Genomic DNA, 57,671 nt, shown 5'->3' with positions numbered 1-57,671 from the left:
CATGCGGGCGCTCGGCCGCAAGCTCGATCTCACGGTGACCGGCTTCAATGCTTTCCGCACCGACCCGCAGCTACGCCAGATCCGCTCCGATCTCGCCGACCGCGCCGATCGCACGACCTTCGGCGACGGTAAGGCCGCCGTCTCGTGCCCCGACCCGCAGTTGCAGATGGCGCTGCATGGCGTCGTCAAGGCCATCGATCAGCTTCCCGAATTGCAGAAGCCGGAAATCGCGGCCGTCGAAGGCTCCGAAGCGACGATCGAAGCGTTTCGCCGTTTGACGGCGACGTTCTACGGCCTCTTGGCCTTCAAGATGCCGCCGTCCGCCGACGAGCTTCGCGAGTTGCAGAAAAAAGCCATCCAGTCGGTCGAGAACCCGACCGAGGCTTCGGTCCGCGCCTTGCGCTCCGACGAAGCCTCCGGCCTTTCGAAACGCGACTACGTTCCGCTCGCTGTCGCGCTGTTCGTCGATCTGTGTTTGTTTCTCGTGTCGATGGGCCAGCGTCCGGGCAACCGCCTTGATGGACTGGTACCGAAAATGAAAGCCGCCGAGCGCGGACCGGTTATCGAAATCCTGTCGCGCTTCAACGACATCCATCGCGACAAACAAGTCCGCGAGAATTTCGAGTTGTTCCGTCACGTCGTCTTCGACATGAACGGCGCCTACTACGTCGCCGTGCCGCTCGACGCGCCGCCCCGTCTCAGTCCGACGGAACGCGAAAACCTCCGCGTCGAAGCGCAGCTTCTCGCCAACCTGTTCGCGAGCTTTGAGCGCGAGAAAATCTTCAAGCGCACGCTGCTACCAACGCGCGCGAGCATTCAAAGGCGGCTGGCGCGTCAGGGCTCGAAGTTTGCCACATCGGAATCTTTCCGCGTCTATAAGTTTGCGAACGGCGCCTGGTCGGACATCATCCTCGGCGCGGTGATGGGCGCGGCCAAACGCGCTGAAGCCCGGCGCGCCCAATACCCCGACGATGCGATCGAGAACGACGACAACGACGAGCCGCACACGACGCCGCCGACGCTCGACATTGGAACTTTGAAGCCTGCGAACGAGCCCGCAGAGCCGACGCTCGCGTTCGAGCCGAAGATCCGGCCGGCGCCGCCGCGCCCCGCCAGCGTTTCCATCGATCCTGAGCATGAGAAGCGGTTCGGCCCCTACGCCACCGCGTATCGCCCGAATTCGGAATCCGGCCCATCTTCGCCCGTCTTCACCGCGCCGCACGCTCAGCGCATGCGCCATCCGCAGCCGCCGCCGCTTCATGAAACCGAAATGCCTGTCAAAGCCGCCAACAGCAACGCGGCCGCAGCGCCGCCCTCTGCTGATCCGCAGCCGGCGACCATTATCCCGATCCCCCGCTCGGAGCTCCGCCACAGATCGGCCGACGAGCGCTTGAACACCGTGCTTCCCGAGCCGCTCGCCAGCGTCACGCTGAAGCGCGAAACCGCGACCTTCACGGTGCCCGTTAGCGAGGCCGTCGTTCCATCGTCCTTGCGCGACGCGCTCGCGAAATCTGCCGCACACCAAACCGAAGCGCAGAGCGATGCCGGTCATCTCGACGCACTGGCATCGACAACCGACGACCTGCTTTTTTGGGAGCCAGATCAAACGCCTGCTGATCAAGAGCCGCTTTCCGCGTCCGACGAGGCCCTATTCAGGCGCATCGCGCCGCCAGCCGCCGAATGAAAAAAACTTGGACAAAAAAAGAGATAAGGCCGTTCGCCATAAATCGAACCGTCTCGCAACGCTTGTTTAACATTCTTCTCGGCTTAATGGGGCAGCCGAGGCAAGCCAGGGTGCTGCTTCCCCGGCGACCAGTTTGGGCTGACGATAGGACTTACAAATGCGCATTTCTTCACCTTCGCGGCTCATGACAATGTCTCGAACGGATAAGGAAACGCGGCTCAAGGATTTCATCGTCGAAAGCCTCACGGCTCTGGCCGAAGGCCCCGGCGGCAACGGCAGCATTACGATGCTCGTCCGCAGCGTCGACAGCCCGGCAGCGCGCGCGCTCGGCGCAGCGCTTGCTGAACTCCCACTCCTTCCGCTCGACATTAGAGTGATCCTCGCCGACACGCGCATCGAAGACGCGACGTTGCCGTCACTGCGCGACAACCCGGGTATCGAATTCCGCCTTCTGACCGATCCGCGCTTTGGCGCCTCACACGAGCAGCTCGTCGTCGGCCGCACGCATGTCTGGATTGGCGACTGCCTGCGCCGCGACCCGAACAAACGCGACGCTTTTGAACTCTATCACAAGGCCGACCCCGTCGCGCGCAAGTGCGCCGCCGTTTCGTTCGAGAACCTCTGGTCGCGCGCCAAGACGCTGATGCCGTTGAAAGGCGCTGCTCTTGCCCCGGAAATGATCGCGACTGGAAACGCGTCCGGCTTTCCCTGGTCGCACCGCCAATAATTCCCGGCGCGAACCACACACTCTGAAAATCCGACCTGACCGGCCGCGACAGGGTTAATTCCCTCGCGGCCATCGGATTTGCGCGCCGAAATCATCCCCGCTCGTCACGCGTCTGATAAAATCCGGGGACGATCTGCGCTCTCGTCAGAAAAAAAGCCGCAAGAACGCGCAAGCATCGGCAATTGGCAAATTACCGCCGCGCTTCGGCCGTTGGCTCTTGTTGGGCTTTCGGCTTGCTCACTCCGGAACGATACTCCGCCCGGGCTAAGCTCAGGTGTCCCCGCGCACCGTCACGCTTTACAGGATGGCATCCCATGTTTTTCTTCGCGCGCCTCGCACTGGTCTCCACGCTTTTGCTGGCGACGGTCACCGGCGCACTCGCCGCCGACAAGGTTTTCTTGCACCAGGGCGTCGCCGCTGACGCGAAGCGCTACGAAACCTTCCTGAAGACGAACTGGAAACCGGACGGCAAACCTGCGGCCGTCCTGAAAGCCGACGCCGACAAAGTCTTTGCCTCCGATCCCCGTGCTGCCTCCCGCAGCCTCGCGGCGGCTGTCGTGGCGAACGACAAGGACTGGGCCACCTGGACGCGTCTCGCGGAATCGCTGATCGCAATCAAGCCCGACCCGAATTCCGGCAGCGAACGCTACGATCTTCCGATTTACGCATCCGGCGCCGCCTATCGCGGCTATCAGCTTGCCAGCGCAACGCCGGATAAAGCACACGCGCTTTACGTCCTCGGCCAGACGCTCGAGCGCCGCTCCTATTGGCGCCCCGCGATCGACGCGCTGAAATTCAGCCTCGATCTCGCCGATGACCAGACGACGCGTGAAGCCTACGACAAGCTGCGCAGCCAGTACGGCTTCCGCATGACCGACTACAAGACGGACAACGAAGCCACCCCGCCGCGCCTCTGCCTCGAGTTTTCCGAAGAGCTGAGCCGCACGCAGACGGACGTCGCGAAATTCATTTCCGTCAACGGCAAGGACCCGCAGAATCTCGTCCAGGACGCGCGCCAGCTTTGCGTTGAGGGCCTGAAGCACGGCGAGCGTTACGTCGTACAAATCCGCGCCGGACTTCCGTCGAACGTCGGCGAAAACCTGCTCAAGACATCCGACATCGCCGTCTATGTTCCGGATCGCTCGCCCTTCGTGCGCTTCGGCGGCAAAGCCTACGTTCTCCCCGCTCGCGGACAGCAGGGCATTCCCGTCGTCACGACCAACACCAACAAGATCAATGTCGAGGTCTTCCGTCTGGGCGATCGCGCGCTCGCCGCAACATTGCAGTCGGGCGACATGCAGCGCCAGCTTTCGAGCTACGACGTCGACAACATTCGCGATCGCTCCGGCATTAAAGTCTACACCGGCACGATGGATATCGCCGCGAAGCTCAATGAAGAGGTGACGACCGCAGTTCCCGTCACCGACGCGACCGGCCGCCTGGAGCCGGGCGTCTACGTCATGGTCGCCACGCCCACGGAGAAGTCGAAGAACGAAAGCTACGAACGCGCGACGCAGTGGTTCATCGTCTCCGACCTCGGCCTGACCGCGTTCACCGGCAGCGACGGCATCCACGCTTTCGTGCGCTCGCTCGGCGACGCGACAGCCATTCTCGGAAGCCAGGTCAAACTCGTCGCCCGCAACAATGAAGTGCTCGCGACCGCAACGACCGACGAATTCGGACACGCAAAATTCGACGCCGCGCTGACCAAAGGCGAAGGCGGCGCTGCGCCAGCCATTCTCGTCGCGACGCAGGGCATCGGCGAATATGCTTTCCTCGACCTCACGCTCAACGCGTTCGATCTCTCCGATCGCGGCGTCAAGGGCCGCGATCCGGCAGGCCCCGTCGACGCCTTCATGTACACGGAACGCGGCGTCTATCGTGGCGGCGAAGAGGTGAACATCACCGCTCTGGTGCGCGATCAGTTCGGCAAGGCGTCGGTGGTTCCGACCACGCTCATCGTCACGCGTCCCGACGGCGTCGAGCAATCGCGCACGGTGATGAACAATCAGGGCCTCGGCGGCCGCGACTTCACGCTTCAACTCGCCAAGACCGCGATGAGCGGCACCTGGCGGCTCTGGCTGCACACCGATCCAAAAGCGCCCGCGATTGCGGAACGCGCCTTCCTCGTCGAAGACTTCGTGCCGGAACGCCTCGACATGAAGCTCTCGGCCAACGTGCCCGCGCTGACGCCGGACGAAAACCAGACGATCAGCGCCGACGGCCATTATCTCTACGGCCCGCCCGCCGCAGGCCTCGGCCTTGAAGGCGAAGTCGTCGTGAAGCCTTCGAACAAGGATGTGGCAGGCTTCGCTGGCTACGTCTTTGGACAGGCGGACGAGTCGGTCAATCCGGTGCGCCAGGCGCTGCCGTCCAATCTCGCGATGGACAACGACGGCAAGGCAGCAATCGCCGTCACGCTTCCGCAATTGCCGCGCACGCCGAAGCCGCTCGAAGCTGCGATCAGCGTCAAGCTGCGCGAGGCTGGCGGGCGAACGATCGAACGCAACTTGACGCTGCCCGTCGACCTGAAGCTCGAGCGCGTCGGCATCAAGCCGCTGTTCGAGAATTTCACCGCTCCGGAAGATCAGAACGCGGGCTTCGACGTCGTCCTGCTCGGAGCCGACAACAAACCCGAAGCGACCGACAATCTGACGTGGACGCTGACGCGTCTCGACACCAATTGGCAGTGGTATCGCCGCGACGGCTCGTGGACGTATGAAGCCGTCACCGTGAAGCGCAAGATCGGCAGCGGCCCACTGACGATCGCTGCCGACACGCCTGCGCGAATTTCGCAAGCCATCGGCTGGGGCCGTTACCGTCTCGATGTTGCATCGAACGATCCGAGCGGACCAGCATCGAGCGTTGTCTTCAATGCCGGTTGGTATACGTCCGGCGATACCGTCGACAGCCCCGAGCAGCTCGACGTCGCGCTCGACAAGGACAGCTACAAATCCGGCGACACCGCCAAGCTCCGCATCGCGACCAAGCTCGGCGGCAAAGCCCTCATCACGGTTCTTGGCACGGGCCTTCATCTCCTGAAGGAAGTCGATGTCGAGAAAGGCGGTGGCGAAGTGGACGTGCCCGTCTCCGACACCTGGGGTCCAGGTGCCTACGTCACCGCCCTCCTTTATCGTCCGATGGATGAAACGGAAAAGCGCATGCCGAGCCGCGCCATCGGCATCAAGTGGCTGCCCGTCGATCAGAGCGCGCGCCAACTCAAGGTCGCCGTAACGCTGCCGGATAAAGTGAAATCCGGAAGCAAGATCGACGTGCCGCTGAAAATCGAAGGCCTGACGCCGGGCGAAGACGCGCGCGTCGCCGTCGCCGCTGTCGATCTCGGCATCTTGAATCTCACACGCTACGAGACGCCAGCGCCGGAGAAATGGTTCAATCAGCAGCAGAAGCTGTCGTTTGAAATCCGCGACTTCTACGGTCGTCTGATCGACGGCATGCGCGCCGACCGCGGCAAGCTCCGCTCGGGCGGCGACGCAGGCGGCCCCGCGATGCAGGGCAATCCGACCGTCGAAACCGTCGTCTCGCTCTATTCCGGCATCGTCCGCGTGCAGGAAGATGGCACCGCGAACGTCAGCTTCGAGCTGCCCGACTTCAACGGCACCGTGCGCGTGATGGCGGTGGCATGGAGCGACGATAAAGTCGGCCACGGTTCCGGCGACCTGATCGTCCGCGATCCGGTGGCGCTGACCGTCGCCGTGCCGCGCTTCATGACGCTCGGCGACGAGGTGAAGCTCGGCTTCGATCTGCACAACGTCGACGGCCCGAACGCGCCTTACAAACTGTCGCTCTCCAAGAAGCACGGCGACGACAGCAACGAAACGCTGTCTGCGATCACCGACAAGTCGGTCGACCTCAAGACCGGCGAACGGAAGATGCAGCGCATCGCCTTTAAGCCGGAGGATCTCGGCCGCCTGACGCTCAAGGCCGTCGTCACCGGTCCGAACGACATCGCCGTCAAACGAGAAATGACGTTCGAGGTTCTGCCGCCTGCTGGCGACATCAAACGCACGACGATCTCGTCGCTCAAACCGGGCGGCAAGCTGAACATCAGCTCGGATGTGGTCTACGATCTGATCCCGTCGCGCACGCGCATCAACCTGTCCGTCGGCCCGGCCGCGCGCTTCGACGTGCCGACGCTGCTGACCCAGCTTGACCGTTATCCGTACGGCTGCGCCGAGCAGACCGTGTCGCGCGCCATGCCGCTCGTCGTCGCCAACGCTCTCGCGGCGCAAGTCGGCATTGCCGAGGACAAGGCGCTGAAGGAACGCGTGCAGACGGCCGTCGCGCGCGTCTTCGAGATGCAGGACTCAACCGGTGCTTTCGGTGTCTGGGGTCCCTCCAACACCGATCTCTGGCTGACCGCCTACGTCACCGACTTCCTGACACGTGCGAAGGAAGCCAACTACGACATGCCGCGCGAAGGCTTCAATCGCGCGCTCGACCGGCTGCAGAACTTCATCGCGTATGCGTCGGACTTCGAGAAGGGCGGCGAGGACCGGGCCTATGCGCTCTACGTTCTCGCTCGCAACGGTCGCGCGCCGATCGGCGATCTCCGTTACTACGCCGACACGCGCATCGACCGCTTCTCGACGCCGCTCGCGAAAGCGCAGATCGGCGCCGCGCTCGCAATGATGGGCGACAAGGAACGCGCCGAACGCGCATTCTCCGCGGCGCTGGCGATGATGCCGGACGTGACGCCGGACTTCGGCTATCGCAGCGACTACGGCTCGACCTTGCGTGATGGCGCGGCTTTGGTGGCGCTTGCTGCCGAAACGGGCGTCGCGAAGGCCGAACAGCCGAAACTCGCGAGCGTCATCGCCAAGGCGTACGAAACCCGCTCCTACACCTCGACGCAGGAACAGGCATGGCTGCTGCTCGCAGCGAAAGCCTTGAACGACGAAGTGAAGGCCGCGAGCCTGTCGATCGACGGCAAGCCGTCGTCCGGCCCCGTGCTCCGCGCGCTTACACCCGCCGAGTTGAAGGATGGCGCGTTGACGATCACCAACGACGGCGACGCCGCGGTCGATGCCGTGATCTCCGTCATCGGCGCGGCACTGACGCCGGAACCGGCCGTTTCGAAAGGCTTCCAGATCGAACGCCAGGCCTACACGCTCGACGGCAAGCCGGTCGATCTCGCGAGCCTCAAGGGCGGCAAGGCGGGCGTGAAGCAGAACGACCGCTTCGTCATCACCGTCAAGGTCACGTCGGAAGACGAAGGCGGCCGCGTCATGGTCGTCGATCGTTTGCCCGCCGGCTTCGAGATCGAAAATCCGCATCTCGTCGAAAGCGGTTCGATCGCGGGCTTGAGCTGGTTGAAGTCGACGGCGTCACCCGAGCACACGGAATTCCGTGACGATCGCTTCGTCGCGGCATTCAACTTCGCCAACGTCCGCACGACAACGGAGGAGAACAGCTCCGTCGAAGGCGATGCGCCGGAAGCGCCGAGCGATGGCACCATCGCAACGCCGGAAGACCCGGCGCAGAAAAAAGCGCCGCCGGTGTCGGCAACGCTCGCCTACATCGTTCGCGCCGTGAGCCCCGGCACGTTCGTGCATCCCGCCGCGACCGTTGAGGACATGTACCGCCCCGAGCGCTACGCCCGCACCGCCGCCGGCACCCTGACCGTCTCCGCGAAGGAGTAAGCAGCGTGCCCATGCTGCAAACCCTCACGAAACGGATTGCCTCACTTCTTCCCCTCCCCCGACGCGGGGAGGGGTTAGGGGTGGGGGGAAGCCACACATCTCATGCTTCCCCCAATGCACGTTCGACCGACGCCCCACCCCCGACCCCTCCCCGTCAAGGGGAGGGGAGAAGTTTCATGACATGGCGACGGCTGGGGCTTGCGATTCTGCTAGTGGCGCTGACAGGCGCCGCCACGACCTACGGCCTCTACGTCAAAGCCTTCGCCGACGCCGGGCCGCTGCTGCTTGACGAAGCCAAGGCAACATCCGTCACCGTCGTCGATCGCGACGAGCGCCTGCTGCGCGCCTTTACGACGACGGCCGGCAACTGGCGCCTGCCGATCGATCCCAAGGACGTCGATCAACATTATCTCAAGATGCTGTTCGCGTTCGAGGACAAGCGCTTCTACAGCCACCACGGCGTCGACCCGAAAGCCGTGCTGCGCGCCGTCGGACAATTGCTGCGTCACGGCCGCCTTGTCTCCGGCGGCTCGACGCTGACGATGCAGGTCTCACGCTTGCTCGACGGCAAGCACGAGCGCACCGCGAGCGGCAAGCTGCGCCAGATGGCGCGCGCGATCAATCTCGAACGCAAGCTCTCGAAAACCGAAATCCTGAAGCTTTATCTTCGCCTCGCGCCCTTCGGCGGCAACCTCGAAGGCGTACGCGCTGCCTCGCTTGCTTACTTCGGCAAGGAACCGCGCAGGTTGTCGCTCGGCGAAGCCGCGTTGCTCGTCGCGCTCCCGCAATCACCCGAGCAGCGCCGTCTCGATCGCAACCCCGAAGCCGCGCGCCGCGCCCGCGATCGCGTTCTCGATCGCGCTGTCGCCGCGCACGTCATCACCGCCGCCGACGCCGCGCGAGCCAAGACCGAACGCGTCGTGAAAGCGCGCTACGCCTTCCCGATGCTCGCCCCGCATCTGACGGAAACACAGGTCGCGACGCATCCGAAAGAAAACATCCTCAAGCTGACGCTCGACCGGACGCTGCAGGCGAGCCTCGAAAAACTTGCGACCGAACAGGCGCGTCTCATCGGCGACAAGGTTTCAGCCGCCATCGTCGTCGCGGATCACCAGACCGGCGAAATTCTCGCCCAAGTTGGCTCGGCCGGATACATGGACACCGGACGCCAGGGCGCCGTCGATATGTCGACCGCCGTCCGTTCGCCCGGTTCGACGCTGAAACCTTTCATCTACGGCCTCGCGTTCGAAGCCGGTCTCGCTCATCCCGAGACATTGATCGACGACCGCGCGACGCGCTTTGGAACCTATGCGCCGAAAAACTTCGACGAGAATTTCCACGGCACCGTGTCGATCCGCGAAGCCCTCGAACAATCTCTGAATATTCCGGCCGTTCGCGTGCTCGCCCGCGTCGGACCCGGCAAGCTCGTCGGCCGCTTTCGCCGCGCGGGCGTCGATGCGCGCTTCCCCGACAAATCCGAGCCGACGCTCGCGATGGCGCTCGGCGGCACCGGCCTGACGCTCGAAGAAATGACGCAGCTTTATGCCAGCCTCGCGCGCGGCGGCGACAGCATCGCGCTGGTTCACCGCCTCGACGAGCGCGGCCGCACACTTGCCGCAACGCGCGTCAAGCCGCTGGTCAACGCCCATCGCCTGATGTCGCCGCTCGCTGCGTGGTACGTCACCGACATTTTGAAAGATGCGCCACCGCCGCCGAACGCCAAGGGCGGACGCTTCGCCTACAAGACCGGCACCTCCTACGGATACCGCGATGCCTGGGCCATCGGCTATGACGGCAAATATGTTGTCGCTGCCTGGGTCGGAAAGCCGGACAACTCGAGCGTTCCCGGAATTCTCGGACGCACCGCCGCCGCGCCGATCCTGTTCGACGCCTTCGCACGCATCTCCGAAAAGCGCGCCGCATTGCAGGCGATGCCCGCCAACGCCATCAAGGGCACGAACGCCGATCTTCCCGCGCCGTTGAAACGCTGGCGCGATCCGAGCGACGATCCGGCGACCGGCCGCTTTCTCGAACCGCCCGTGCTCATTTCTTTTCCGCCCGATCAGTCTGAAATCGAAGGCGCTGAACTCGGCGGAGATCCGTTGATCCTGAAAGCCGACGGCGGCGCGCTGCCATTGACCTGGCTCATCGACGGAACTCCGATAGAGTCTAATCCCCATTCGCGTGAGGCGACGTGGCAGCCGGGAACTGCCGGCTTCGCGAAGCTGACGGTGATCGATGCCAAAGGCCGCACCGACCGCGCGTCGATCAGATTAAGATAGCCGTTCGAAGGCGTAGCGGGAACGCGTCCGGCGCGCTAGCTTCCGCTTCGTCTCTTATTGTTCGGACACCTGTCATCGATGATCGACACGATGCGAATTGCGACAAGGAATCTTTTATTCCTTGCGATGATGCTGACGCTGGCGGGCTGCCGCGAAGCTCCGCATGAGCAAACATCCTCGCTTCCAGCACTTGGCGCCAACGTCAACGAAACGACGGTGTCGGGCATCTCATCCGGCGCCTACATGGCCGGACAATTCCAGATGGCGCACGCCAAGCGTGTTGTCGGCGCGGCCATCATCGCGGGCGGCCCCTACGGCTGTTCCGAAAGCATTTTCGCGAACACGCTTCCGGGCACCGGAACAGCGTTCCTCAATCTCAGCAAAGCCGTCAACGGCTGCATGCTCGATCTGCTCGAGATCTGGGGCGTTGCCGATCCCGCCGAACTCGCAGCGAAAGCTGAAGCGCGCGCCGCCAAGGGCGAGATCGATCCGATCGCCGACGTCACCCGCGACCGTCTCTATCTTTTCACCGGTACGTCCGACCGCACCGTCGTTCCGTCGATCGTCAAGCACGCCGCCGAGTTCTACGCCAAGCTCGGCGTTCCCGCGGCGAACATCGAACTCGTCTCGAGTTATCCCGCTGGCCACGCCTTCGTCACCGACAATGAAGGCAACGCCTGCGATGTCTCCGCCAAGCCGTATGTCGTCAATTGCGCTTACGATCAGGCGGGCGCATTGCTGAAGCAGATGTACGGCGATCTGCAGCCGCGCACCGAAGCTGCAACGGGCGACTTCATCGACTTCGATCAACGCCCCTTCGCCGCCAACGATATGAGCGGCAGCGGCCTCGCCGAAACCGGCGTCGTCTATGTTCCGAAGGCGTGTCGCGAAAAATCCGGCTGCCGCGTGCATATCGCCTTTCACGGATGCGCGCAAAATCGCGAAACCGTCGGCAACGCCTTCATCACCGAGTCCGGCTTTGCGCGGTGGGCCGATACAAATCGGCTGATCGTGTTGTTCCCGCAGGTCGCCGCGTCGCCGATCAATCCGCAGGGCTGCTGGGATTGGTGGGGTTATACCGGACCGCAGTATTTGACCCATGATGCGCCGCAGATTGCCGCAGTGAACCGTATGCTCGACGGCTTGCAAGCGGGCGGCGGGGGCGCGTAAAGCCATCCGGCCAGAGGGAATGGCACGACATTCAAAGCCGCACGCCGGCGACCGCATACGGGGAGACACGCTATGCTGATGCGCGAGGCTTTGCTGGCGCCGCTATGGCCGCGCCGAAGCGGCACGCTTCCGAGCCTGCCGAAAACAATCCAGATCGCCGTCACCGCAGCGACGATGGGATTGCTCGTCGCGGCCGCTGCGCTTCCCGAAGATCGCGATGCTGCACCTGCCGCCGCATCAGCCGCGCCCGCCTCAACGGCGCACAATCCCGGACGCGAATCCGATTTCGGCGCTTATCTCGGCGCGCCCTATCATTACCCGAGCGACTTCCATCTCAAGAAGACCGGCGTCACCGATCTCACGATCAAAGACATTCCCTGGTACACGAACCCATTCGAAAACCCGCTATACTACGGCGTCCGCTTTCAGCGCTGGTTCGAAGGCGGCCGCCTCGGCACGATGCTCGACTTCACGCACTCCAAAGTCTACGCACCGATGAAAGAGGGCGAACGCGCGTTCGAAGGAACGCTTGACGGCAAGCCCGCGCCCGCCTCGGCCAAGATCGGCGACTATTTCAACAAGCTCGAATGGACGCACGGCCACAACATGCTGACGTTGAACGGCCTGCTGCGTCTGCCGTCGCTCGGCGTCATTTCTCCCTATGCAGGCGTCGGCGCGGGCATGTCGTTTCCGCACTCCGAAATCCACCTGAAGACGGACGAAAAACGCACGTACGAATATCAGTACACGGGCCCCTGCGCGCAGGCGCTGTTCGGCCTCGAATTTCGTCTCCGCACCGGCTCGATTTTCATCGAGTACAAATTCACGGCAGCCGATTACTGGGGACCTCTCACGGGCCGCGACGGCACCTGGTTCCCGATCGACATGTGGCGCCAGTTCTCACGCTGGTGGAGCGGCGAAGAACCGCCGAACGGTTGGGCTGGCTCGAAACTCGTCAGCCATCAGGTGATCGGCGGCTTCCTCGTGCGCTTCGTTCCGAAAACGGCGACGCAATAAGCCTTTCGTAACGTCGCAAGTTATTTCGCCCGCCGGGAAGAACCGGCCCGGCTCTTCCTCGCCGGAGCAATGGTGCGCAGCCGCGCTAGAGCCTTCGCGGACGACTGCAGCTCTTCGCGAACCCACGTCTCGAAAACCTCGGCGGCCTCCGACTTTTTCGAACCCGCGCGCCGCACCAGATAGTAGCTCGCGCGCGATGCGACGACATCGAGCGGAGAGACAAGCCGTTTCGCACGCAACGCGTCCCCTGCCTGAATCTGGTCGGCGATTGCGAAACCTTGCCCGGCTTCAGCCGCCGCGATCGCCAGATCGCCGTTGAGCGTCGGCCCCGAGGGAACGATCGTTTCAATGATCCCCGCAGCCGTAAGCCAAGCCTCCCAGCATTCCTTCGCGGTCTCGCGAATGAGCAGGCTCGGATCGAGATCGCTTGCCGCCGACAGCGGATGCGCACGCAGGTACGCCGGACTGCACACCAGCATCAGCTGCGACTCGACAAGCTTGCGCGCATCGACGCCCTCCCATTCGCCGAATCCGTAACGAACACCGAGATCGACATCCTCCTTACCGAAATCAACGAGCCGATGACTCGGGTCGACCACAAGATCGATGCCCGGATGAAGCGACGTGAACCTGCCAATCCTCGGCGCCAGCCACAACGCCGCGAACGAAACGTCCGACGTGACGACCAAGCGCCGGCGGCGACGGGACGGCCGCGCGAACTGGCTCGACGCCGCCGCAATGAGATCGAAGCTTTTCGTCAGGCTTTGCGCCAGAGACAGGCCCGCCTCCGTCAACTCGACGCCGCGCCCCGTGCGCTCGAACAGCGGCGTTCGAAATTCTTCTTCGAGCGAACGCACGTGCCGGCTGATGGCGGCATGCGTGACGTTTAGTTCGCCGGCCGCGCGCGAAAAGCTCGAAAGCCGGGCGGCGGCCTCGAACGCCTTCAAGGCATTGAGAGGAGGCAGTTTGCGAACCATGCCTGATGTAACAAAAACTTACAGGTTATGTAAAGCAATGCCGTTTGTCTAAAGCATTCCGCAGACACACCATTCTCTGGCATTTCAGGACTGGAGCCAGAAGATGATGCGCGTGATCAACCACCTGATCGAAGCGATCGAGAGTTTGATTTTTCCCTCGCGCAACCGGCGCGACGATCGCAAATGACCTCAAGCAAGATCAGAACCGCTTCAGCAGCCGGTCGATGTAATCAAGCTCGTCCTGCGGCCGAAGACTGTCGCCGGACCGCTTGCGCAGCTCTTCCAGGATTTCGCGCGCCCGCTGCGCGTCGATGGCATCCGGCACTTTGACCGACGTTCCGAGATCCGGCCCCTGCGCGCGTTGAGGCCGCCCGAGCGGATCGCGGGGAGAATTGCCGCCGCGACCGAGCCGCTGTTGCGCATTCTTCTGCATCTGCTCGGCCATCTGCTGCGCACTCTCGCGCATCTGCTGCAGCGCTTCCGCCTGCTGATTGCCGGCCTCGTCGAGATCGTTCTGCTTCAGCGCGTCTTCGGCATTCCCCATCGACTGCTGCGCATTGCCGAGCTTATCCGGATCGCCAGAACCCATTTGCTCCAGCTCTTTCTTCAATTGATCGAGCTGCTCGCGTAATTGCGCCTGCCGGTCCTGCAAACCGCCCTTACCGCGCTGCTGCCGTCCGACGTTGTTTCCGTCTCTGCCCTGCTGACCTTCGCCCTGCTCGCCGCCGCCTTGGCGACCGGGGTCCATGCCGCTCTGTCCGCCCTGAGGCGTCCGGCCTTGCTGGCCTTTTCCTGCTTTCGGCGAGCCTTGTCCGTTGGGATCGTCCTGCGAACCGCCCTCGGGCTGCTGACCGCCTTCCCGGCGCCGCTGCTCCTTGAACGTATCATCCATGAGTTCTTGCTGCCGGCGCGCGAGATTATCGAGCTCGTTGAGCTTCTTCATCATCTGCTGCGTGCGCTGCTGCTGCGCCCGCGACTCCGGTGTATTGTTCGCCTGCAGACGATCCATCAGCTCGCGCAATTCCGACAACATGCGCTCGGCCTCTTCGCGCGACCCCTGCCGCGCGTTCTTTTCGAGGTCCTTCATCATCTGATCGAGATCTTGCTGGCCCAGCTCCTGCATTTGATCGTCTTGCTGCTGGTCGCCCTGCGGATTTTCCTTATCCGCGTTCTTCTGCATCTCGTTGAGATAATCGTTGAGCCGCTTTTTCAGCTCCGCGAGCGCGTCCTGGATTTCCTTGTCGTCGCCCTTCTGCAACGCGTTCGAAAGCTGATCTTGCGCATCCTTAAGCGCGCGCTCGGCCTGCGAAAGATTGCCATCCTCGACCTTGAGCGCGATCTGCCAGAGTTCGTCGACAGATTCCTTCATCGTCTCGCGCGATATCTCGCGATCGAGCCGGTGATAGATCGCGCGCAGTCCCAGATACACGGACGTATCCGTGATGAAGCCTTCAGGCTCCATCGTCAGCGCATCGAGAGCTCGGGCGACAGTCGACCGGTTGCGCGAGTCCTCTGCGAGCTTACGGCGCTGCTCGATCAACGCCCGCGCCAGCGGATTCTTGAAACGCCGCGCAGGCAGTACGATCTCGATCGCCTTGCTGCGTCCGACCTGACCGCCGACATCGGTTGCTTCGAGCCATAGCCGCACGCGCTGCCCGGCCCACGGATGCTCACCGATTTCGAGCAGGGTCGAGGCATCGACTTTCTTCGCACCCGGACGCGGAATCTTGAGGCTCAGGACCGGCGGCGGCTCGAGCGGCAATCGCGGCCCGGTGAGAGGCGGCGGCCGTGCCCACGACGTCGCCGGATCGCCGGCCTTCGGCGGCGATGGCTGGACTTTTACTTCCGCGCTGGCGACGCCATAATCGTCTTCCGCCCCATACGTCATCCGCATCGACCCGCGCGGCGTACCGGTGATCTCTTTCGTCATCGCGATCGTCGGCGGCTCGTCGGCGATGACGTCGAACGTCCATTGTCCAAGCTCGCGCGAGCCGGACAGCGCCCGAATGCGCGACGACTTGCGAAGCTCGTAGCGCACTTCCGCAACGCTCGACGTATCGCCCGCCTTGCGCGGTTCAGGGGTCACGCGCGTCACATCGGGCGAGCCGTCGCTCAACACCTCGAGCGCCACGCCGTCCGAACCAAAGCCGACACCGCGCAGCGTCAGCAGGCTGTGATCGGGCACCTCGAAAAAGCGCTTCTTATCTTCGTCGCTGGCGGAGGCCTGCTGCGAACCGTCGGACAGCAAAACCGGCGGCAGCGCCGTATAGGGCGGCGGCGTGACCCAGGCATCGACGCGCGTCGGCGTACCAGTGCCCGCGACGCCGAAGCGAAATGCCGACGCAAGCCGGTCGCCAAGACTTCCCGTTACGAGTAGCGCCGCCGGAATCAGCAGCAGCATCGCAAGCCCGCGCAAGGCCCACGGATCGAAGCGATCCGTCCGAGGTCGCGGATTGCCGACGCGCAACCGCGCGATGGCGCGCGCCAGGCGCTCGCGATGCGCCTGCCAAAGCGCCGACGTTTCAGCGTTCGAGGTGCCGGACGAAAGCGTGTCTTCGTATGACGTGGCCGGGCGATGCGGAATTCCGGAGCGTCGCTCGATGCGCCGGATCGCTTCATCGCGCGTCGGCCACGGAATGCGCGCGGCATAGATCGCTGCCGCAAGCGCCGCCGTCGCGAACGCCGCGAGCACTGCCTTATGGACGAAAGGATCGAGATAGGGCCAGACGCCCGCGAACGACACCAGCGCAAACAGCAGCGCGATGCCGATCAGCAGCCATAGTCGCGGCCACAGTCTCTCGAACACCAGAGCGAACGTGCTGAGGCGAACTTTGCGCGCAAAAGACCGCGACAGCGCGGAACTCTGATCCGTGGTGTTAGGGTCAGCCATTAGGTCTAGCCTAACATGGGCAAAACGCCCCGTCCCTTAACAAAATGCAACGTCGCCGCCCGGCGAAACGCCCGTAACTTCAACGCCGACAAACGGTAACGATCCCGAATTCCAGGCAAGCTGTAACGTCCTTCCTGGCGACGCCGCGGCAATCCTGTTCATAGCGTTATCAACGCATCTTCGTCACGGAGCCACAGAACTCCTTGGCATCCATTTGAAAGTGCATAAGGTCTTCTTGCTCTTCTTCTCCATCCACTCTCAGCCATCAAATGTCTTTATCCCAAACTCCTCCAGAACATGAGTACATCGCGTACATCGATGAATCCGGCGATCCGGGTTTGAGCCGGGTGAAAGGCATCGATGTGAATGGTGCTAGCGAGTGGCTCATACTTGGAGCTGCCGTATTTCGGCGGCAAACCGAGCCAAAAATCGAAGGCTGGATTCGCGACATCACAAGTGGATTCAGAGGACACCAAAAATTTGGCATCCACTTTGCCGACCTAAATCCGGCAAAGCGTCTATTAGTGTGCGAAAAAATGCGCGCACTGCCAGCCCGCTATTGGGTCGTAGCATCAAACAAAAAAAACATGAAAGGCTATCAAAATCCTTGGGCCGCAATGTTCCCTTCCAAGAACTGGTTCTACTGTTGGATGACCCGGCTTCTTCTTGAAAGGATCACTCATTTTGTTGCTCAAGATAGCGCCAGCCGTTTCGGTTCGCCGAGATTTTTGAAAATTGTCTATAGCGAACGAGGCGGCATTTCCTATGAGCAGATGAACGCTTATTACAGTTGGCTGAAGTTCAAAGACATCGCTGGCACACAGGTACTAACGCTTGGAGAACTATCCTGGTCCGTGATGGATCGAAGACTGCTGGAAGTGGCTGCGCATAACAATAGGGCGGGACTCCACTTTGCTGACACTGTTGCATCAGCCTTTTTCAAAGCCTGCGATTTTCGCGATACTGGCGAATGCGATCCCCAATTCGCGAAATTGCTTGAACCACGCATGGGCCGCTTCCCTGATATCTTGGATGGAAGAATTGCAGGGTATGGCGTGAAGATCATGCCGAGCTTCCGAGGTGCCCAGCTGACGCGGGACCAAGAGAAGATATTCAAATTTTACGGCTATCCACGGCAGTGGTGGGCGCCCGGACCCGACTAATCCCTTGGCTTTTAGCCCAGCTACTCTTGTCGCCAAGCGTCCAGAAGGACGTCGCGGGAATGGACCCACAACACGGGCTGCCCGACACGCCCACCACTGAGAACAAACATAGAACTTATAACGAGAAAAGTCAACGGAAATATTGTAAAATCAACAACTTATTTAACTCATTGATTTTGAGTCGATTTTTCGCATTTCCACTGGATGCGTTAAAATCATACGTAATTGTCACCGCTGTTTCGCCACGATGCCATCAACCCGCGATCCACGGCGGCAGCTTGTCCGCGCCGATGAGATCGTCGTAGCTCGGGCGCGGCCGGACGACGGCATAACGATCGCCGCTGACCAGAACTTCCGGCACCAGCAAGCGCGTGTTGTACGTCGACGACATCACCGCGCCGTAAGCACCCGCCGTCATCACCGCCAGAAGATCGCCCGGCTCCGACGGCGGCAACGCCCGATCCTCAGCGAGGAAATCGCCCGTCTCACATACCGGCCCGACGATATCCTGCTGCACCGGAGCCATATCGTTGCGCTGCTCCGCGACCGGCCAGATCTCGTGATAGGCCTCATACAGCGTCGGACGAATGAGATCGTTCATCGCCGCATCGACGATGGTGAACGTCTTGTCCTCGCCTTCCTTCACGTAGGTGACGCGCGTCACGAGCAGACCGGCGTTGCCGACGATCATGCGGCCCGGCTCCAGCACGATCTTCAAACCGAGATCGCCCAGCGCGGCTTTAACGACAGCTGCGTACTCATCCGGCGTCGGCGGAATGTCGTTGGCGCCGCGATACGGCACGCCGAGCCCGCCGCCGATATCGAGATGCTCAAGGCGAATACCATCTGCGATCAAATCGCGCGCCAGATCGTGCAGCAGCGCGAACGCATCACGGAACGGCGCAAGATCGGTGATCTGGCTGCCGATATGCATGTGAATGCCGGAAATCTTGAGGCCCGGCAGCGTCGCCGCGCGCGCATAAAGCTCGCGCGCATCCTCGAACGGCACGCCGAACTTATTTTCGGCCTTGCCGGTTGAAATCTTTGCATGCGTCTTCGCGTCGACATCCGGATTGACGCGGATCGCGATCGACGCCGTCTTGCCGAGCGCCGTCGCAACTTCGCTCAGCGCCAGAAGCTCCGGCTCGCTCTCGACATTGAAGCCGAGAATGCCCTCCTCCAGCGCATACGCCATCTCGCCACGCGTTTTGCCGACGCCTGCAAAAATGATCTTCGAGGCCGGAACGCCAGCCGCCCGCGCGCGCCGCAGCTCGCCCTCGGATACGACGTCCATGCCAGCGCCGAGCCGCGCCATCGTCGCCAGCACCGCCTGATTGGAATTGGCTTTGACCGCGAAGCAGATCAGCGCCTTCTGATCGCGGAACGCCTCAGCCAGCACTTTGTAATGACGTTCGAGCGTCGCCGTCGAATAGACATAGAACGGCGTCCCGACCTCGTCCGCGATGCGCGCGAGGCTGACGTCCTCGGCATGCAGAATGCCGTTCTTGTAGTGGAAGTGGTGCATGGGGCTGATCAGCTTACGGTTGGAATTTTCCAATCGTCATGCCCGCACCGCAGTGGCCCGTCCAGACTTATCGTCCGCACGGCGGCCGGAATTTCAAATTCTGGTTGTCGAAGGCTGACGGCGGCTAGCGCAGCAGCGGATCGAGAACGAAGCCCTCGTGCGGCTTCTTCGGCGCATCCGAATTGGAGCCTGGATCGCGCGCATCCGGAGACTTCGCTTCGCCCGCGACCTTGGCCTCGGGCGGCGGCTCGAGCGGTCCCTTGACGCCACAGCCCGCGAAGCCGAACCCCACCGCGCACAGCAGGGCCACGGCCACCAGCGACTTAAGGCGCAAAAGCGCTGCCATACGTGCGTGTCTCCAAAACTCCACGGCCCGGAAAAGCGGGCAATCTGCCAGCCTGTTCTAGCCCTTCGCGCGGCCCTTTTCCAACCGCCGCAGCCAGTGACGCGCCATTTTGAGGACGTTCTGTGGCGCAGTTCCCCCATAGCTGGTTCGGCTCTTGACCGAGTTTTCGACCGAAAGCACCGAAAAGACGGCCTTCGTGATCTTGGGCTCGATGGCCTGCATATCGGCCAGCGGCAACTTGTCGAGGTCGAGGCCCTTCGTTTCCGCCGCCTTCACGATCGAGCCGGTGACGTGATGTGCATCCCGGAACGGCATCTTGAGTTCCCGGACGAGCCAGTCGGCGAGATCGGTGGCCGTCGAATACCCGCGTCCTGCGGCAGCGCGCATGGCCTCCGGCACAGGCTCCAGATCGCCGATCATGCCCGCCATCGCCGCCATCACGAGTCGGAGGCTCGCCAGCGCGTCGAAGGTCGTTTCCTTGTCTTCCTGCATGTCCTTCGAGTAGGCGAGCGGCAGGCCCTTCATGACCATCGCCAACCCCTGGAATGCCGCCGCGATCCGCCCCACCTTCGCGCGCGCCAACTCGGCCGCGTCCGGGTTGCGCTTTTGCGGCATGATCGACGAGCCGGTCGTGAACCGGTCGGACAGTTTCACAAAGCCGAACTGCGGCGTCATCCAGATGACGATTTCTTCCGCGAGCCGCGAGAAATGAATGGCCGTAATCGTCGCCGCCGCCAGCGTCTCGAGCGCGAAATCGCGATCCGACACGCCATCGAGCGAATTCGCCATCGGGCGGTCGAAGCCCAGCGCTTCCGCCGTTCTCTTCCGATCGATGGGAAATGACGTCCCGGCGAGCGCCGCCGAGCCCAGCGGGCTCTCGTTCAGCCGCTTGCGGGCGTCAGCGAAGCGGCCCCGGTCGCGCGCGATCATTTCCACGTAAGCGAGCAGATGATGTCCGAACGTGACGGGCTGCGCGGGTTGCAGATGCGTAAAGCCGGGCATCACGGTCGCCGCGTGCGCTTCAGCTTTTTCTGCCAGCGCCTGCTGTACGCGCTCCAGAGCCGCGTCGATCCCATCGATCGCATCGCGCACATAAAGCCGGAAATCGGTCGCTACCTGATCGTTGCGCGAGCGCGCCGTATGCAGCCGCCCCGCCGCCGCCCCGATCAAGGTCTTGAGGCGGTTCTCGACGTTCATGTGCACGTCTTCGAGCGCCACCGAGAACTCGAACGTCCCGGCGTCGATCTCCGCCTGGACCTGGTCGAGCCCTTTGACGATCTCCTTCGCGTCGGATTTCGTTAAAATACCGGCTTCCGCGAGCATTTGTGCGTGCGCCTTTGAGCCGCGAATGTCCTGCGGCGCGAGTCGCTTGTCGAAGCCGATGGAGGCATTTATCTCCTGCATGATCTCGGCCGGAGACATTTGGAAACGGCCACCCCACATGGCGTTGGCGGGCTTATCGGTCACGAGCGGCTCCGTCTAGCGAGAGAAACAAGGGTCCCAGATGGCAACGAACAACGCGGGTGGGCCGCAGAAGGCTCTTTGGATCGTGGCGCTGACAGCGCTCATCGGGTTCGGCGCCGTATACGTTATCGGAGGCGGGTTCGACAACGCGGGTTCAGAAAAATCCGGCGCCGTTGCCCAGGATTTCTCTGCCCCGAGCGTCGGCGCATCGGGTGAATCGTCATTCAAGTTCGGGAAAATGGCCGCCTTCGTCGCCAAAAAGACGCCGGAGCCGCTGCCCGACATCAAATTCCAGAATGCCGCAGGCAAGGAACTGACGCTCTCGAGCCTCAAGGGCAAAACGATCCTGCTGAACCTCTGGGCGACGTGGTGCGGCCCGTGCCGCGAGGAAATGCCGGCCTTGAACCGCCTGCAGGCTGAACTCGGGGGCGACAAATTCGAAGTCGTGGCGCTAAGCCTCGACCGCAAAGGCTACGAGGCCTCTCGCAAGTTCCTCGACGATCTGAAGGCCGACAAGGTCGTGCTTTACGCCGACCCGACCGCCAAGCAGGGCATGGAGCTGAAGCTCCTCGGCATGCCGACGACGATCCTGATCAACAAGGACGGGCTTGAAGTCGGACGGCTCGCCGGATCGGCCGAGTGGGATTCCGACGACGCCAAAAAGCTCATCCAGGCCGCGATGAACTAGCCCGCCCACAAACGTCATCCCCGCGCAGGCGGGGATCTATCCCAACATCAAGATTTACGCAGAGATCGAACCTGGACGGATCCCGGCCTTCGCCGGGATGACGTCCTTGGCGAGGAATTACTTCTTTTTCGCTTTGACCTTCTGGGTCAGCGCAGAAGCGGCAACCGACTTCGCTTGCTTGCTGGCCGTCTTGCTTCGCAAGATCTTGGACGCCGCCGACGCGACCTTCTTGCCCGTTGTTTCTTTCGGATTTCTCGACTGCGTCAGCGCGGATGCGGCAACTGCCTTTTCCGCCTTGGACGCCGACTTGCTGCGAAGAACTTTCGAAGCCGCCGAAGATACTCTCTTGCTAGTGGTTTCTGCTTTCGCCATGGACGTCGTTTCCTTGTTGCGAGGGCCGCGAAACGGCGGTCCGACGAGGCGGCAACATGTCAGATTCGCTTTCGTCAAGGAATTACTGGAACGCCCGAAAGCATCCAATTTGTTCGGACCGTACAGAACGAGTTTGGCTGCACCCTATCAAGCGCTGCTGTCAGTCACGTCTAAGGCCAGGGAAAGCGATGCGCGCCATCGTTTCGCCGACCGGCATCGGAGCCCAGATGCTTCGGAAGCGTGCGCGATCCGCAGTCTGACGCCCCCTGAGATCAAGCTCGAATTGACAGGTTTGCGCCAAGAGGCGACAAGGCCAATCGGCATTTTCAAACTGACAACAATGACGGAGATAAGATCGAAATGGCCGCCGCTGATACCCTTCTCGATCTGCAGAAGACCATCGAGAGCGCGTGGGACAACCGCGATGCCGTTTCGTTTGAAACCAAAGGCGAGGTCCGCGACGCTGTCGAAACGTCCCTCGGCCTTCTCGACACCGGCCGAGCGCGCGTCGCCGAAAAGAAGGATGGCGCCTGGACCGTCAACCAATGGCTGAAGAAAGCGGTCCTGCTGTCGTTCCGTCTCAACGACATGGAAACGATCTCGGGCGGCCCGGCAGGCAGCTTCTACTGGGATAAGGTGCCGCCGAAGTTCGCCGGATGGACCGAAGCCGACTTCCGCAAGGGCGGGTTCCGCGTGCTCCCCGGAGCCGTCGTCCGCCGCTCGGCCTACATCGCGCCCGGCGCCGTGATACTTCCCGCCTTCGTGAACCTCGGCGCTTACGTCGACAGCGGCACGATGGTCGACACCTGGGCGACGGTCGGAAGCTGCGCCCAGATCGGCAAGAACTGTCACATCTCCGGCGGCGCCGGCATCGGCGGCGTGCTGGAACCGCTGCAGGCAGGCCCCGTCGTCATCGAGGACAACTGCTTCATCGGCGCCCGCGCCGAAGTCGCCGAGGGCGTTGAGGTCGGCGAAGGCTCCGTGCTGTCGATGGGCGTCTATCTCGGCGCTTCGACCACGATCATCGACCGCACCACGGGCGAGAAATTCTTCGGCAAGGTGCCGCCGTACTCGGTCGTCGTCTCGGGCTCGATGGCGGGCAAGCCGCTGCCCAACGGCGAACCGGGACCGAACCTCTACTGCGCCGTCATCGTCAAGCGCGTCGACGAGAAGACGCGCTCGAAAACGAGCATCAACGAGCTGTTGCGAGACTGATCGTGCCCCTGACCTATCGAGCGCTCGATCCCACAAGAATTGTGGAGACCATCGAAAGGCTCGAAGAGCGCATCGCGTCGCGCTTTCCTGGGTCGGGGCTATCGCGGGTCTGCGCTGATCTTGCCGGCGTCGCCAAGCAGACGTCGCAGCGCATCACATACGTTGATCGTCCGAACTGGACGCTGCGTCTGCTTCTGCTGGCGATGGCAGGCTCCTCGCTGTTGATCCTTGTTTATCTTGGGTCGCAGGCAGCAGTGCTGAAAGGCACCGACGAATGGTCCGAGACCGTTCAAGGTCTCGACGCGCTGTTCAATCTTCTGGTGCTTCTCGGCGGCGGCGCGTTCTTCGTCTCGACGCTCGAAACGCGCTGGAAGCGCGCCCGGGCACTGACGGCGCTGCACGAACTGCGCTCCATCGTCCACGTCATCGATATGCACCAGCTGTCGAAAGACCCAAGCTCCGATCGCCCTCCGACCGTCGGCGGCAAGAGCGGCGATCGCAAGATGTCGCTGTTCGAACTCATGCGCTACCTCGACTACTGCTCGGAAATGCTTTCGCTGACGGCGAAGTGCGCCGCGCTCTATGCCGAACGTCTGAGCGACTCCGTGGTCGTCGATACCGTCGGCGACATCGAGCGCCTGACCTCCGACCTCTCCAGCAAAATCTGGCAGAAGATCACCATCATCGAAACGCTCGACGGCCGCGATGTCCCGCTGCCGACGATCGAGCAGAGCCAGAGGACCTCCGCTTCGTCATGACGCTCAATCCGACCGATCCCGTGACCCTGACGCAGGCTCTTATTCGCTGCGAAAGCGTGACGCCTGACGAAGGGGGCGCGCTGACGCTGCTGCAAAATGTGCTGGAGCCTGCAGGTTTCACCTGTCACCGGCTGGTATTTTCCGAACCCGGCACGCCCGACGTCGATAACCTGTACGCACGCCTCGGCTCGGGCCGACCGCATCTTTCCTTCGCGGGCCACACCGACGTCGTGCCCGTCGGCGATGAAAAGGTCTGGACGGTCCCGCCGTTCTCCGGCGACATCCGCGACGGCAAGGTCTACGGACGCGGCGCCGTCGACATGAAGGGCTGTGTGGCGGCTTTCGTTTCCGCGGCCCTGAAGTACATTCACCATCACAACGGCCTACCGCGCGGCTCGCTGTCGTTCTTGATCACGGGTGACGAAGAAGGCCCCTCGATCAACGGCACGATGAAAATCCTGGATTGGCTGAAGTCGCGGGACGAAGTCGTCGACGCCTGCCTCGTCGGCGAACCATCGAACCCGAAGGCTTTGGGCGACGAAATCCGCATCGGCCGCCGCGGCTCCGTCAACGCCGAGATCGTTGTGCACGGGAAGCAAGGACATTCCGCCTATCCGCAGCTCGCCGACAATCCCGTACCGAAGCTCGCACGCCTCATCGACCGCTTGTCGACGGCGAAGCTCGACGACGGCACGCCGGACTTCCAGCCGTCCAACCTGCAGGTGACGGTCATCTCGGTGCCAAACACCGCGACCAACGTCATCCCCGGCCAGGCCGTCGCCAAGATCAACATCCGCTATAACGATCTCTGGCACCGTCCGACGATCGAAGCCTGGGTTCGCGACAAACTCGCACACGCGGCGGCCGAAGTCGGAGCGAAGTATGAAGTCAGCTTCTCGGGCACCGGCGACGTCTTCCTGACGAAGCCCGGTCCTCTCGTCTCCACGCTGACAGACGCCGTTCAATCCGTGACCGGCCGCATTCCGAAGCTGACGACCGGAGGCGGCACGTCGGACGCCCGCTTCATCAAGGACATTTGTCCTGTCGTCGAATTTGGTCTGGTCAACGCCACGATCCACCAGGTCGACGAGCACACCAGCATTGTCGATCTCGAACAGCTGACCGAGATCTATGGCCGCTTCATCACGAATTATTTCCGCACTGAATAACAGTTCGGCGCTGGCGACTAACATGCGTTTCGGGCGGCCGGCTCGCGGAACGCGAGTCGCCCGAAACAAACAAAAAAGGCCGCCTGATCGGCGACCTTTTTCAGTCCCACCCGTTTTGAACAGGCGTTAGACCAGTTCCTTGAGTTCCTTCGCGGCGCGGAAGGCGATCTTCTTCGAAGCCTTGATCTTGATGGCTTCGCCCGTCGCCGGGTTGCGGCCCATGCGCGCCGGACGCTTGCGAACCTGCAGCACGCCGAGACCGCCGATGCGGATGCGCGCGCCCTTCTTCAGGTGCTTGCCGATGGTGGTGACCAGGTCTTCCAGCAGCGCGATCGACTGCTTCTTCGGGATCTCGTGAGCCTCGGCGAGAGCCGCCGCGATATGCTTCAACGTAACGGTTTCGATCTTTGCAGCTGCCTTTGCCGGGGCCTTCGCCGGAGCCTTCGCCATGGTAATCCCTCTCATTTGCGAATCAATTCGATGTCGAACAATACATCTTCAAAGTCCAAAAACACGCTGTTTACGGGCGTTTTTCGAATGAAGCGCGCGAAATGAGCAGCATTTGTTGCCGGAAAGCAAGCGGCAGTTTCATGGTCGGTGCAAAAAAAGTGCGCGGAAACCCGAAAGTTTCGGCGTCATTTGCATGCCGGATGCGGGAGGGAAGGGAGGAAATGAGAAGGTCGGCGCGCTGCCGCCCGAGGCTTCGACGGCCTACCCGGTGATCCAACTGGACCCGAGGAAGCTTACGTCGTCGGCAACGTTTGAAGGTTGCCCGATGCGCTGCAACGCCTGTTGCAGAGGAGAGCGTTGCCCTTCGGATTCCTCAAGAAAACCCCCGCCATATCTGTGTCGATGACACCCGAAGCCACGGGCTTTGACCGCAGCAGGGATGTGCTCAACGCGCTCCGCTACGCCGAAATCGAAAAGCGCTTTCCAGACGTCGTCACGGCCATATTGAAGGCCAGCGAAAAGCCCAAGAAGAGCTAGCGCGGCTCGCCCGGCCCTTCAAAACGTCAAAATCCTCAGCGAACGAGCGGGAACAGCGCGGCACCCGATGTCATGGGTGTCGAAGCAATAACTGCAACCCTGACACGGAGATGAGGAAATGGCCTACGTCGATGGATTTGTCGTTGCAGTGCCGGAAAGCCGCCTCGCCGACTACAAGAAACTGGCGAAGAAGGCGGGCAAGATCTGGCTCGAGCATGGCGCGCTGGAATACGTCGAGTGCATCGGTGACGACGTACCGGTCGGCAAGCTCACATCGTTTCCGCGCGCGGTGAAATTGAAAGACGGCGAAGTCGTCGCCTTTTCATGGATCATCTACAAATCCCGCGCCGATCGCGATGCCATTTTGCAGAAAGTATTTGCCGATCCACGCTTGTCGAAAGACATGTCGAAAATGCCGTTCGACGCAAAGCGCATGATCTACGGCGGCTTCAAAACGATCGTGGAGCTGTGACGTACCCAGTCATCCTCGGCCGAGCGAGGCGAAGCCGCGGCGAAGGCCGGGGATCCAGCATAAAATGCGCCGAAGGCACAAAAAATATTGTCGTCTTCTACGAGCCTAACGCAACGGCGCTGGCGGCCGGCTCCGCCAAGCGGTGAAGCCAGCGCCAACTAAAAGCTACTTGAAATGCTTCGATAGCTTCAGGCCCTGGCCCTGATAATTCGACTTGAGCCCTTGGCCGTAAATCATTTCGGGCGTCTCGATCATGCGCTCATAGATCAGCCGCCCGATGATCTGCCCGTCTTCGAGAATGAACGGCACCTTGTGCGAACGCACCTCGAGTACGACCCGCGATCCGCCGCCGCCTGCGGGAGCATGACCGAACCCAGGGTCCATGAAGCCCGCATAATGCACGCGAAACTCGCCGACCAGCGGGTTGAACGGCACCATTTCGGCGGCATGCGTCGGCGGCACGTGCACGGCTTCCTTCGACGCGAGAATATAGAACTGATCGGGATCGAGGATCAGGCGATGCTTGTCGCGAACGTAAATCGGGTCCCAATAATCCTCGACCGGATAAGCGCCCGGCTTATCGACATCGACGACACCAGTATGGCGGCGCGCGCGAAATCCGATAAGCCCCCGCGCATCGCCCGCGAGATCGACCGACAGCGCAATCCCGCCCGAGATATCCGCATCCTCGGTTGAAATCAGACGCTCACGCTTGTGCAGCTCTTTCAGATCGACATCGCTGTCGGCCGCCGTGCCGACGCGAAAACGAATTTGCGAAAGCCGCGATCCCTTCCTGACGACGATCGGAAAGGTCTGCGGACAGATCTCCGCGAACAGCGGCCCGTGATAGCCGTGCGGGACCTGATCGAACGCGCCGACGCCATCGGCGATGACGCGCGTGAACACGTCGAGCCGGCCCGTCGAGCTTTTCGGATTGGCCGAGGCTTCGATATCCTGCGGCAGTTCCAGGCTTTCGAGCAGCGGCACGATATAAACGCACCCCGTTTCGAGCACCGCGCCCTGGCTCAGACTGATCGTATGCAGCGCGAGATCGTCGAGCTTCGTCTGCACGCGCCCGCCGGGCTTCGGAAGAAAGCTCGCGCGCACCCGGTATGCGACCGGCCCAAGCCGGAGATCGAGACTCGCGGGCTGCACCTGCGTTTCCGCGACCGGCTCGGCGATCACGATCTGGCCGGCGGCAATCATCTCCGTAATGCCCTGCGAAGGAACGATGCCGTGAGCCGCATCGCGCCGCTTCGACGCCGCAATGATCCTCTCTGCTTTGGCCATCTCGTCCTTCGCCTTTCAGCCCTGTTGCGGGCCCACTAACGCTAACGTCGATCCCTAAGCCAGCCGCCCCTTGACGCCAAGAGGCACCGGAGTTAATCCCCGGGACGTTCCGTGGTCCTTTGGCCGGCCGGCTTGCAGCCACGTTAAACAAGTCGCTAAAGAGGCCGTGTGCGCTCCCGGTTTCCCGCGCCCGGCTTCGACGACCGGCGCCCGTGGACCGGGTTTTTTGTTGGCGCGAAAGGCTGAAGTCCGATGGCAAAAGAAGAAGAGCAGTCTGCCGGGCGCAATTGGCGGCCCGAGACGGCACTCGTGCATGGCGGCATCACACGGTCGCAATGGAACGAAACGGCGGAAGCGCTCTATCTGACCCAGGGCTTCGTCTATAACTCGGCCGAGCAGGCCGAAGCCCGCTTCAAGCAGGAAGATCCGGGCTTTCAGTATACGCGCTTCGGCAATCCGACGACGGCGATGTTCGAGGATCGCCTGAAAATCTTCGAAGGCGCCGAGGAATGCCTCGCCACCGCGACGGGCATGGCCGCCGTCACCGCGTCGATCCTCTCCTACGTCCGTTCCGGCGACCATATTGTCGCGGCGCGCGCGATGTTCGGCTCGTGTCGCAACGTCATCGAAACGATCTGTGCACGTCTCGGCGTCTCCTCGACGCTGGTCGACGGCAAGGATTTGAACGCCTGGCGCGAGGCCATCCGGCCGAACACCAAGCTGTTCTTCTTCGAGACGCCCTCCAACCCGAACCTCGAGCTCGTCGACATCGAAGGCGTCTGCAAGATTGCCCGCGAAAAAGGCATCATTTCCGTCGTCGATAACGTCTTCGCGACCCCGCTGCTACAGCGGCCGCTCGCGCTCGGAGCCGATGTCGTCGTCTACTCCGCGACCAAGCACATCGACGGCCAGGGCCGCTGCCTCGGCGGCGCCGTTCTCGGAAAAACCGAATTCATCACGAAATATGTGCAAGAATGGCTGCGCCAGACCGGGCCGTCGATCGCACCCTTCAATGCCTGGGTGCTGCTCAAGAGCCTGGAAACCATGCCCGTCCGCATTCGGGCGGCGTGCGCTACAGCCGCCAAACTCGCCGACCTTCTGGCCGGCCTCGACGGGGTGACGAACGTCATCTATCCGGGCCGCGCCGATCATCCGCAGGCGGAGCTTGCCGCGCGCCAGATGCCGGGCGGCGGCCAGATGATCGCGTTCGAGGTCGCTGGCGGCAAAAGCGGCGCGTTCCGCTGCCTCAATGCGCTTCGCCTCATCATCCTTTCGAATAACCTCGGCGACACGAAAAGCATCGTCACGCATCCGGCGACGACGACGCATTTCAAGCTCACCCCGGCCCAGCGCGACGAATTGGGCATTAGCGATGGCATGATCCGGCTATCGGTCGGACTTGAAGCTGCCGAAGATTTAGCCGACGATCTGACGAACGCAGTCAAGGCGGCCAAGGGCTGATGGGAACCAATGACCAAGAACACGCCAGCATCGGCATCTAAATCAACATCTAAAAGGCAGGCTGCGAGCCACCCTTACGAAGCGATCACGCGCGGCATCCGCATCCGCGTGGAGCCGCAGTACCTCGACGACCAGTCGTCGCCCGAGGACAGCCACTTCGTCTGGTCCTATGCCGTCGAGATCAGCAACGACGGCCAGGAAACCGTCCAGCTGAAATCACGTATGTGGCGGATCACCGACGCGGTCGGCCACACTGAGGAAGTGCGCGGCCCTGGCGTCATCGGGCAAACCCCGACGATCCAGCCGGGCGAGTCGTTCAACTACACCTCCGGCTGCCCCTTGAAGACGCCGCAAGGCATCATGGTCGGCAGCTATCAGATGACGGATGAATCCGGCAAGCTGTTCGACGTCGCCATTCCGGCGTTCTCGCTGGATAGCCCTTACACGCGCCGCAGCATGAACTGACAGCGACGGGCAGAATGAGCACGAGACGCGCAACTGAGACACCGGCGGAACTGCTCGCCCGCCTTGTCTCGTTCGATACGACCAGCTACCGCAGCAATCTCGATATCATCGCGTTCATCGAAGACTACCTGCACGGCCACGGCGTCGCCTCGCGCCGCATCGTCAGCGACGACGGCCAGAAGTCGTCCCTCTACGCCACGATCGGACCGGACGGCGAAGGCGGCGTGGCGCTGTCGGGACATACCGACGTTGTTCCCGTCGATGGCCAGACCTGGACCAGCGATCCTTTCACCGTGCGCGCCGCCGACGGACGTTTTTACGGACGCGGCACTGCGGACATGAAAGGCTTCATCGCCGCTGTTCTCGCCGCAACACCCGACTTCAAACGGCGCAAGCTCAAGACGCCGATCCATTTCGCGTTCTCCTACGACGAGGAAGTCGGCTGCCTCGGCGTTCGCCCGATGCTCGCCGAACTCGGCAAGGAATTGCCGAGACCGCGCATGGTCATCGTCGGCGAGCCGACGTCGATGCAGGTCGTCGATGCCCACAAAGGCCCCGTCCGCTGGTTCGTCGAGGTCAAGGGCCGCGCCGCGCATTCGAGCATGGCGCCGCTCGGCGTCAACGCGATCACCTTCGCTGCGCGCCTCATCGGAGAGCTGGAGCGTATCGAAGCCGACCTGAAAAAGAATGTCCGCAACGCCCGCTTCGATCCCGACTATCCGACGCTTCAGGTCACGATGCTCGAAGGCGGCACGGCGTCGAACATCATTCCGATAAGCTGCACTTTCGGCTTCGAGGTGCGCGCCTTGCCGGGCCTCGATCCCGCGATCATCGAACGCCGTCTGCGCCAGTTCGCCGAAACCGAGTGCCTGCCCGAGATGCGCCTCGTCGCACCGGAAGCGGACATCGCGATCACCCGCAAAAATTCCGTCACGCCCTTCGGCGCCGACCGAACGTCCGACGTCGTCGCGCTCGCCCTGAAACTCACGGGCCAGAACGAAACGCACACCGTCTCATTCGCGACCGAAGCTGGACTTTTCCAGGAGGCCGGCGCTCCTGCGGTGGTTTGCGGCCCCGGAGACATCGCGCAGGCCCACACTGCCGACGAATGGATCGCCGAAAGCGAGATCGCGAAATGCGCCGCGTTTCTCGAGCGCCTCGGAGATTGGGCCGAAGCCTGAGCGGGTGCACTGCAAAAAGCGCCGCGTCTCAACGTTGATCGCGTTTCCACGCGCGTGTGACATCACTGCGACATCTTCGTGCCCTTTTGCATCGGCCCACCGCTTTTTCTAGGTCTGCCGCGCAATCGACGCAGTGTTAGGAGTACGAATGCGGCGAGCCGGCAGGCATTCCGCGATCACAGAGACAATCTCATGACCTTGCGCACCAAAACCCTATCATCCGCACTTTGCGCAACGATCGCCGCGTCGATGCTGTCGGCATGCTCCACGACGCCGCTTCCGTCGATCGGATCGATCAACCCGTTTGGCGGCAACCAGCTCTCCGAGGTCGATCGCGCATTTCTGCAGGCCGCCGGCAGCTGGGATTCCAACCACGACAACGTCGTGACGTGCAACGAGTGGAAATCCTACGCCGAAGATCTGTTCAACGGCGCCGACACCAATCACGACGACTCGCTGGACGCGAGCGAGTGGCCAAATCTGATCAAGGTCGATCGCCTGTTCGAGACCGCGAACCTGCAATATTACGATGCCAACGGCGACGGCAAAGTCTCGCGCGCCGAATTCGTCGACAAAGCAAACCCGGCCTTCACGCTGATCGACAAGTCCGGCAGCTGCAAACTCGACGGTTCGCAAATCGCGAGCGCCCGCTCGAAAACGGAATACGACGTGTCAGGCGCCAAGCCCGAAAGCGGCGACCCGCGCGAAGCTGGCGGGCAGGCCGGCAAAGTCGCCAACGGCGGCATGCGCTAACGCGAATTAGTCGCCGGCTTGTTTCAGTTCATCGAGCGAAAACGTGTATCGCGACGTGCAGAATTCGCACGTCACGACGATGCGGCCATCGTCGTCGCGCATGTCCGCAAGATCCGCGGCTCCGAACGCGGTCAGCACGTTTTCGACCTTCGCACGGCTGCATCGGCAAAATGACGTCAGCGGAATGACGCGCTCGATCGCCACCTGCTCTTCGTGAAACAACCTGAGCAGCAGACGCTCGACCGGCAAATCGGGATCGAGAAGCTCGTGATCCTCGACCGTCGCGGCGAGCATCTCGACGCGACGCCAATCTTCCGCGGCGTCATCGTCGCCGTCGCGCTGCGCCGCGAGACTTTGGACCATCAGTCCCCCGCCACGCCGATGCCACTCCGGCGTGCTCGACGCCGACCGGCGCGCCGCCACGAACTGGTTCGCAACCGCGATCCGGATGAATGTCGGAAGGCCTTCCCGCTGCTCGAAATAAGCCGCTGTCGTCGCCTGCAACGCCGCGTTTTCAAAAGCGAGAACGCCTTGATAGCGCTCTTCGCCGGGACCGGAATCGAGCGTCAGCGCCAGATGTCCGTCGCCGAGACCGGCACGCTGCACATTCGCGTCGTCGAGCTTAGCCGCGTCGTAGCGCGCATATCCGCGTAATCGTCCGGGCGCCGCGTAATCGGCAACCAGGATTGAGACAGGCCCGCTCGCGCGAACCTGCAGGTTGAGATTGCCGCCGTCAGGCAGCGCCGAACCGCAAAGCGCGGCAACCGCAATCGCCTCCGATAAAAACCGGCTCGGCGCATCCGGCATCGCATGCGGCGTGACGATGTCGTCGAGCGTTTTGCCCAACCGGACGAGCCGGCCGCGAACATTGGAGCGGCGCGTGCGAAAGACGACAACGCTGTCGTCAGCCGGCACACGCGGCGGCTGCTGTTCGATCGGCATACGGCGATACTCTCAGCGTTACGCGCCGAAACACCACGCAAGAATGGCCTTCTGCGCATGCAGGCGGTTTTCGGCTTCGTCGAAAATAACCGATTGCGGACCTTCCAGCACCTCTTCGCTGACTTCGTGTCCGCGATAGGCGGGCAGGCAATGCATGAAGATCGCGGACTTGCTGGCCTTGCTCATCAGCTTGGCGTCGACGGCATAAGGCGCGAGGATCTTCTTGCGCTTGGCGGCGCCAGACTGCCCCATCGACACCCACGTATCGGTAACAACGCAGTCCGCGCCCTTCACCGCTTCACTCGGATCGGTGCCGATTTCGACGTTGCCCTTCTCGCGTTGCACCCAGTCGAGGGCCTCCGCCTCAGGATACAGCGACTTCGGGCACGCGAGGCGAAGCTTGAATCCGAAACGAACCGCCGCGTGCATCCACGATACCGCGACGTTGTTGCCGTCGCCGACCCACGCAACCGTGCGTCCCTTGATCGGGCCGAGATGTTCTTCGAACGTCTGGATGTCGGCCATGATCTGGCACGGATGGCTCTTTTCCGTCAGCCCGTTGATGACCGGAATGGTCGCGTGACGCGCAAGCTCGGCGAGCGTCGCATGCGCGTTGGCGCGGATCATGATGCCGTCGGCATAACGCGACAGCACGCGCGCCGTGTCGGCAACAGATTCACCGCGCCCAAGCTGCAGATCGTCGTGATTGAGCGTCAACGCCTGACCGCCGAGCTGGCGCATTGCAACGTCGAACGACACGCGCGTCCGCGTCGACGGTTTCTCGAAAATCAGAACGAGCACGTCGTCCTCGATCCCCTTCGGACGAAGCTCGGCCGGAACGCGCTTGCCGGCACGTTTCATCGCGTGCGCGTTGTCGATGATCTTCCGCAGCGTCTTGGAATCGAGATCGGCAATATCGAGAAAATGCCTCGGGCCCTGTTTCGCGGTCATTACAGTCGGAGCCTTCTCCAGCATCAGCCAACCTCGCGAGCGACGCGCGAAAGCGCGCGCGATAGAATTTGCATGGCCTCGGCGATGTCCTTGTCCGAGGCGATCAGGGGTGGGAGCACGCGCACGCAATTGTCGCCGGCGCCGACCAGCAACAGCTTTTCATCCATAGCCGCAGCCACCAGCTGCTGTGGTGACACGTGCGCTTTGAGCTTCAGCCCGGTCAGAAGCCCCGCGCCGCGAACCTCTTCGACGACGTCTGCATGCTGATCCTTGAGCCCCGAAAGCCCCTGCTTCAGATGCAGCGCCTTCGTGCGCACGCCTTCGAGGAACTCAGGCTCGGAAACGATGTCGAGAACCGTCGACGCAACTGCCATCGCCAGCGGATTGCCGCCGAACGTCGAACCGTGCGTGCCAGGCGTCATGCCTTTCGCGGCTTCCGCCGTCGCCAGGATTGCGCCGACCGGAAATCCACTGCCCAAGCCCTTCGCGACGGCCATGACGTCCGGCGTGATACCGGCCCACTCGTACGCGAACAGCTTGCCGGTGCGCCCGACGCCGGTCTGCACTTCGTCCAGCACAAGAAGCAATCCATGCTTGTCGCAAAGATCGCGAATGGCGCGCAGATCTTCCGGCGAGAACGCACGAACTCCGCCTTCGCCCTGGATCGGCTCGAGCATGATCGCTGCCGTCTCGGGCGAGATCGCCGCTTCCAGCGCCGCCAGATCTCCGGCATCGACGTGATCGAAGCCGCCCGCTTCCGGCGCGAAACCTTCGAGATATTTTTCGTTTCCGGCCGCGGCGAGCGTCGCGAGCGTTCGCCCGTGGAACGCGCCGCGGAACGTGATGATCCGCTGCCGCTCAAGATGACCGGAGACATAATGATAGCGGCGAGCGACTTTGATCGCGCCTTCGCACGCTTCCGCGCCCGAATTGCAAAAGAAGACACGCTCGGCGAACGTCAGCCGCGTCAGCTTTTCCGCAACCGTTTCCTGGCCTTCGACGCGATAAAGGTTCGACGTATGCCAGAGCTTGTCAGCCTGCGCCTTCAGCGCCGCGACAAGCGCCGGGTGCGCATGACCGAGCGCGTTCACCGCGACGCCTGATCCGAAATCGAGATAGCGATCGCCATTTTCTGCGAAAAGCCAGCAGCCCTCGCCGCGCGCGAACACGATGTTCTGACGGCCGTACGTACCCATGACGGCGGCCGACGGCTCAGTCGACACTGAAGAGCGGCCGGGTGTTTTCCCCAGCGCGGCGGGGGAAGATGCCATGTGCGTGGATAACCCCGGGGCGGAAAATCAAAAAGCCGCCCACTTTTGGCGGCCCGAATGCAACCACTGATACGCGTTGACCGTATTCCTGTCAACGAATGTCCAGTATTCCCGGGGTGCCGCGAGCAGAACTTCCAGCGCTACAATCCAACGGTTGAATGGGCTGTCTCCCAAACAGGCAATTCGGACATATCCCCGGCCACGAATCGCTCTGTGGCTGGCTCGCCACGTTTTCCTGTCAATACCCTTATGATTAAACCTCTGCCTTGTAGGCGGGATTCAGCATGTTGTAACTTACCCTTGTTGGGCCACGAGATCTGGCGGCGCCTGTCGCGTCACCTGTTCGGCTGTGTATCGGCTCCAACCGCGCTCTGGGCAGCCTTGTATGCGCCGCCCGCGTCTCTAGCGTGTATGTCCCGCGTTTTCCTGAAGTTTTTGCGTTTGTAACCGGTCAGGACCGTCGTTGTCCTGCGTCCGCGTGCTGTCGTTCCGACTGCGCGCGCGCAGACCTCGCGTCTCGACCGTCGTTCCGCGGGCACCGGGGGGTGCACGCCGCTGTTGCGGCTCGAGAGGGAGCATACGACGCATGTCTTGGACTGATGAGCGCGTGGATCTGTTGAAGAAGCTCTGGTCGGAAGGACTAAGCGCTAGCCAGATCGCCGGCCGTCTTGGAAGTGTGACCCGCAATGCGGTCATAGGAAAAGTTCACCGCCTCGGCCTCTCCGGCCGGGCGACCACGTCACGCATGAAAACACACCGGCCGCGCAGCCGCATGGTCAATGCCAAGAGGCCGGTAAAGCCGCGTTTCGCCCAGTCGGGCAATCCGGCCGTCCGCGCGTTGTACATGGACACCGAGGCCTACGTGCCACCGGCGGAGGAGATCGAGATTCCGCTCGCCGAGCGCAAGACCATCCAGACTCTCACCGAATGCAGCTGCCGCTGGCCGATCGGTGATCCGCAGACGGCGGAGTTCCACTTCTGCGGCCGTAACAAGGTGCCGTTGCTGCCGTATTGCGAGGTTCACGCCCGCCGCGCCTTCCAGCCCGTCGCGCCGCGCCGCCGCGAGCGCACGGAAATCGAAAGCCCGGTCGCCATCACCAGCGCCGTTCTCGCGACTGCGGATCCGAAGCAGCGAGCCTGAGATATTCCGCAAGGCTAGCCGGGGGGCAAGGCCAGCGGAGCAAGGAAAGCCAGCAGCGCGCGGGGGCCGCTGCTGGCTTTTCCATGCCCATTTCGCTAACCGTTTTGGCTCCGTCGCAGAACGGGCTTTTTGCCGTGTGCTAGCTTCTCGAAACGCAGCACTTTGAGCAGCCTCAGGAGACGTCCCATGTCGAAAAGCAAAGGCAAAGGGAAGTCCAGCAAAGGCGAAGTCGCAACGTCAGCCGTCTCTGAAGTCAAGGAGAGCGACACCGGCCCGACCGCGGCCGACCGCAAAGCCACGAAAAAACTGGCCGAGAGCGGAGCCGGCGATCTCCTGCAGAGCTTTTCAATCGACGCTCCGAAGCTGCCGAAGGCCATCGACGACGCCTCGATGCGATCCGGCGGCTATCCGTACGACGATCGCATGAAGCGCACCGAGTTCGAAGAGCGGCTGCTGGCGTTGCAGATCGAGCTCGTGAAGCTGCAGAAGCATAATCTCAAGACCGGCGGCCGCATCCTTTGTCTCTACGAAGGCCGCGACGGCTCGGGCAAAGGCTCATGCATCAAAGCCTTCAACCAGCACATGAATCCGCGCAATACGCGCACCGTCGCCTTGACCAAGCCGACCGAAACCGAGCGCGGACAGCTCTACTTCCAGCGCTACGCCGTGCACTTTCCCTCCGCCGGCGAAGTCGTGCTCTTCGATCGCTCCTGGTACAACCGCGCCGGCGTCGAGCGCGTCATGGGTTTCTGCACCGAGCATCAGCTGGCGATCTTCCTGCGCGAAGCGCCGGAATTCGAAGGCCTGCTCGTGCGCGACGGCATCAAGCTCTTCAAGTTCTACCTGACGATCGGCCGCGAAATGCAACTGAAGCGCTTCTACGAACGCCGCCAGGACCCGCTGAAGCAATGGAAGCTGTCCGACGTCGATATCGCCGCGCTGCCGAAATACGATGACTACACGAAGGCCGAGGTCGAGATGTTTCGCTTCACCAACACAATCATCGCGCCCTGGATGGTCGTCCGCGCCAACGATCAGCGCCGCGCCCGTCTCGAAACGATCCGACACGTGCTGCTCGCGATCGACTACGAAGGCCGCAATCTCTCAGCCATCGGCGAGGCCGATCCGAAGATCATTTATTCCCCGGATTAAGCGATCATCGAACCAGCAGGATCGGCGCCTGGATGGCCGCCGATGCGCGCGAAAGCTCCCGTCCGTCAGCGAATGCCGTACCGCCGAACCGCGCAACGACGAACGACGGCTTCATGCGCGCGATGATCTCGGTCATCGCGCCGGGCACGCCGAACGTCGGCCCGATCGGTGCGAACGCAACTGCGGTCATATCCGCAGTCAGCAGCCGTGCCTGATGCTCGATCTCGGCATGCTCTGCGGATGTCTCCGCGCCAATGACGAGCTGAATGACGGCGCCGGGCTGCGATAGCCGCTCGGCTGCACGCAGCATCGACGGCAGCCGGTCGCCGTCCTCGACGATGACGACGACGCCCGTTTTTCTCTTCGCCAGCGCTTCGCCGCACAGAAGAAAGCCGGTAGCGCCGCTGACGTTGGCGAGCAGCGCGTTGATGACGGAGTGTCCACCGACCGACGGCGTGCCGGTCAGCGCCACGATGTTCCAGGGCCCGCGCATCAGGCACATATCGGAAATGCGGTCGACGGCATCGCCCTGCGCCAGCGCATGACGAACTTTGACTTTGTGCGTCCGGCCCGCATCTTCGACGATGCGGCGGCAGCGCTGCGCCAGAAGCTGGAAGCGGTAGGCTACTGGCGGAATATCCGGAATGCCGACATGGCCGATGCGCCGGAACGGAACGTCACCGCTTTCATCGGCCCGCTGATCGACGACGATCGTCTCGATCTCGGCATCGTAGGCACGGGCTAAACGCAACGGCGCGTCGAGGACCGAGGGCGTGCAGCGCGCCTCGGGATCGAGCCAGAGAACGACGCGGCCGCTGAGCTCCGAAGCTTCGGCCACGTGCGTGATCATGGGGTTTCACCGTCGGCGCGATGTGCCAGAGCCTCGGTAACGTCGGACGCTCTGATCTGCGCGGCATCGCGCGTTCCAGCGACTGCATCGGCATCCTTGAGCAGATGCAGAAGCGCCGTGCACGAAAGCGAAACGCGGCCGCCGCCGCGCCGGACCGCATCCTTGTAGATGATCGGCGCGACGCTCTGCGCCAGCGGACGCAATGCGTTGTTGGAAGCCAGCCGCGCCGCCCCCATCGAAAATTCTGTCTCCGGCATATCGGCAAGCGGCACCGCCGCACTGAGCTTGGCGACGTGCGGGAAATGCCGCGCGATCCCGGGCTCGATGGCTTCGAGTTTCGACCACGACTGCTCGTCCGCGATCAGAATGATCGTTGCGGCAAGCGGCACCGGATCCGCCTTGATCGACAGGCCCGCCCCGCTCAGCGGCGTGATTTCGCGCGACGCGAGCGCGGCGCTCAACGCCGACCATGCCTTCGGATCGGCTGCGAGCCGCCAGGCCTCGATGATCACAAATCCGGACCCGGCGCGAGCCAGTTGCCCCGGCACGTGTGCCGGACGCCCCAGCGCATCGCGGCCGATTTCGCCGAGAAGATCGACGGGCGACACATGGCGCACCGTCACGACCTTGCGAACTTCGTCGCCATCTTCGCCCGCGAGATTGAGCGGCATGGCGGCATGCTGCCCCGCTCCGCCCGATGTCGACGACGCCACGAAGGCATCCTCGACGGCATCGATCGCGGCAACGATCGACTGATCGTCCTCATGCGCCCGCTTGAGCGCGACAAGGCTCGGCCGGATCGCGCGCAAAGCCGTCTGCCGGACCAGCGCCTCATACTTCTCGCTGGCCTCGAACTCGACATTCGGCAGCGTCGCGACGATCGACTGCAACTCGCTTTCCAGCGTCGTGATCTTGGCCTCCACGTTGCGCTTCAACGCTTCCGGCAACGCGCGAAAAACATCCGATCGCACGACGCGGCCTTCGTGCATCGGCGCCAGCACGTAACCGTCCAGAGATTTGACGACGGCAATGTTCTGCGATTCCGCACGCCGCCGCACTTCATCGACGGCCTTGTCGCCGAGATAGCGAATTTCTTCTTCCAACAGATCGAGACTGATCCGATGCTCGTCACTCTTGGCGTGCCGTTCAAACGCGACCGTTGCCTTGTCGATTGCCGCGCGAAGATCGCGCACAAGCTCCGCAGCCTTACCATGCGGAATGGCGAAGGCCTTCGCACGCGTCGGCGTGTGCCGTTCGACCACGTAAATCCAATCGTCGGCAGCGTTGCGCGCCGTGTCGGCGGCAAGCTCTTCCGCAAGCGCAAGACGTCCGGTGCCGGGTTCTCCAAGAACGAGCAGATGCTCGCCGGGCTTCGCATTGAGCGCGGCGCGAATTTTTGCGACCGCACGTTTCTGCCCGAAGACATGCGGCTGTGAGGCGGGAGCGATCGGCGCGGGCTCTGCTGGAACCTGCGGCGGCTTGATGGATTTCGTATCCTGAACTTCGATCTGCCCAGCCGTGCTCGCAACACCGGCTAATCGATCCGCAAGCCGGGACGTCACGAGCGTGACGACATTCGTTTGTGGCAGAGACGGCGGCGGCGTTTCAGAAGCTTGCGCGCTGGCGGTATCAGTTTGCGCGGCAGATTCTACAGCGCGTTCTTCAGCGACGACCGGCGTATCGGCTTTCTTTGCCGATCGATTGCGCCAGAAAACCATGCCAAAGTCCCCCAGGATGGCAACGCCTCTACACCTGCGAACATCACAATCCGTCCGCGATCGCTTGCCTCTGACTGTCGCACCGCCATAATGGCGGCACCATGACGGACGCGCCTCCTTCCGCAACGAATACTGTGATGGACATCGCGACGGCGTCCGCCGCCGTATCAATTCGGGACGATGCTCGCGCGCGCGCCATCTTGCGCGGCACACAGCGCCTTTTGCGATCGTTGAATTTTGAAAGCCTGAGCGAAGTCTCGCTCGGAAATGGTCGCCGCGCCGACATCCTGGCATTGGCTCATGACGGCAAAGCCTGGATCGTTGAAATCAAGTCGAGCATTGCCGACTTCCACGCCGATCAGAAGTGGCACGAGTATCGCGAGTATTGCGACGCGCTGCTCTTCGCCGTCGCGCCAGATTTTCCGGTTGAAGTTCTGCCCGCGGACACAGGGCTTATTCTCGCCGACGCGTATGGCGGAGAGCTGGTGCGCGATCCGCCGAGTCATCCCGTCAGTCCGGCGCGCCGCAAGGCATTGACGCTGTCGTTCGCGCGCACGGCGGCAATGCGCCTGCTCGCGCAGGTCGACCCCGGCGTGAAAATGGAATGAAGCTCAGACAAGCAGGCCGACGTCGGCCCGCCGATTACTTCGGCGCGCGCTTCGCGAGAATGCGCTGCAGAGTACGGCGATGCATGTTGAGCCGCCGCGCCGTCTCCGAAACATTGCGGTTGCACAGTTCATACACGCGCTGAATGTGCTCCCACCGCACGCGGTCGGCCGACATCGGATTTTCCGGCGGCGGCGCCTTCGAGTCGCTCGGAGCCAGCAGCGCGTCGGTGACATCATCGGCATCGGCAGGCTTCGCCAGATAGTCGACCGCACCGAGCTTCACCGCCGTAACCGCGGTTGCGATATTGCCGTAGCCCGTCAGCACGATGGCGCGAGAGTCGGGCTTCAGCCGTGCGAGTTCGGCGATGACGTCGAGGCCCGAGCCATCTTCGAGACGCATGTCGACGACGGCGAACGCTGGCGGCTTCTCGCGAATGAGGTCGACACCCTCGGCAACCGAATGCCCGAAGCGGACTTCGAACCCGCGAAGCTCCATCGCCCGTGCGAGGCGTTGCAGGAAGGCGCGATCGTCGTCCACGATGACCAGCGACCGATCGGCCGGCAACTCATCCTGTTTGAATGACAGATCCTCGGTAACCACGTTATCCTCCCGCATCAGGGCTCACCCGCATGTTTGTTCGCTTTTGGCATATTCCAACGGCGGGACTCCAGCCGCAACCCCTTACGCAGGGAAAATCGAGCCCGAAAGGTTACCAGCGGGCTATTCCGGCCGATTCCTTTCGTCACAACAGCCAAATTAAACCGTGTTGGCCTTTCGCGCGCGTGCTCCGGGCCAGTCGAACGTGCCCTGAGGAAGCTCGAAAGCGCTTCGTGGCCACGCGATCTGGATGATGGCACCCGTCCGTGGTGGCGGTTGGTTGGAAAAGGTTACGGTTGCGCCGGACCGCTCGAGCAGCGTCTTGGCGATGAAGAGCCCCAGCCCCAACCCCGAATGACCTTTGTCGCCCTTGTCTTCATAGCGGCGCGAGGTGACGTACGGCTCGCCGATCGTATCCATCATCTCCGGCTTGAAGCCCTGGCCATCGTCGATGATCGTAACGACCACTTGTGTTGCGTTCCAGCGCGCCGAGAGATGCACTTCTGAGGCCGCGAAGCTCACCGCATTTTCAATGAGATTGCCGAGCCCATAGATGACACCCGGACGGCGGTAGCCGATGGGCTCCTCGCGCGCGGCCTCCTCGAGTCCCGGAAGCGGATGCGCCGAGATGATGATGCGCTTGCCCGATGCGCGATGCGCCGCCGACGCCTCTTCCAGAAGTTCGACCGTCGTGATGCTGGCGTGCATCGGGTCCTGCTCGCCGGGCTTACGCGTCAGCTTCTGCAAAATCTCGCGGCAGCGTTTCGCCTGGCTGTGAAGCAGCTGCAGATCCTCGCGAAAGCGGCTCTCAGGACCGAGTTCGTGCTCGAGTTCTTTCGCAACCAGCGTGATCGTCGATAGCGGCGTGCCGAGTTCATGCGCCGCCGCCGCGGCAAGACCATCGAGCGCGTGCAATCGCTGCTCGCTCGCCAGCACCAAGTCTGTCGCCGCCAGCGCGGCCGACATTTGCCGCGCTTCCTTGTTCAGTCGCCACGTATAAAACGCCATGAAAATCATGGATGCGACCAACGCCGTCAGCGAGCCGACCTTGTAGTCGCGCGGCAGCTCGAAGCGTAAACCCTCATACCATGGCAGCGGATCGTGAAATGATATGAGCACACCGCCAACGGCGATTACGATGGCGCCGAGAATGAATGTGTAGCGCATCGGTTGCGTTGCGGCAGCGACCGTCACCGGCGCGACGAGCAGCACCGAAAACGGGTTCTGAATGCCGCCGGTAAAATAAAGAAGGCCCGCAAGCTGCAGCACGTCGTAGACGAGCAGCCCGAACGCGAGGCTCGTGCTCAGGCGATAGCGCGCCGGATAGCGGATCGACAGGAAGACATTAAGCCACGCCGACATGGCAATCAGGATCAGGCAGTTTCCGATGTTGAACGGAAAGCCGTAGTAAAGCTTGATCAACGCCACGGCAGCGAGCTGCCCGAGCACGGCCATCCATCGCAACCGCACACTGGTGACGAGCCGAAGCTGGCTTTCGCGAACGTTCACGATGCCCTTCAAGACCGGCGCGACTGCGGGTTTGCTTTCTGCCGGCGTGCTCATGGTCCTGAAATCCAACGGTTGATTGTGGTAACTGCAAACCACGCGTGATGGGCTTGCATGGCGGTCCATAAAGACCGACATGAGGGGCGTGCAGCCGCTTTATCTACTCAAAGCATAACGGAGACTTCAAGCAGATGAACCGTGCAATGGTTGGCTTGGCCCTGGGCGGACTAGTTTTAGGCGCCGCATTCGGCGCATTGGCCCTGCGTTCGACCGACAGCCAGGACAGCGCACGCACGGCCGCCGTTTCCGGCAAACCACTGGTCGGCGGTCCGTTCAGTCTGATCGATCAGACCGGCAAACGCGTGACCGATCAGGACTTCCGCGGCAAGGAGATGCTTGTTTTCTTCGGCTTCACCAATTGCCCCGACATTTGTCCCGCCGGCCTGCAGGTAATGGCGGCAGCACTCGATCAGCTCGGAAAAAAAGCTGACGACGTCGTACCTTTGTTCATCACGCTGGACCCCGAACGCGACACGCCGGAAAAGATGGGCGAGTACATCAAGAACTTCAGTCCACGTCTCGTCGGATTAACGGGAAGCGCAAGCGAGATCGCCGCGACTGCGAAAGCTTATCGCGTCTTCTATCAGAAGGTCCCTGACGAAAAGAATCCGAACAACTACAGCGTCGATCATTCCGCGTTCTTCTATCTGATGGGCAAGGACGGTGCGTTTCTCGCACCCATTCCGATCACAAATGATCCAGCGCAGCTTGCGTCGTCGATCGGTAAGGCATTGGGATAGCTGACGCGGCGAATCGATGCTGAGACCTCAACGCCACACATCCACTAACCGCATCCCGTCTATGACGTTGCCGCTGGAGCAGCGACGCGAACCTTGATAGGTCATTTTCGTGCTGCATTGGTCCGGCACACGCGTGCCGTACTCGCTGCATCGACATGATGCGCGTCAGCTTTGGGGGCCAGGACGCTTGGGGATCAAGAATAAACGGCACGTTGCCGAGTTGTCTTCTCAGTCACGCGCTGTACGTCTTGAAGACATCGGCGCGCAACTCGAAGTGCGCCGTCATCCAAGCGCGCGGCGTCTCACGCTGCGGGTCAGCCGCACGCGCCGCGCCGTAATCGTCACGCTGCCTTTGCAGTGCGATCTCGACGAAGCGGGCACATTCCTTAACCGTCACATCGACTGGGTTCGCGCGCGCCTCGACAGCCTTCCAAACCACATTCCGTTCGAAGATGAAGTGGCGATGCCGTTGCGCGGCGAAGCTCATCGGATCGCGTTCACGGGCGCCGCACGCACGCGGATCATCTCGGTTGAATGCGATGCGCGCAGTCATCCGACAATTCTCGTTCCCGGTCCGAAAGACCTCGCGGCAGCGCGGCTGACGCGCTGGCTGTTCGATCAGGCGAAAAGCGACCTCGAAAAGAGCGTCGCCGAGCACGCCGCACGTTTGTCGCTGAAAGCAAAGCGGATCACGATCCGCGATCAAACCAGCCGCTGGGGCTCGTGCTCGACGACTGGATCGCTGTCGTTTTCCTGGCGACTGATCCTCGCCCCGTCCTTCGTTCTCGACTACGTCGCCGCGCACGAAGTGGCGCATCTCGCGGAAATGAACCACGGCCCGCGGTTCTGGGCGCTCGTCAAAAAGATCCGCCCCGAGTTCGAAGCCGCCAAGCAATGGTTGCAGGTGCGCGGACCTGATCTGCACCGGTACGGCCCGGATCACGGCCGCAACCACTAGTCCGGGCAGTCTCTAGCGAGCGCCGATTGCGAATGCCGCAACGCCCGGACGCGCCTCGACAGGCTCCTGTTCCGGCATCGCATCCCGCTGTTGCTCCAGTTCATCGGCAAGCGCACGCGCGATGAAATCGTCGTCGATATTGCTCGTCGGATGCGACTGCGACGGCGGCTGAATGTCCGCTGCCTTCTCCGCCACCCTTGGCGGCGTTGTCCTTTGATGAGCAGCATCGCGCGCCGCCGACGGCAGAGCTTCATGATATTGAACGACACGCGGCGCGCTCGGCGCTTTTGAAACGTGCGCGGCCTCATCCACCGGCAAGATCGCGTCTTCGGGCTCGGGTCTGCTGACGACCGTGCCGGGCAGCGGCGCGGACGGCAGGCCTTGATGCGCAACGCGCATGATCTGGTTCCAGATTTCCGCCGGCAAGCTGCCGCCCGTCGTGCGGATCATCGGCTTGCCGTTGTCGTTGCCGACCCAAACGCCCGCCGTCAGCTGGCTGGTGTAGCCGATGAACCAGGCATCGCGGAAATCCTGCGTCGTGCCTGTCTTACCCGCGGCAGGGCGATCCGGCAGCGCCGCGCGTCGCCCGGTGCCGCTGACGACAACTGCGTTCAGCATATCGTTCAGCGCGCCGATCTCATCGAGGCTCGCGACGCGATCGGTGCGCGGCGGCGGACTGACATAGACCGGCGATCCATTTCCGATGCGAACCTGCGAAATGATATGCGGCTCGACCGCTTCGCCGCCGTTCGAGAATACGGCATAGGCGCCCGACATCTCGAGCAGCGAGACTTCCGACGTCCCGAGCGCCAGCGACGGACCTTCGTGCAGATCGGACCTGATGCCGAGCCGTCGCGCCACCGCGATCGTCCGTCCCTCACCGACATCCTGATTGAGACGCACGGCAACCGTGTTGACCGACTGCGCCAGCGCCTGCCGAAGCGTGATTTCTCCGGCATACTTGTTGTTGTCGTTCTTCGGCGACCAGTCGCCGATCGTCACCGGCGCGTCGAACATCACGCTATCCGGCGTCATGCCGCGATCGAGCGCCGCGAGATAGACGAACGGCTTAAACGCAGAACCCGGTTGGCGCTTCGCCTTCACCGCACGGTCGAACTGGCTTTCCGCGTAGTCGCGTCCGCCGACGAGCGCGCGAATGCCGCCCTCCTTGTCGAGCACGACAAGCGCCGCCTGACTTGCCCCGAACGCCGCGCCCTTCCGCGCTAGAGTATCCTTGACGATCTTTTGCGCGCTGCGCTGCAAGTCCCGGTCGAGCGTCGTCTGCACGATGACCTCGCCGCTCGCGGTCTGCGAAATCGGCGGCATCTGATCCAGAATATAATCGACGACATATCCGGTGTCGGGCGCAACGGCGGTCGTTTTCGGATCAGCAAAGACAACCGGCTGCGCCAGCACGAGCTTTTCTTGCTCGGGCGAAATGAAACCTGCGTCGCGCATCAGGGAAACGACGACGCGGCCGCGTTCACGTGCAGCATCAGGGTTCGTCGCCGGCGAATATTTCGACGGCGCCTTGAGAAGTCCGGCGATGACCGCGGCTTCCGCCAGATTGAGGCTGCGCGCCGGTTTGCCGAAATACCGCTCGCTTGCCGAGCCGACGCCATAGGCGCCCGCGCCGAAGTAGCATTGGTTGAGATAAAGCTCGAGGATCTCCTCCTTCGTGAGCCTGACTTCGAGCCACAGCGCCAGCCCAAGCTCGGCAATTTTGCGCGTCAGCGTTCGCTCCTGCGTCAGAAACAGGTTCTTCGCGAGCTGCTGTGTCAGCGTCGAGCCGCCTTGCGCGAAACGCCCGGCGCGGAGGTTCGCGAACATCGCCCGGAACATGCCAAACGGATCGACGCCGTAATGATCGAAAAAGCGCCGGTCCTCGGTCGCGACGACCGCCGCCGGAATGAGCTTCGGCAGATCCGCAAGCCGGACATATTCGTGCGCTGCACCACGTTCTGCGATGGTCGTTCCATCGCGCGCCAGAATCCGGATGAGCGGCGCGCGATCGTTATTTCGCAGCGCAAGCGGATCGGGAAAAACGACGGTGTAATAGACCATCATCGCGGCAAACGTCAGGATGATGCCGCCGGTCGCCGCAACCCCGACGCTCAGCGCCAAGCGATATTTGAGCTTGAACCGTCCGAGTAGCGAACCTGAGGCCGTCCGCTGCTGCGGTGGCGAAGGCTGCGCCGGAACCGGTTCATCGCCGAAATCGAACGCCTGCTGAGCAACAGATTGAAAGGGAGCCGGTAGCGTCGGCGGCGCAGGAGTCTTGCCGAGGCCGAGCGCTTTGCCCACGACCCACGCGCAAAACCGGATCGTCGCTATCAGGACCCGCAACACCGCCGCACCCAACCATCGGTAACGTTCAAACCCGCGCCCGTTGCATGGCGCAGCCGGCGCGGCACGATTTCGCCTAAGCAATATCAGACCTTGGATAAGGCCCGGTTAAGCTCGCCTGAATGCGTTCGGCAAAGCGTGATCGAAGGCCCTCGTTGTAGGTGCGCGCGCATCACCACTCAAGAAAAGTGCATCGCGAGCAAATTGCACGTTGGCATCGAGCACCCCCGGCGTTCATAATCGGGTAACAAAGTGGGGAGGCTGATGTCAGCAACGAATGAACTGGTCGCTTACAAGGATGCATTGCTTGTCCTCGGCACGGCCGGGGTCGTTGTTCCGTTGCTGCATAGACTTGGCGTCAGTACGGTTCTTGCTTTTCTGCTCGCGGGCGCCGCTCTAAGCCCGGGCAGCCTTGGCGCCCTGACGCCCTACTTCCCTTCGCTCTCCTGGCTGACCATCACGGACCCGGAACGACTATCAAAATTCGCCGAATGGGGCGTGGTTTTGCTGCTGTTCCTCATTGGCCTCGAGCTCTCATTCGAACGTTTGTCAACGATGCGCCGCCTGGTGTTCGGACTGGGCGGTCTGCAAGTGCTCGTCTCCACAGCCGCGATCGCCATTTTCGCCATCGAGATCGGCCAGACGCCGACGACCGCCATCGTCATCGGTTCGGCGCTCTCGCTGTCGTCCACGGCCATCGTGATCGAAATCCTGGCGCGCCAGAAAAGACTGTCGACGACCGTCGGACGAACGAGCTTTTCGATCCTGCTGTTCCAGGACCTCGCCGTCGTCCCGATCCTGCTGCTCGTCGGAATACTGGAACCGGGAAGCAAGCAGTCGCTGCTGGTCGGCATCATGACCGCACTGCTGCAGGCCGCGGCCGCGCTGCTGATCATCATCGGCGTCGGACGTTTTCTGCTGCAGCCGCTGTTCCGCCTGGTTGCGCAGACGCACAATCACGACCTCTTCATCGCGGCCACACTCTTCGTCGCGGTCGGAACGAGCTTCATTTCCGCCGCTGCCGGACTTTCGCTCGCGCTCGGCGCTTTCGTCGCCGGGCTACTCCTCGCTGAAACCGAATACCGGCGCGCCGTCCAGACGACGATCGAGCCGATCAAATCGCTGCTCCTCGGCGTCTTCTTCTTTTCCGTCGGATCGAGCCTCGAACTGAAGGCGCTCATCTCCTCTCCGCTCGCGATCCTTCTGACGGCCGGTGGCACGATCGCGTTGCAAACCGCCATCATCTATGGACTTTCCCGCCTGTTCGGCATCAGCAAAGGCCCGTCGTTCGAGACCGCGACGCTGCTCGCGCCCTGCGGTGAATTCGCCTTCGTCATTCTGACTGTTGCTCTGAGTTACGGTCTGCTCGAGCGCGAATTGGCGAGCATTCTGTTGACGTCCGTATCGCTATCGATGGCTCTGATCCCGGCTACCGCCAGGATCGGCCGCTGGGTATCGAAGCGAAATGCACCACCGGCCGTCGTCGATCCGGCCGGCAGCGTCGCACCGACCGGAAGCGAGAACGCGACGGCTCTCGTCGTCGGTTACGGTCGCGTCGGCCAGCTCATCGGCGACATGCTTGCCGAGCACCAGGTGCGCTACATCGCGGTTGATCGCGATCCGCGCCTCGTCGCGAACGCGCGCCGCGACGGAAAGCCGGTCTATTTCGGCGACGTCAGCCAGCTCGACTTCTTGAAGCACTGCGGCCTCGACACCGCCAAGGCTGCGATCATTACGATCCACACGCAGACCGAAATCGACGCCATCGTTCAGGCATTGCGCGTGAACTACCCCAATCTCGTGATCGTCTCGCGCGCCAAGGACGCGAACCACGCCCGCCATCTCTATGAGATCGGCGTGAGCGACGCGGTGCCGGAAACCATCGAAGCAAGCCTTCAGCTGTCCGAGGCCGCGCTCGTCGGTCTCGGCGTGCCGACCGGTCTCGTCATCGCGTCAATCCATGAAAAGCGCGATGAGTTCCGAACCGAGCTTCAGGGCGCCGCGAAAAAAGCCGGCACGGAAACCCGGGCGTTGCGCAGCCGTCGGGCGCAATAAGAAAGCTCAATCGATTTTCCACAGCGTTGCAGCGTGTGAGCGGCCCGTCACGGCCACTGCTTCGCCCAATCCGGCGCGACGACGTTCTGAAACCGCAGCGGCGCGAGATCGGCGACGAGTTTCGCATTCTCGATCGGGATCTGCGCCGGTTCCTGCACCTTCGCAGTCGCGAGCCGATAAAGCTTGCCGTCGAGCGCGAACAGTAGATCGCCGTTCTTCTGCCAATCCGCCCAAGAGCAATTCTCAATGAAGCGGACCCGTGCGCCGTCGCGAAGCACCTCGAAGTCTTCGACGTACCACGGGCCATTCTTCTTATAGATGGCGCGCAGAAATCGCCTGAGAACGAGCCCGTTCACCGGCGACGGACGATCGTAAATCTCGGGCGAATTGAACAGCCACGCGTAGCCCGATTGCCGGTACGGCCCGGCATCGCCCTCACTGACGAAAATCCAGCCGTCGCGCGTGATCCGCTCATGATGCACCGGATTGTCTTCGCCACGACCTGCGGCTTCCTCGCTCCAGCGGCGCACTTCGAAACCCGGCAGCTTCACGGGCTCATCTCCAAGCGGATGCCAGCCAGGCTTACGTGCTCCCGGGATGACCGGCGATTTGATTTCGAGATGGTTGAGCCCGATGACGCGCGGCGTCTCGAACAGACCGCCGCCGCCCCACGCATCGCCTTTCGGCCAGAGCGCGAGCGCGGTCAAATACGGCGTGCGGCTGACAGCCGTCCAAGTTTCGAACGGCGCCTGCCACTTGGCCGCGAAATAGATCAGCAGATCGCCATCGGGAGAGAGATCGCAACGCCGCTCATAGATGCGGCCGTTGAACCATTGTCCCGGCTCCAGCCGGTCGGCGTCGAGCCACCAGCGAAGCACCAGCACTTTTTTCGATGGACCGCGCCGGAAGACAACCGCCGATCGGCCATCCCGAGCCAAGACGGCATAAACCCGGCACGACGGTTCGGTTACAATTCCTGTTGAACCATCCGTCGCGACACGGCCTCACACGTCCAGGTTCGACACGTTGAGCGCGTTTTCCTGGATGAATTCGCGCCGCGGCTCGACAACGTCGCCCATCAGCTTGGCGAAAATTTCATCCGCCTCTGCGAGATCGCCGACCTTCACTTGCAGCAACGTACGAACATCCGGATCAAGCGTCGTTTCCCAAAGCTGCTCGGGATTCATTTCGCCCAAACCTTTGTAGCGCTGAAGCTCAATGCCCTTGCGACCCGTTTCGTACACGGCGGTGAGGAGCGAACGCGGCCCGAGCACGGCCTCGACCTTGTCCTTGCGCTTCAGCTTCGCGGGCTTGTCGTAGACTTCGACGAGATGCGCGTGACGTTCGTTCAAGCGCCGCGCGTCGAGCGAACCCAACAGCGCGCGATCGAGGAAGTGCACCTCCGTCACGCCGCGAACCTCGCGCTTGAACACAAAGCCGTCGTTGCCGAAGCGGCCTTCCCAGCCGGTCTCCATTTCTTCCGAAACGTCGTCGAGACGCTTTGCGACGCGCGCCGCCGCGGCGTTCGCTTCCGTCGCCGACTGCAGATACGCGGGATTGAAAATACCGCCGATCGCACCCTGCTCGACGACATTGCGGTTGTAACGCGAATGCAGCCCGTTGATGCCGCCCGAAATCTGCCGCGCCTGCTCGACGATGTCGCGAAGATCTCGGCCCGCGCGCTCCGTGCCGCTGCCGGTCACCAGAACCGCGTCCACAAGGCCCTGATCGATGAGATAATCTTCGAGTGCCCTTTCGTCCTTGAGATACGATTGCGCCTTGCCGCGCGCGACTTTGTAGAGCGGCGGCTGCGCGATGTAGACGTGCCCCTTGTCGACGAGCTCCGGCATCTGCCGGTAGAAAAACGTCAGCAGCAGCGTTCGAATATGCGCGCCGTCGACGTCGGCGTCGGTCATGATGATGACCTTGTGATACCGCAGCTTGTCGAGCTTGAACTCGTCGCGCCCGATACCTGTGCCCAGCGCCGCAATAATATTCGTCACCTGTTCCGAGGAGAGCATCTTGTCGGTGCGAGCCCGCTCGACGTTCAGGATTTTACCTCGGATCGGCAGCACCGCCTGAAACTCGCGCTTGCGGCCCTGCTTCGCCGAACCGCCTGCCGAGTCGCCCTCGACGATGAAAACTTCCGTCTTCGACGCGTCGCGATCCTGGCATTCCGCAAGCCCGCCTGGCAGGCGGAGACCATCAAGCGCACCCTTGCGCCGCGTCAGATCGCGGGCCTTGCGCGCCGCTTCACGCGCGAGCGCCGCCTCGACGATCTTGCCGACGATCACCTTCGCTTCTTTCGGATGCTCTTCGAACCACGCGCCGAGCTGATCGCCGACCGCCGACTCGACGACCGGCTTCACTTCGGACGAAACCAGCTTGTCCTTCGTCTGAGACGAGAACTTCGGATCGGGTACTTTCACCGACAGAACGCAGGTCAGACCTTCGCGCGCATCATCACCCGAAAGCGAAACCTTCTCTTTTTTGGCGAGACCGGTTTCTTCCGCGTACTTATTGACGATACGTGTCAGCGCGCTGCGGAAACCGGCGAGATGCGTGCCGCCGTCCCGCTGCGGAATGTTGTTCGTGAAGCACAGCACCGTCTCGTGGTAGGTATCGTTCCACCACAGAGCCGCCTCGACGGTGATGCCGTCCTTCTCACCCAAAATCATGATCGGATCGGGAAGCGCAGACGACTTCGAACGATCGAGATAGCGCACGAAAGCTGCCGTGCCGCCTTCGTAGACGAACTCCTGCCGCTTCACGTCGGCATGACGCGCATCCGTCAGAACGATCTTAGCGCCTGAGTTCAGGAACGCCAGTTCGCGCAAGCGATGCTCGAGCGTCGCGAAATCGAATTCGGTGACGTTGTGAAACGTCTCGGTGCTCGGCAGAAACGAAACTTCCGTACCGCGCTCACCATTCGCATCGCCGACGACCTTCAGCGGCGCAACCGTGTTGCCGTTGTTGAATTCGACGAAGTGCTCCTTGCCGTCGCGCCAGATCCGGCACTTGAGCCACGACGACAGCGCATTGACGACCGACACGCCAACGCCGTGCAGACCGCCGGAAACTTTGTAGGAGTTCTGGTCGAACTTTCCGCCAGCGTGCAGCTCGGTGAACACGATCTCCGCGGCCGAACGCTTCGGGTCCTGGTCGTCATCCCTCTTGATGCCGGTCGGAATCCCACGCCCGTCGTCGCGCACGGTGCACGAGCCATCAGGGTTGAGCGTCACCTCGCAGCTCTTCGCATGACCCGCGAGAACTTCGTCGATACCGTTATCGACGACCTCGTAAATCATGTGGTGCAAACCCGACCCGTCGTCGGTGTCGCCGATGTACATGCCGGGACGTTTGCGAACCGCGTCGAGCCCCTTCAGCATCTTGATGCTGTCCGCGCCGTAATCGTCAGGCTCGGGCATTTTTTTCAGCGGTTGAGCGGTCATTTTTTGCTTTTCTCAAGGGAGGGAAATGAGACCCATTTCATACCACAAAACCCCTTGAAACACCGCATGAAATCGATTCTTTGCGGCTTAAAAAAGCGTATTGTTTTCATTGTCTTGCGTGTGACCGTTTGTCCCTCGCCGACAACTTATTCCGAAACTGCGATTTTACCCTCCTGAACCGCCCAGAAACGCGCCCGGCCGGCAAGCGCCTCGAAGGCATTTTTGTCCGTGCCGGTCATCCACGCCTGCGCCCCGAGATGCAGGATTTCGTCGAACAGCGCCGCGCGCCGGTCGGCATCGAGATGCGCCGTGATTTCATCGAGCAGCAGGATCGGCGCCGCGCCTTCCTGGCGCTCGGTCAAAAGCTCAGCATGCGCCAGAACGAGGCCGAGCAGCAGAGCTTTCTGCTCTCCCGTCGAGCAATGCCGCGCCGCAAGTCCCTTCGGCCCGTGCTCGACGATGAGGTCGGAACGATGCGGTCCGTCGAGCGTCCGCGACGCGGCACGATCGCGTTCCCTCGTTTGCCGGAGCGTCTGCGCGTAGAGATCTTCTGCCTCGACCGCCGAAAGGCGCTGCAAGCTATCTTCGATGCTGCCTTCCAGCCGGAACGACGACCACGGGAATGCGGAATTGGGATCGCGCTCGCGCCGCTTACCGACAATTTGCGCCATCGCAGCGACGGCTTCGAGACGCGCCGCCGCAACGGCGACGCCCGTTTCCGCCATCACGCGCTCGAAGCCCGAAAGCTGCGAGTCGTCGCGCACGCCATCCGCGAGTAGCCGGTTTCGGCTCGTCATCGCGCGTTCGAAACGTCCGGCGATCGTGCGATAGCCGTGATCGAAACAAAGGATCAGCCGATCGAGAAAGCGCCGCCGCTCCGATCCCGGCCCCGTAAAAAGCCCATCCATCGCCGGCGTCACCCAGACGATTTCGAGATAATCGGCGAGCACACCCGATCCCGATTGCGCCGTGCCATCGATGCGCACGATCCGCCCCCGTTCGGACGGCGCTCGCTCCGCTGCTCGACCGCCGCCGCGCTGCGCGTTGCGCGCCAAACTCTCATCGGAAAATCCGAACGGTTCCCCTCCCCCTTGCGGGGAGGGGTTAGGGGCGGGGGTATCGACGCGCGATCGATCGGAGACCCCGCCTGGATCTTGACCCCTCCCCGTCGAAGGAGAGGAGAGAAGATCGTCATCTCCCGAGAGAGACCGCACCGTCGTCGCACGCAATCCCGTTCCGATATCCGTCGCACCCGCAAGCGTATGCGCACGCGCCGCAACCGCGAAACCACCGTCGCCGCCAGACCGCACGAGATCGCTGAACGGCACGCGCCTGAGCCCTTGCCCCGGCGACAACAACGACAGCGCTTCAAGAAGATTGGTCTTGCCCGACCCGTTCGCCCCGACGATCACCTGCGGCCCGGCATCCGTCGCAACATTTGCCGCCGCATAGCTGCGGAAATTCGTGAGCTGCAGCCGCTCAACCCAGAGTGCGTTCGAGTATTCGCGTCCCACACTCACTTCCCACGCGCCGGCAGCAATTCCCCTCCCCCTTGCGGGGAGGGGTTAGGGGTGGGGGAAGCTTCCCTTGCCAAAGTGCTGAGAACGCCGACAATACTTTCCATCACGCCGTCGATGTTTGTTGCGACGTCCATATTGTTGAAGCGCAGCACCATGAATCCTTGGCTTTCAAGATAGCGCTGACGATGGACGTCGCTCGCAATCTCAGCTTCAGCGGAGTGTGTCGCGCCATCGACTTCAACGATTAGGCGGTGCGACAAGCAGGCAAAATCGACAATGAAGTGATCGATCGGAACTTGTCTGCGAAACTTCTGCCCTGACGCCCTCAGTTGCCGCAGCCGATACCAAAGCCTTCGCTCCGCAGCCGTAGCATTATTCCGAAGCACACGAGCACGATCGTTGACCAATTGAGTTTCAATCCCGATTGATCTCGCCGTCACCCCACCCCTAACCCCTCCCCGTCGAGGGGAGGGGAATCCCACAACTGACCTAAACCCGCATCGGCATAAGAACGTAAAGCGCGTTGCCGTCGCCGCCATCGCGAACCATGGTCGGCGAGCCGGGATCGGCGAGCAGAAACCGCGCGTCTTCGCTTTCAAGCTGATCGGCGATGTCGAGCAGATAGCGCGCGTTGAACCCGATCTCCAGCGGCCCAGCGCTGTAGCCGACCGGAATTTCCTCCGTCGCGCTGCCGCCTTCCGGATTGTTCACCGTCAGGATCAGCTTGTCCTTCGCGACGTTGAGCTTCACCGCCCGCCCGCGCTCGCTCGCGATCGTCGACACGCGATCAACGGCGCTCTTGAACGACGCGTTCGGCACTTTCATTTCTTTATCGTTGTTGTGCGGAATGACGCGGCTGTAGTCCGGGAACGTGCCGTCGATCAGCTTCGACGTCAGCACCACCGGCCCGATCTCGAACCGGACTTTCGTCTGCGAAACACCGACATTCACCTTCGCGCTCGAATCTTCGAGAAGCCGCGCAAGCTCGTGCACCGTCTTCCTCGGAACGATGACGCCCGGCATGCCTTCCGCGCCCTTCGGCAACGGAAGCTCGACCTGCGCCAGACGATGCCCGTCCGTCGCAACCGCGCGCAACGTCTTTACGCCGGCCGTCTCCGCCGGGTGCAGGAAGATGCCGTTGAGATAATAGCGCGTCTCTTCCGTCGAGATCGCGAACCGCGTTTTGTCGATCAGCCGTTTCAGGTCACCGGCCTCGATCGTGAATTCATGTCCGATCTCGCCGACGGCGAGGTCCGGAAAATCTTCCGCCGACAGCGTCTGCAGGCTGAAGCGCGAATGCCCCGACGTGATGGTCAGGCGCTCCTTTTCGCCGTCGCGCTTCATCTCGATCTCGGCGCCGTCGGGCAGCTTGCGCACGATGTCGTGCAGCACGTGCGCCGGAACCGTCAGCGTGCCGGGCGTCGAAACCTTCGCGCCGACGCTCTCGCTCACTTCGCGTTCGAGGTCCGTCGCCTTGAACATCAGCGTCTCGCCGGATGCCTTCAGCATGATGTTTGAAAGAATGGGAATGGTCGTCCGCCGCTCGACGACACTTGTGACATGGCTCAGCGCCTTCAAGAGTTCCCCACGTTCAATCTCGAGACGCATGTCTGTCCTCAGTTCTGATTTCGGGAGCGCGTGACGCGGCGGCATCGGCACGCCGCCGGTGACGATCACGCGCGAAGGATGTTGTAGCCGCCCGGAAGCGGCCAGACTTGGCTTGGCACCGGAATCGCCCACGGGTGGCGATCAGAGCCGAATGGGCCCCATTTTTCAAGCCAAGATGTACAAGCTAGGCGGCCTTTTAGCGTTACAAATCATGCCAAAGCGCCAAAAACAGCAAGGCCGGCCTCCCGAGGGCTTGGAAGGACCGGCCTCACTCCGTTGAACTCGCGGCGTGGGGCCGCCGCGATCGGTATCTTGATCAGCGTGTGATCAGCGCCGGATCAATGGTTGAGCAGCCGCTTCAGTTCCTCGAGCTCATCGCCGAGATGCGGGTTCTTCGTGATTTCGCCCTCGATCTTCCGGATTGCATGCAACACCGTCGTGTGATCGCGGCCACCGAAGCGGCGCCCGATCTCAGGGAGCGAGCGGGCCGTCAGGTGCTTCGCGAGGTACATGCCGATCTGGCGCGGCCAGACGACGGACCGGTGCCGCCGCTGGGACAAGAGATCACCCTTCGATACACCGTAATGGCGCGAAATGATGCGCAGGATGTCCTCGATCTTGATGCGCCGCGGCTCGAGGTTCTGCACGAGATCGCGGATCACGGTCTCGGCGATGTCGAGCGTGATCGGCGTGCGCATGTACTGCCACGTCGCGTAAAGCCGCGTGATCGCGCCTTCGAGTTCGCGGCCGTTCTCCGTCAGGCGCATCGCCAGAAGGTCGACGACATCGCGCGACAGCGTGAACGACGGATCGGCGGCGCGCTTTTCGCCCAGACGCTTTTCCAGAACCTTGAGGCGCAGCTCGTGGTCGAGCGGGATCAGCTCGGTGACGAGACCGCGCTGCAGACGCGACCGCATCCGTTCGTTGAGACGCTCGATCTGGTTCGGAGCCCGTGCCGACGCAACGACGACCTGCTTTCCACCGTCGAGCAGCGCGTTGATGATGTGATCGAATTCCTGTTCCGTGCGCTCGCCCTGCAGGAACTCGAGGTCGTCGATCAGCAGCATATGGATGTTGCGGAAACGCTCTTTGAATGCGAGCGGATCGGAAGAGCGCAGCGCCTCGACGAACTGATAGCGGAAGCGCTCGGCTGTCAGATACAGCACCTGCGCGCTCGGCGCGCGGCGCTTCACTTCCCACGCAATCGCCTGCAAAAGATGGCTTTTGCCAAGTCCGACGGCGGAATGGATGTAAAGCGGATTGTAGCCCGGAGCGTCCGTCAGAACCGTTTCGGCAACCTGCGTCGCACCGGCATGCGCCATGCGGTTTGAAGCGCCGACGACAAAGCTGTCGAACGTGTAGCGCGGATCGAGCGGCGAACCTTCGAGCCCACCGGCCGAAGTGCGCTGCGCCGGAAGAACCGGCGGTCTCAGAACCGAGACGCGCGGCGGAGCTTCCGCCTGCGAGGCAGCCGCGGGCGCCTTCTCGGCGATTGTTGTTTCAGGACGCGCTTCAGCCGGACGCTGAACGGCGACGCCTGGCTGCCGCCAGACGACTTCGACTCGTTCGGCCGTCGCAAACTCGACGCGCGAACAATGCAGCAGACGCTCGGCGTAATGCTCCTGGATCCAGTTCCGCACGAACTTGACCGGCACCGAGACTTTGACGACGCGACCGTCGAAATCCTCGAACTCGAGGCTCTTGAACCAGCTCGAATAAATTTCCTCACCGAGCTGTGCCCGAAGCATGGCACGAACTTTCTGGCCACGGCCCTCGACCGAACCAGTTGCCGTCTCAACAACAGCCGTCCCCTGCGCACCGCTCACGCCTTGCGCCTCTGCTGTCTTTGCTGCCTGCATAGTGATTACTCCCGCTATTTACGCGGAACGCCGGCCCTAGGCGTTCCCCCCAATGTGCGCCGCATGCCCAAAACCCTCTGAGCGCTGCGGCACGTGCCCTTCATAATTCTGGGTGCTAACCCTGCACCCAGGCGAGTCCGGCATGCCTCCAGCCGGCAATCTGGTTGCGGTGACGATCGGGATCGATTGGCCCCTCGAACCCTTCCGTCACGTTGAAACAGCGTCGATAGCCCGACGCCGCCATGGCCTCTGCCGCCTTCAGGCTACGTGCGCCCGAACGGCAAATGAAAAAAATCTGATCGTCTTTCTCGACACCGCGAGCTTTGAGCGCCTCATCGAGCCGATCCTTGAAACCCGGGACGGGACGGTTGTCGGGGAACGTCAGCCATTCCATCAACAGCGTCTCCCGGCCCAAGCCGCTCAAATCCGGAACCCCGACGAACGCCCACTCGGCGCGCGTACGAACGTCCACCAGAACTGCTTTGGGATCGGCGCTTAAGCGCTCCCACGTCTCAAGGACTGGAACATCCTCGACGCGGGAAGCTTCGATGTTTTCCACGAGCCCCCTCTTTACTCGTTACTAGATTAGCTAAAGACCTATCCAAGACTTCCCCGAGTAT

46 protein-coding genes and 1 riboswitch (1 of these 47 running past the window's edge) are annotated in these 57,671 nt (G+C 62.3%); of the genes, 23 read left to right on the top strand and 23 right to left on the bottom strand.

Annotation, left to right across the window (positions count from 1 at the left end):
- The 6 genes from HDEN_RS00235 to HDEN_RS00210 all read left to right on the top strand — a co-directional run.
- A protein-coding gene (locus tag HDEN_RS00235; protein WP_041921463.1) for a hypothetical protein crosses the window boundary here: on the top strand, window positions 1–1,684 show its 3' portion. It extends 746 nt beyond the left edge of the window; only the last 1,684 of its 2,430 coding nucleotides appear in the window; the start codon falls outside the window, past its left edge; its stop codon occupies window positions 1,682–1,684.
- Window positions 1,685–1,874: 190 nt separating this feature from the next.
- Window positions 1,875–2,411, top strand: coding sequence for a hypothetical protein (locus HDEN_RS00230; protein WP_245256682.1), 537 nt, complete (start codon window positions 1,875–1,877; stop codon window positions 2,409–2,411).
- A 314-nt stretch (window positions 2,412–2,725) separates the two neighbouring features.
- Window positions 2,726–8,071 (top strand): alpha-2-macroglobulin family protein, encoded by a 5,346-nt coding sequence (locus tag HDEN_RS00225; protein WP_013214090.1) that lies wholly within the window; start codon window positions 2,726–2,728, stop codon window positions 8,069–8,071.
- Between the two features lie 176 nt (window positions 8,072–8,247).
- Complete coding sequence (gene pbpC / locus HDEN_RS00220) at window positions 8,248–10,353, top strand: penicillin-binding protein 1C (protein WP_013214089.1); 2,106 nt, start codon at window positions 8,248–8,250, stop codon at window positions 10,351–10,353.
- Window positions 10,354–10,431: 78 nt separating this feature from the next.
- Window positions 10,432–11,523 carry an extracellular catalytic domain type 2 short-chain-length polyhydroxyalkanoate depolymerase gene (locus HDEN_RS00215; RefSeq protein ID WP_013214088.1) on the top strand — a complete coding sequence of 364 codons (1,092 nt, stop codon included), beginning with the start codon at window positions 10,432–10,434 and terminating at the stop codon, window positions 11,521–11,523.
- Window positions 11,524–11,595: 72 nt separating this feature from the next.
- Window positions 11,596–12,540: a hypothetical protein gene (locus HDEN_RS00210; RefSeq protein WP_013214087.1), complete on the top strand. Its 945-nt coding sequence runs from the start codon at window positions 11,596–11,598 to the stop codon at window positions 12,538–12,540.
- 20 nt (window positions 12,541–12,560) lie between these two features.
- On the opposite strand, the gene HDEN_RS00205 is transcribed toward HDEN_RS00210, so the two are convergent.
- Entirely contained in the window at window positions 12,561–13,517 is a 957-nt protein-coding gene (locus HDEN_RS00205; RefSeq protein ID WP_013214086.1) for a LysR substrate-binding domain-containing protein, read from the bottom strand.
- A gap of 199 nt (window positions 13,518–13,716) precedes the next feature.
- Window positions 13,717–16,407 (bottom strand): TIGR02302 family protein, encoded by a 2,691-nt coding sequence (locus HDEN_RS00200; RefSeq protein ID WP_013214085.1) that lies wholly within the window; start codon window positions 16,405–16,407, stop codon window positions 13,717–13,719.
- A gap of 269 nt (window positions 16,408–16,676) precedes the next feature.
- Here HDEN_RS00200 and HDEN_RS00195 point away from each other — a divergent pair, with 269 nt between their 5' ends.
- Complete coding sequence (locus tag HDEN_RS00195; RefSeq protein WP_013214084.1) at window positions 16,677–17,570, top strand: DUF3800 domain-containing protein; 894 nt, start codon at window positions 16,677–16,679, stop codon at window positions 17,568–17,570.
- 253 nt (window positions 17,571–17,823) lie between these two features.
- Here the strand turns inward: HDEN_RS00195 and lysA are convergent, their stop codons facing one another.
- From lysA to argH, 3 genes are all read right to left on the bottom strand, one after another.
- Window positions 17,824–19,095 (bottom strand): diaminopimelate decarboxylase, encoded by a 1,272-nt coding sequence (gene lysA, locus HDEN_RS00190; RefSeq protein ID WP_013214083.1) that lies wholly within the window; start codon window positions 19,093–19,095, stop codon window positions 17,824–17,826.
- A 124-nt stretch (window positions 19,096–19,219) separates the two neighbouring features.
- Window positions 19,220–19,441: an LPS translocon maturation chaperone LptM gene (lptM, locus tag HDEN_RS00185; RefSeq protein ID WP_013214082.1), complete on the bottom strand. Its 222-nt coding sequence runs from the start codon at window positions 19,439–19,441 to the stop codon at window positions 19,220–19,222.
- 57 nt (window positions 19,442–19,498) lie between these two features.
- Window positions 19,499–20,908 carry an argininosuccinate lyase gene (argH, locus tag HDEN_RS00180; RefSeq protein ID WP_013214081.1) on the bottom strand — a complete coding sequence of 470 codons (1,410 nt, stop codon included), beginning with the start codon at window positions 20,906–20,908 and terminating at the stop codon, window positions 19,499–19,501.
- 37 nt (window positions 20,909–20,945) lie between these two features.
- Between argH and HDEN_RS00175 the strand changes: the two genes are divergently transcribed.
- On the top strand, window positions 20,946–21,593 hold the full coding sequence (locus tag HDEN_RS00175) for a TlpA family protein disulfide reductase (protein WP_013214080.1): 648 nt from the start codon (window positions 20,946–20,948) through the stop codon (window positions 21,591–21,593).
- Between the two features lie 117 nt (window positions 21,594–21,710).
- Here HDEN_RS00175 and HDEN_RS00170 read toward each other — a convergent pair whose 3' ends face one another.
- Window positions 21,711–21,965 carry a hypothetical protein gene (locus HDEN_RS00170; protein WP_013214079.1) on the bottom strand — a complete coding sequence of 85 codons (255 nt, stop codon included), beginning with the start codon at window positions 21,963–21,965 and terminating at the stop codon, window positions 21,711–21,713.
- Window positions 21,966–22,325: 360 nt separating this feature from the next.
- On the opposite strand from HDEN_RS00170, the gene dapD reads away from it, so the two are divergent.
- The 3 genes from dapD to dapE are packed head-to-tail and all read left to right on the top strand — an operon-like array spanning window position 22,326 to window position 25,107.
- The gene (gene dapD / locus HDEN_RS00165; protein ID WP_013214078.1) at window positions 22,326–23,180 is read left to right on the top strand and encodes a 2,3,4,5-tetrahydropyridine-2,6-dicarboxylate N-succinyltransferase; all 855 of its coding nucleotides are present in this window, start codon (window positions 22,326–22,328) and stop codon (window positions 23,178–23,180) included.
- Window positions 23,181–23,182: 2 nt separating this feature from the next.
- Complete coding sequence (locus tag HDEN_RS00160) at window positions 23,183–23,938, top strand: hypothetical protein (protein ID WP_013214077.1); 756 nt, start codon at window positions 23,183–23,185, stop codon at window positions 23,936–23,938.
- On the top strand, window positions 23,935–25,107 hold the full coding sequence (gene dapE / locus HDEN_RS00155; protein WP_013214076.1) for a succinyl-diaminopimelate desuccinylase: 1,173 nt from the start codon (window positions 23,935–23,937) through the stop codon (window positions 25,105–25,107). The genes HDEN_RS00160 and dapE overlap by 4 nt, the downstream gene beginning before the upstream one ends.
- Window positions 25,108–25,233: 126 nt before the next feature.
- Here dapE and HDEN_RS00150 read toward each other — a convergent pair whose 3' ends face one another.
- A complete protein-coding gene (locus tag HDEN_RS00150) occupies window positions 25,234–25,557 on the bottom strand; it encodes an HU family DNA-binding protein (protein ID WP_013214075.1) in 324 nt (107 codons plus the stop codon).
- Between the two features lie 357 nt (window positions 25,558–25,914).
- Between HDEN_RS00150 and HDEN_RS00145 the strand changes: the two genes are divergently transcribed.
- Together HDEN_RS00145 and HDEN_RS00140 are read left to right on the top strand one after the other, a co-directional pair.
- Window positions 25,915–26,094 (top strand): hypothetical protein, encoded by a 180-nt coding sequence (locus HDEN_RS00145; protein ID WP_150103150.1) that lies wholly within the window; start codon window positions 25,915–25,917, stop codon window positions 26,092–26,094.
- A 118-nt stretch (window positions 26,095–26,212) separates the two neighbouring features.
- Window positions 26,213–26,566, top strand: coding sequence for a DUF1428 domain-containing protein (locus HDEN_RS00140; protein ID WP_013214074.1), 354 nt, complete (start codon window positions 26,213–26,215; stop codon window positions 26,564–26,566).
- Between the two features lie 165 nt (window positions 26,567–26,731).
- Here HDEN_RS00140 and HDEN_RS00135 read toward each other — a convergent pair whose 3' ends face one another.
- Window positions 26,732–27,856, bottom strand: a complete 1,125-nt coding sequence (locus HDEN_RS00135; RefSeq protein ID WP_013214073.1) for a 2'-deoxycytidine 5'-triphosphate deaminase — start codon at window positions 27,854–27,856, stop codon at window positions 26,732–26,734.
- Between the two features lie 101 nt (window positions 27,857–27,957).
- Window positions 27,958–28,036: riboswitch (SAM riboswitch) on the top strand.
- A gap of 72 nt (window positions 28,037–28,108) precedes the next feature.
- On the opposite strand from HDEN_RS00135, the gene metZ reads away from it, so the two are divergent.
- The 4 genes from metZ (at window position 28,109) to HDEN_RS00115 (ending at window position 31,716) form a co-directional block, all read left to right on the top strand.
- A complete protein-coding gene (gene metZ, locus HDEN_RS00130; protein ID WP_013214072.1) occupies window positions 28,109–29,317 on the top strand; it encodes an O-succinylhomoserine sulfhydrylase in 1,209 nt (402 codons plus the stop codon).
- Between the two features lie 9 nt (window positions 29,318–29,326).
- Entirely contained in the window at window positions 29,327–29,782 is a 456-nt protein-coding gene (apaG, locus tag HDEN_RS00125; RefSeq protein ID WP_013214071.1) for a Co2+/Mg2+ efflux protein ApaG, read from the top strand.
- 14 nt (window positions 29,783–29,796) lie between these two features.
- Window positions 29,797–30,963, top strand: coding sequence for an acetylornithine deacetylase (gene argE, locus HDEN_RS00120; RefSeq protein ID WP_013214070.1), 1,167 nt, complete (start codon window positions 29,797–29,799; stop codon window positions 30,961–30,963).
- Between the two features lie 192 nt (window positions 30,964–31,155).
- On the top strand, window positions 31,156–31,716 hold the full coding sequence (locus HDEN_RS00115) for an EF-hand domain-containing protein (RefSeq protein WP_013214069.1): 561 nt from the start codon (window positions 31,156–31,158) through the stop codon (window positions 31,714–31,716).
- Window positions 31,717–31,722: 6 nt separating this feature from the next.
- Here the strand turns inward: HDEN_RS00115 and HDEN_RS00110 are convergent, their stop codons facing one another.
- Genes HDEN_RS00110 through HDEN_RS00100 form a run of 3 tightly spaced genes read right to left on the bottom strand, consistent with a single transcriptional unit; the run spans window position 31,723 to window position 34,805 of the window.
- Complete coding sequence (locus tag HDEN_RS00110; protein WP_013214068.1) at window positions 31,723–32,658, bottom strand: Hsp33 family molecular chaperone HslO; 936 nt, start codon at window positions 32,656–32,658, stop codon at window positions 31,723–31,725.
- A gap of 18 nt (window positions 32,659–32,676) precedes the next feature.
- The gene (gene argF / locus HDEN_RS00105) at window positions 32,677–33,633 is read right to left on the bottom strand and encodes an ornithine carbamoyltransferase (protein WP_013214067.1); all 957 of its coding nucleotides are present in this window, start codon (window positions 33,631–33,633) and stop codon (window positions 32,677–32,679) included.
- Complete coding sequence (locus tag HDEN_RS00100; RefSeq protein ID WP_013214066.1) at window positions 33,633–34,805, bottom strand: aspartate aminotransferase family protein; 1,173 nt, start codon at window positions 34,803–34,805, stop codon at window positions 33,633–33,635. The genes argF and HDEN_RS00100 overlap by 1 nt, the downstream gene beginning before the upstream one ends.
- Before the next feature lie 661 nt (window positions 34,806–35,466).
- Here HDEN_RS00100 and HDEN_RS00095 point away from each other — a divergent pair.
- Together HDEN_RS00095 and ppk2 are read left to right on the top strand one after the other, a co-directional pair.
- A complete protein-coding gene (locus HDEN_RS00095; RefSeq protein ID WP_013214065.1) occupies window positions 35,467–36,021 on the top strand; it encodes a GcrA family cell cycle regulator in 555 nt (184 codons plus the stop codon).
- A gap of 186 nt (window positions 36,022–36,207) precedes the next feature.
- Complete coding sequence (gene ppk2 / locus HDEN_RS00090; RefSeq protein ID WP_013214064.1) at window positions 36,208–37,173, top strand: polyphosphate kinase 2; 966 nt, start codon at window positions 36,208–36,210, stop codon at window positions 37,171–37,173.
- A 4-nt stretch (window positions 37,174–37,177) separates the two neighbouring features.
- On the opposite strand, the gene HDEN_RS00085 is transcribed toward ppk2, so the two are convergent.
- Both HDEN_RS00085 and HDEN_RS00080 read right to left on the bottom strand, forming a co-directional pair.
- Entirely contained in the window at window positions 37,178–38,023 is an 846-nt protein-coding gene (locus HDEN_RS00085) for a hypothetical protein (RefSeq protein WP_013214063.1), read from the bottom strand.
- Window positions 38,020–39,741 carry an AAA family ATPase gene (locus tag HDEN_RS00080; protein WP_013214062.1) on the bottom strand — a complete coding sequence of 574 codons (1,722 nt, stop codon included), beginning with the start codon at window positions 39,739–39,741 and terminating at the stop codon, window positions 38,020–38,022. The genes HDEN_RS00085 and HDEN_RS00080 overlap by 4 nt, the downstream gene beginning before the upstream one ends.
- A gap of 101 nt (window positions 39,742–39,842) precedes the next feature.
- Here HDEN_RS00080 and HDEN_RS00075 point away from each other — a divergent pair, with 101 nt between their 5' ends.
- Window positions 39,843–40,349, top strand: coding sequence for an MmcB family DNA repair protein (locus tag HDEN_RS00075; RefSeq protein WP_013214061.1), 507 nt, complete (start codon window positions 39,843–39,845; stop codon window positions 40,347–40,349).
- A gap of 34 nt (window positions 40,350–40,383) precedes the next feature.
- Here the strand turns inward: HDEN_RS00075 and HDEN_RS00070 are convergent, their stop codons facing one another.
- Together HDEN_RS00070 and HDEN_RS00065 are read right to left on the bottom strand one after the other, a co-directional pair.
- Entirely contained in the window at window positions 40,384–40,965 is a 582-nt protein-coding gene (locus HDEN_RS00070; RefSeq protein WP_041921461.1) for an ActR/PrrA/RegA family redox response regulator transcription factor, read from the bottom strand.
- A gap of 141 nt (window positions 40,966–41,106) precedes the next feature.
- Window positions 41,107–42,510 (bottom strand): ActS/PrrB/RegB family redox-sensitive histidine kinase, encoded by a 1,404-nt coding sequence (locus HDEN_RS00065; protein WP_013214059.1) that lies wholly within the window; start codon window positions 42,508–42,510, stop codon window positions 41,107–41,109.
- A 134-nt stretch (window positions 42,511–42,644) separates the two neighbouring features.
- Here HDEN_RS00065 and HDEN_RS00060 point away from each other — a divergent pair, with 134 nt between their 5' ends.
- Window positions 42,645–43,253 carry an SCO family protein gene (locus HDEN_RS00060; protein WP_013214058.1) on the top strand — a complete coding sequence of 203 codons (609 nt, stop codon included), beginning with the start codon at window positions 42,645–42,647 and terminating at the stop codon, window positions 43,251–43,253.
- Between the two features lie 187 nt (window positions 43,254–43,440).
- Window positions 43,441–44,211, top strand: coding sequence for a M48 family metallopeptidase (locus HDEN_RS00055; RefSeq protein WP_049775103.1), 771 nt, complete (start codon window positions 43,441–43,443; stop codon window positions 44,209–44,211).
- A gap of 12 nt (window positions 44,212–44,223) precedes the next feature.
- Here HDEN_RS00055 and HDEN_RS00050 read toward each other — a convergent pair whose 3' ends face one another.
- Complete coding sequence (locus HDEN_RS00050) at window positions 44,224–46,515, bottom strand: transglycosylase domain-containing protein (RefSeq protein WP_150103148.1); 2,292 nt, start codon at window positions 46,513–46,515, stop codon at window positions 44,224–44,226.
- Window positions 46,516–46,821: 306 nt separating this feature from the next.
- On the opposite strand from HDEN_RS00050, the gene HDEN_RS00045 reads away from it, so the two are divergent.
- A complete protein-coding gene (locus tag HDEN_RS00045) occupies window positions 46,822–48,612 on the top strand; it encodes a cation:proton antiporter domain-containing protein (RefSeq protein ID WP_013214055.1) in 1,791 nt (596 codons plus the stop codon).
- Between the two features lie 47 nt (window positions 48,613–48,659).
- On the opposite strand, the gene HDEN_RS00040 is transcribed toward HDEN_RS00045, so the two are convergent.
- From HDEN_RS00040 to HDEN_RS00010, 7 genes are all read right to left on the bottom strand, one after another.
- Window positions 48,660–49,490: a hypothetical protein gene (locus tag HDEN_RS00040; RefSeq protein WP_150103147.1), complete on the bottom strand. Its 831-nt coding sequence runs from the start codon at window positions 49,488–49,490 to the stop codon at window positions 48,660–48,662.
- A gap of 126 nt (window positions 49,491–49,616) precedes the next feature.
- Window positions 49,617–52,064, bottom strand: a complete 2,448-nt coding sequence (gene gyrB, locus HDEN_RS00035; RefSeq protein ID WP_013214053.1) for a DNA topoisomerase (ATP-hydrolyzing) subunit B — start codon at window positions 52,062–52,064, stop codon at window positions 49,617–49,619.
- A 146-nt stretch (window positions 52,065–52,210) separates the two neighbouring features.
- The gene (locus tag HDEN_RS00030; protein ID WP_013214052.1) at window positions 52,211–53,578 is read right to left on the bottom strand and encodes a DNA replication/repair protein RecF; all 1,368 of its coding nucleotides are present in this window, start codon (window positions 53,576–53,578) and stop codon (window positions 52,211–52,213) included.
- Window positions 53,579–53,580: 2 nt separating this feature from the next.
- Window positions 53,581–54,024 (bottom strand): endonuclease domain-containing protein, encoded by a 444-nt coding sequence (locus HDEN_RS00025; protein WP_245256681.1) that lies wholly within the window; start codon window positions 54,022–54,024, stop codon window positions 53,581–53,583.
- Window positions 54,025–54,073: 49 nt separating this feature from the next.
- Window positions 54,074–55,192 (bottom strand): DNA polymerase III subunit beta, encoded by a 1,119-nt coding sequence (dnaN, locus tag HDEN_RS00020; protein ID WP_013214050.1) that lies wholly within the window; start codon window positions 55,190–55,192, stop codon window positions 54,074–54,076.
- A gap of 338 nt (window positions 55,193–55,530) precedes the next feature.
- Window positions 55,531–56,940 carry a chromosomal replication initiator protein DnaA gene (gene dnaA / locus HDEN_RS00015; protein ID WP_245256810.1) on the bottom strand — a complete coding sequence of 470 codons (1,410 nt, stop codon included), beginning with the start codon at window positions 56,938–56,940 and terminating at the stop codon, window positions 55,531–55,533.
- A gap of 226 nt (window positions 56,941–57,166) precedes the next feature.
- Entirely contained in the window at window positions 57,167–57,610 is a 444-nt protein-coding gene (locus HDEN_RS00010; RefSeq protein WP_013214048.1) for a rhodanese-like domain-containing protein, read from the bottom strand.
- Between the last annotated feature and the right edge of the window lie 61 nt (window positions 57,611–57,671).

The organism is Hyphomicrobium denitrificans ATCC 51888 (assembly GCF_000143145.1).
GTDB lineage: Bacteria > Pseudomonadota > Alphaproteobacteria > Rhizobiales > Hyphomicrobiaceae > Hyphomicrobium_B > Hyphomicrobium_B denitrificans.
The sequence above is the reverse complement of the archived record's forward strand: the minus strand, read 5'-3'. Positions and strand labels throughout refer to the sequence as shown.

What these genes read in the sequence shown, in the direction of transcription:
- gyrB (WP_013214053.1), bottom strand. Translation starts at nt 52,064, where the DNA reads ATGACCGCTCAACCGCTGAAAAAAATGCCCGAGCCTGACGATTACGGC.
- HDEN_RS00135 (WP_013214073.1), bottom strand. Translation starts at nt 27,856, where the DNA reads ATGGCCAAAGCAGAGAGGATCATTGCGGCGTCGAAGCGGCGCGATGCG.
- pbpC (WP_013214089.1), top strand. Translation starts at nt 8,248, where the DNA reads ATGACATGGCGACGGCTGGGGCTTGCGATTCTGCTAGTGGCGCTGACA.
- HDEN_RS00210 (WP_013214087.1), top strand. Translation starts at nt 11,596, where the DNA reads ATGCTGATGCGCGAGGCTTTGCTGGCGCCGCTATGGCCGCGCCGAAGC.
- HDEN_RS00150 (WP_013214075.1), bottom strand. Translation starts at nt 25,557, where the DNA reads ATGGCGAAGGCTCCGGCGAAGGCCCCGGCAAAGGCAGCTGCAAAGATC.
- HDEN_RS00140 (WP_013214074.1), top strand. Translation starts at nt 26,213, where the DNA reads ATGGCCTACGTCGATGGATTTGTCGTTGCAGTGCCGGAAAGCCGCCTC.
- HDEN_RS00115 (WP_013214069.1), top strand. Translation starts at nt 31,156, where the DNA reads ATGACCTTGCGCACCAAAACCCTATCATCCGCACTTTGCGCAACGATC.
- lysA (WP_013214083.1), bottom strand. Translation starts at nt 19,095, where the DNA reads ATGCACCACTTCCACTACAAGAACGGCATTCTGCATGCCGAGGACGTC.
- HDEN_RS00045 (WP_013214055.1), top strand. Translation starts at nt 46,822, where the DNA reads ATGTCAGCAACGAATGAACTGGTCGCTTACAAGGATGCATTGCTTGTC.
- dapD (WP_013214078.1), top strand. Translation starts at nt 22,326, where the DNA reads ATGGCCGCCGCTGATACCCTTCTCGATCTGCAGAAGACCATCGAGAGC.
- HDEN_RS00080 (WP_013214062.1), bottom strand. Translation starts at nt 39,741, where the DNA reads ATGGTTTTCTGGCGCAATCGATCGGCAAAGAAAGCCGATACGCCGGTC.
- argE (WP_013214070.1), top strand. Translation starts at nt 29,797, where the DNA reads ATGAGCACGAGACGCGCAACTGAGACACCGGCGGAACTGCTCGCCCGC.
- HDEN_RS00225 (WP_013214090.1), top strand. Translation starts at nt 2,726, where the DNA reads ATGTTTTTCTTCGCGCGCCTCGCACTGGTCTCCACGCTTTTGCTGGCG.
- HDEN_RS00100 (WP_013214066.1), bottom strand. Translation starts at nt 34,805, where the DNA reads ATGGGTACGTACGGCCGTCAGAACATCGTGTTCGCGCGCGGCGAGGGC.
- HDEN_RS00095 (WP_013214065.1), top strand. Translation starts at nt 35,467, where the DNA reads ATGTCTTGGACTGATGAGCGCGTGGATCTGTTGAAGAAGCTCTGGTCG.
- HDEN_RS00070 (WP_041921461.1), bottom strand. Translation starts at nt 40,965, where the DNA reads ATGCGGGAGGATAACGTGGTTACCGAGGATCTGTCATTCAAACAGGAT.
- HDEN_RS00200 (WP_013214085.1), bottom strand. Translation starts at nt 16,407, where the DNA reads ATGGCTGACCCTAACACCACGGATCAGAGTTCCGCGCTGTCGCGGTCT.
- HDEN_RS00110 (WP_013214068.1), bottom strand. Translation starts at nt 32,658, where the DNA reads ATGCCGATCGAACAGCAGCCGCCGCGTGTGCCGGCTGACGACAGCGTT.
- apaG (WP_013214071.1), top strand. Translation starts at nt 29,327, where the DNA reads ATGACCAAGAACACGCCAGCATCGGCATCTAAATCAACATCTAAAAGG.
- HDEN_RS00170 (WP_013214079.1), bottom strand. Translation starts at nt 21,965, where the DNA reads ATGGCGAAAGCAGAAACCACTAGCAAGAGAGTATCTTCGGCGGCTTCG.
- argF (WP_013214067.1), bottom strand. Translation starts at nt 33,633, where the DNA reads ATGCTGGAGAAGGCTCCGACTGTAATGACCGCGAAACAGGGCCCGAGG.
- HDEN_RS00065 (WP_013214059.1), bottom strand. Translation starts at nt 42,510, where the DNA reads ATGAGCACGCCGGCAGAAAGCAAACCCGCAGTCGCGCCGGTCTTGAAG.
- HDEN_RS00175 (WP_013214080.1), top strand. Translation starts at nt 20,946, where the DNA reads ATGGCAACGAACAACGCGGGTGGGCCGCAGAAGGCTCTTTGGATCGTG.
- HDEN_RS00215 (WP_013214088.1), top strand. Translation starts at nt 10,432, where the DNA reads ATGATCGACACGATGCGAATTGCGACAAGGAATCTTTTATTCCTTGCG.
- HDEN_RS00195 (WP_013214084.1), top strand. Translation starts at nt 16,677, where the DNA reads ATGTCTTTATCCCAAACTCCTCCAGAACATGAGTACATCGCGTACATC.
- ppk2 (WP_013214064.1), top strand. Translation starts at nt 36,208, where the DNA reads ATGTCGAAAAGCAAAGGCAAAGGGAAGTCCAGCAAAGGCGAAGTCGCA.
- dnaN (WP_013214050.1), bottom strand. Translation starts at nt 55,192, where the DNA reads ATGCGTCTCGAGATTGAACGTGGGGAACTCTTGAAGGCGCTGAGCCAT.
- HDEN_RS00230 (WP_245256682.1), top strand. Translation starts at nt 1,875, where the DNA reads ATGTCTCGAACGGATAAGGAAACGCGGCTCAAGGATTTCATCGTCGAA.
- metZ (WP_013214072.1), top strand. Translation starts at nt 28,109, where the DNA reads ATGGCAAAAGAAGAAGAGCAGTCTGCCGGGCGCAATTGGCGGCCCGAG.
- HDEN_RS00205 (WP_013214086.1), bottom strand. Translation starts at nt 13,517, where the DNA reads ATGGTTCGCAAACTGCCTCCTCTCAATGCCTTGAAGGCGTTCGAGGCC.
- dapE (WP_013214076.1), top strand. Translation starts at nt 23,935, where the DNA reads ATGACGCTCAATCCGACCGATCCCGTGACCCTGACGCAGGCTCTTATT.
- lptM (WP_013214082.1), bottom strand. Translation starts at nt 19,441, where the DNA reads ATGGCAGCGCTTTTGCGCCTTAAGTCGCTGGTGGCCGTGGCCCTGCTG.
- HDEN_RS00075 (WP_013214061.1), top strand. Translation starts at nt 39,843, where the DNA reads ATGACGGACGCGCCTCCTTCCGCAACGAATACTGTGATGGACATCGCG.
- HDEN_RS00060 (WP_013214058.1), top strand. Translation starts at nt 42,645, where the DNA reads ATGAACCGTGCAATGGTTGGCTTGGCCCTGGGCGGACTAGTTTTAGGC.
- dnaA (WP_245256810.1), bottom strand. Translation starts at nt 56,940, where the DNA reads ATGCTTCGGGCACAGCTCGGTGAGGAAATTTATTCGAGCTGGTTCAAG.
- HDEN_RS00085 (WP_013214063.1), bottom strand. Translation starts at nt 38,023, where the DNA reads ATGATCACGCACGTGGCCGAAGCTTCGGAGCTCAGCGGCCGCGTCGTT.